Raw genomic sequence first — 57,671 nt, 5'->3', positions numbered from 1 at the left:
GGGTGGAAGGGAGGCGGGGCGAAATCTCCCACGGTCTGTACTGCGGCAACAGTCAGAAGCTGGCGTTGTCCCTCCTCCCCCCTTCAAGTCCTACCATACAAGCTGGCGACAGCCTGCGATGGGCCGCAAAGCGGCCCCTTGAGTCTGGAGGGGCTCCTCCGTTTGAAGGCTTGGGGCTGCTTTGCAGCCCATCGCAGGCTGTCGCCAGCTCCCACCGAGAGTGCTGCCGCTCTCAAGGCTTGCGAAATCCCTGGAAGCGGGCGCAGGGCTACTGCGCGGTATCGATACTCACCACCACGGACATCCCCGGGCGCAAGCGCTTGGCTTGCGGCTGGTCGGGGTCGACGGTGATGCGCACCGGGATGCGCTGAGCGATCTTGACGAAGTTGCCGGTGGCATTGTCCGCCTGCAGCAAGGCGAACTCCGAGCCGGTGGCCGGCGAGATCTGCTGCACATGCCCGCGCAGCTTGAGGTGGTTCAGTGCATCCACGGTGAAGGTCGCCGGCTGGCCGATGCGCACATTGGCCATCTGGGTTTCCTTCATGTTGGCGATTACCCACAAGGTATCGGGCACCAGCGCCATCAACTGCGCGCCGGAATTGACGTACGCCCCCAGGCGCGTGCCGATCTGCCCCAGCTGGCCGTCGCGTGGTGCCGTGACCCGGGTGTTGTCCAGGTCGATGCGTGCCAGCTCCACGGCCGCCTTGGCGTTCTCCACCGAAGCCTCCAGGGACGCGTGGTTGACCACCACCGTTTCGCGGTCCTGGCGAGCGATTTCCAGGGCCGCCTTGGCCTGTGCCAGGCTGGCCACCGCAGCGGCATGGCTGGCCCGGGCCAGGTCCAGCTCACGGCGTGACACCGAGCCGTCGCTGACCAGGGCCTGGTTGCGACGCAGGTCAGCGCGGGCCTTGTCGGCCTGGGCACTGGCGTCGGTGATGGCCGCCTGGCGCTGGGCGATGGTGGCTTCGGCACTCTTGCGTTGTTGCAGGTTGTTGGCCAGGGCCGCCTGCTGCTGTTTCAACTGGGCGATGGCCTGGGCCAGGCGCTGCTTGTAGATGCGGTCGTCCAGTTGCACCAGCAGGTCGCCACGCTTGACGAACTGGAAGTCATGCACCGGCACGTCGACGATATAGCCGGCCAGTTGCGGCCCGATGATCGTCACCTGGCCGCGCACCAGGGCGTTCTCGGTGCTCTCGATGGCGCTGCCGAACGGCGGCAGGCGCCAGGCATAGAGCACCAGCAGCACGCCAGCCAGGGCCACGCAGGCGAAGCTGATCGAGGAGAGGATACGCACCCGCCGGGTGCGCACCTGGCTGCCGGGCTCGCTGGGCGGCGCGGTGCCTTCGGGTGTTTCGGCTAGGGCGGTGGTGGTCGTGGACTGGGTCGGTTGGGTCATCGGCTCGAAGCATCGCGTGAGGTGTCAGGGGCGGCAGCGGGCCGGGTGTACCAGAGCCAGAAGCTGCGAATGAGGATCCAGATCATGGTGGCCACGGCAATGCTGCCGATCAGCATGAAGACATCGTTGTAGGCCAGGATGTTGGCCTCGCGGGTGGCCGCGTTGGCCAACAGGCGCGTACCGACCTCGCTGCGCAGGCCCGGGTCGGCGATCACCCCCGCGTAGCCGGCGCCACCACTTTGGACCCGAGCGTGGACCAGCGGTTCGAGGTAGCTCAGGCGGTCGACGATATGGCTTGAATGGAACTTCTCCCGCGCCGTCTGGAACGTGCCCAGCAGGGCCGCGCCGATCAGGCCGCCCAGGTTGTTGCAGATCCCGAACATCACCGAGAAGCTCACCAGGTTGCGCGGGTTGGTGCGCACATGGCTGATGCCCAGGGCCATGGACGGGCCGAGGAAGAAGGTGCTGCCGAAGGCCAGCATGAACTGGCTGAGGTACATCTGGTGCGGGCGGGTAAGGTTGCTCGAACTGCTGTCCATGAAGGCCCCGGCCGCCATGGCCGCCAGCGAAATGAACAATGGCGTGACCAGGTGCGCGGGGTTGATGGTCAGGGCGCTGGTCAGCAGCCCCGTGGCCGCGCCCAGCAGCATGACCCAGTACAGGCTGCGCATCTGTTCGCTGCCCAGGTTCAGCGCCTGCAGGAAGCCCACCGCGCCGGTGGATTGCTCGGAAGTGACCATGCGGATGAGGATCACGCACAAGGCCAGGCGCACCACCGCGCCACTGCCCAGCCAACGGGTCATCAGCAAGGGGTTGCTGCGGTTGTGTTCGATCGCCAGCCCCGAGCACACCAGGGCGATGGACGCTGCCAGCGCGACCCCGATCCACGGCGCCTCCAGCCACCAGTCGATACGCCCCAGGGACAGCACGGCGCAGAGCAGGGCGGTGCCGCTGGCCATCAGCGAGAAGGTCAGGAAGTCCAGGGGCTCGAAGGTCTTGAAACGATCGCCCGGCGGCAGCTTGAGCAACAGTACGCAGCCCAGCGCGGCCAATGCCAGGCCCAGTTCGAACATGTACAGGCCGCGCCATTCGGCGATCTGCAGGAGGTCTTCGGAGAACACCCGGGCCAGCGGCACGGCCAGCTGCGAGGCGCCCAGGCCCAGCACCATGGCCTTGAGGCGCCACTGCGCCGGGAAGGCCTGGATCATGTAGTAAAGGCCCAGCGAGCTCAACGCCGCCCCGACCATGCCGTGCGCCGCACGCACGGCAATGGCCGAATTGAGGTCGTTGACGAACAGGTGGGCGAAGGTGACCAGGGCATAGAGCACCAGGAACACCTCGGTGAAGGCACGCAAACCGAACTGCTGGCGGAATTTCACCAGCAGCAGGTTCATCGACACGTTGGTCATCACGAAGGCGGCAGGCAGCCAGGCCATTTCCGCACTGGTGGCGCCCAGTGCGCCTTGCAGGAAGGTGAGGTTGGCGGTGACCAGCGCGTTACCCAAGCCCCCGGTGATGGCCACCAGCAGCCCGACCAGGCCGTAGGCCAGGCGTGTGGCAGGCGCATGCAGGGGCGTGGAGGGTGAACCAGGAAGGCTGGGCTTTTCGTGGGGGAGCCACTGACGCGGCGCGTATTTGTCCATTCCTGATACAGCCCTGGGTTCGCGTGGAAAAAACTCTACGCGACTGGAGAGGGGGTTGGAATACCTGTGCTTGAGTCAAACGAGCCCGGGGCTGTCATGCAGCCCATCGCGGGGCAAGCCCCGCTCCTACAGTGGCCCTGCAACCCGCTACCTTGTGGGAGCGGGCTTGTCCCGCGATGGGGCGCGCAGCGCCCCCGATGGAGCCGATGTTTTCCCGGATATCATCGCGGAAGAGGAATAGTGACGATCAACATCTGTTCGTCATTGATCCAGAACAGCTGCCTGGCAGACCCCGAAATCAGCAGCTTCGAGCAGGGCGAATAGCCCCTGGCAAGGTATTCCCGTAGTGCGTCATGATCTCGTTCTATTGGCATGGATTCTCACTTGGTTTCGAGGGGGCGTGATTATTTCTCTCCAGGCAAACGAATTTTCAAGCCATTGCCCGATTGCTCGGCAATGTAATAAACGTGAATTAAGGCCTCGGCGAGCGCTTCGTCTGTGGATTCGAACTCTTTGGCAGCAATAGCTCCAATCGTGAGCCTGTGAAGCTTGGATTTATCCTTTTTGGTACCGTCGAATACGGCCCTGATGTATTTTAATTGATCAATCACGGTCGCATACACCGGAAAGCCAGGGGTACGGTTTTGCCGATCGATTGTCAGCGAGAGTGCTTTGTCTACATACTCGAGTGGTGTGGTTGGTTTCATCAGTCACCTGGGCTTACCGGCAGCCTGAAAGGCTCTTTCTGGGTAGAAGATCTCTGCCTTGCTCTGACGAGCGTCTGGAAGGGTTGAGGTCGTACGGACCAGTCATCCAGCGCAGGCGCAGATATGCTGCGCAGTACAGAAGTTCTCTCTAGTGTCGGATTTCGTCAACATCTATCTGTGTGGCACTAGATGGCCGTGCCCCGATTTTTTCCCGGCTTGATGATCAGCAATTCATCGAGTTGTCTTTTACGGCATTTGATGACGAAAGCCAGAGCCGCATCAGGGTCATCCATGAAGGCATCAAACATCGCTGGAGCGATGGCGTAATACTCTTCGTAGCCAACCATGCCGTTGCTGACAGGGAGCGAAACGTAATACTGACCAGCGTCTTCTTCGATGCCGATGGAGAACATGTGCTGACGACTGATGAAAAGATCTTTGAATTTCATAGGAGCCTTCAAAAAAGGGGGCGGTATTGAACATCTCGGCGGCAATACCCGCCGCGTCTATGACGGCCTCACTGTTGCCGTTAGGTAGCTTGCCACCAGGGATCCAGAACTCATTAGGACCGGCTTTATTTCCTATGGAATCCGCAGATTCAACTGCTTCGGATCAGGGATGTCTACCCGGACCAGTGCATTGGTAACAAAGAAATTCTCAGGCAAGCCAAGGGCTTGCTCCAAGGCGCGCTTGTCACCTGCTGCCCTGACCAGGAGCTCGGTTGCTTCGTGGCCTGGCATGATGAACGACGTACCATCTCTCTGCGCAATGCCGTATTTCTCAAGGTTGGTCTGGGGCGTGAAGCGTGAGGCACCATGTTTCGACTTGGTATGATTTCAAGTGTATATGCTTCATCCTTGTCTAATCGTGATTTTTGTTTTTGGCTTGGAATTTTTTAAAGGAGCTCCACTCCTCTCCATCAATCAATGCCATGTAAAAATTCGCAAACAACTCGCTGAGATTACGGTCGTCCTGTAAGTTGGTTTCCGGTAAGTAGCGGTAGCCAGGTATGTCTCTAGCCTCCATGGGGGTATGGATTTCTCCATTTTCAGCTTTCGATAAGAGGCCACATAGGATGTTGAGCATGATCTTGGCATCAGGTTTTTGATCTTCGAGAGCCTCAAGTTTTTCACGAAGCGCTTTAGCAGTAACTTTCAGTGTGTGCGTGTTCATTTTCTACCCTAGGGTATATATTCGCGTGTCCATAAGGTCAGTGTGACCAATATGGCAAGTGTGGGTGCTATGTAAATCATTGACCATAGTGTCAGCTTGTCGAAGCTAAGCCTTGCTGCATTTGCATGTCAAAGCGTTGCATAGTATGGTTGCAGATCGACAGTGCCATAGCTGCAGCGCCATGAAGCCATGGTTCAAACTCTTTTAAACGTATCCCATAGTAATTGTCGGATGTCGTTGAGCTTGATATTGGTCGCTACTCGTTCGTCAGCAGTTTCAGCGTCGACATAGATGTCTGAAAATCCGGATTTAGATATTGCTAAAGTTTTATAAATGGCGGCTGCCTGTTCCCAGGCAGCTCCGTCTTGTCTTGAGGTGTCATGCAGAATATTGATTATTGATTCAATTCCACTGTCGAAGTTATAGCAGCGCTCTTTATGATAGATATTCTTTAGCGTTTCCAGTTGCTTGATGATTTCGCTGTTGTTCATTGTGGCCTCATTTTATTGGTGTGTGGGCTGTCCAAGTAACTCTACCCCAGGCATTCCCCAGGGCTCTCGTACAAAAAATTGCACGAGGAGCGAATCAATTCGGAGCGCCCTTGGGTCAGGAGGAGTGTCGTTCGCTGCGGGCGAAACCATTACGGTCGCCCGTCAACTTGAATGCATATATTTTTATTCCCTACGCGCTTGCACGGCGACTTTTCATTGGAGTATGAGTCGGGTTTAAAACAATATCGATCGTCATTGACCCAGTATACTTGCCAGGCGGATCCTGAAATCAATAATTTCTGACAAGGCATATATCCGCGTACCCATAGGGTCAGTGTGACCAATATGGCAAGTGCGGGTGCTAGGTAAACCATTGACCACAGCGTCAGCTTGTAAGAGTTGTGCTGAAAACGAAATAGACGCGTGTTAGAGGGCGGGTCGAACTTTTTTGCATGCCAGCATGCGTATGTCGAGGTAATTACAAGTATCGGGGTGACCGTGCACATGGCAATGAGCATAAAGCCCAGATACGGGGTTTCGACGATGGGCGCGTTTCTAAAAAGCCTGCCGAATAATGGGAGTACATCGCTCGCCAGCCAATAGGCTGAAAGCGAGCCTAACGCCACGGTGAACAGACAAAAGAAAAAAGTGACAAGACGAAATAAGTGGGGCGACCGTTCGTGAAATTCGTAAGGTTGGCGTGTCGTCATCGATCAGCGAGCCCCGGACGTAATCACCGCCCGTCTACCTGGATGCAAACATCCTTGCCATCGATGACCTTGCACGGCCAGTTGTCATTGATGTAGTGATCCGGCTTGAAGCACACCCGTTCGTCATTGACCCAGAACAGCTGCCAGGCAGACCCGGAGATCAGTAGCTTCGAGCAAGGCGAATACCCCCTGGCAAGCAGAGCCAGGGTAGTCAGGACCATCACTGCAGGTACCACATACAGCAGCGTCTTCAATGACAACCCGAACATCAAAGTCTGGAAACGGTGCAGCCGTGAAGCGGGAGGCGGGTCGAACTTCTTGCCGGTCCAGGCGCAGATCGCGCTCCCGACCAGCAGAATGGCCAGCGCGGGAGGCGCCATGAGCAACCCGAACGCCAAGTATGGCGTTTCCACGACGGGGGCGCCGCGCAGGAGCCTGCCGTACAGCGGGAACAGGTAATGGATATAGGCGTACACCGAGATGGCGCCGACCAGCAGAAATGCAATGAGCATGATCACTGCCAGCACTCTGATCTTCACTACCGTAGGCTCCGCTGCCATCTGTGGAGAGGGTGCTTTCATCGGCGGAGCTTAGGCGGATCGAAGGGCATTTGACCCAGTTGAAGCGCTGATCCCGGTGAATGCAGCGATGGCGACCCTCGCTCATAAAGCCCTGTCATTCGTATGACCTCCATAGGCAACGGGTGTTGGCTTTGATGGTGTTCCCGTTGTTCGTCATGATCTCATTTTATTGACATGGATTCCCACTTGGTTTCGAGGGGGCATGATTATTTCTCTCCAGGCAAGCGAATTTTCAAGCCATTGGCCGATTGCTCGGCAATGTAATAAACGTGAAATAACGCCTCGGCGAGCGCTTCGTCTGTGGATTCGAACTCTTTGGCAGCAATAGCTCCAATCGTGAGCCTGTGAAGCTTGGATTTATCCTTTTCGGTACCGTCGAATACAGCCCTGATGTATTTTAATTGATCAATCACGGTCGCATGTACCGGAAAGCCAGGGGTACGGTTTTGCCGATCGATTGTAAGCGAGAGTGCTTTGTCTACATACTCGAGTGGTGTGGTTGGTTTCATCAGTCACCTGGGCTTATCAGCCTGAAAAGCTCTTTGCTCCGCAGAGCGTCTGGAAGAGCTAAGGTCTTACGGACCAGCCCTCTTAATATTCACAACCATAGGCTCTGTAAGCTTTGCAGAGGAGGCGGGCTTCAGGGAGCGGATACGCTGCTCCGTGATTGGCGCGCTTTTTGCTCTTTTTGCTGTTAGGCGAACGACCAGAAAGACGGTGCTGCGGCAGTTCAAAAGGAGCTGATAAGTCTCTATTCACTCATGTTGATACACAACATTTTACCCTCTACATTTTTGCAGGGCCACCCGTTTTCTGTATAGCTATCAGGGGCGAAGCAAAAACCAGGGTGGCTAACCCAATAGGTTTGCCAAGCCGAGCCAGATTTTCTGAGTTGAGGGCAGTTCGTATAGTCTAGTTTGTTGAGCGCTACTGTTGTGAGAATAGCCGCGAGCGGTGCAATCACAATTAACGAATAGATTGAGGCTTTTAGCATGCCGGTCTGGAATTTTGCGAGCGCAGACTTACTGGCTGGCGCAAATTTTTTCCAGTGCATATTGCGAATGCACTGGCGACTGTACAAGCGAGCATGACCGGCGGCGCCATGATCAGGCCAAAAGCCATATAGGGAACTTCAATCGCAGAGGCACGGCGCCATAGCTGTCCGTACACTGGCAATACGTGTGCTATCAGCCAATAAACGGAAAATACGCCGACGCCGGCGCAAATCGCGAGCGTCAGTGCTGCGAGTAGCCTGAATTTGATGGACTCAAAAGATAGGGCGCTAGCTGTCATCGTTGCGTGCTCAAAATTTTGGGGGGGTAAAGCTTGGAATTCGCGGAAGGCTAGGTGCTTTGGGCCAACGGAAGTCCGGGGGGCTTGGGGTAAGTTGAGAGGGAATTTTATCAAGCAACCATGATTTTGCTTCGTCGAAGGCGGTATCAATGAGGGCGTCGGTGAAGCTGTTGATAGTGATTTTTATAGTGATTTTTGTAGCTTTCAAGAGCGCGCGTGTCGATAAATTGAATTTTTTCAGTCATCTGCTGAATATGCTCAATAGAGTAACTCAAGGGCTTGTTCCATGATGGGCATGCGGCGGCCCCAATGGCGCCGATTAGAATTATAGCCCATCAACCTGAATGCAAACTTCCTTGCCGTCTATGACCTTGCAAGGCCAGTGGTCATTGATATAGTGATCCGGCTTAAAGCACACCCGTTCATCATTGACCCAAAATAATTGCCAGGCAGACCCCGAGATTAGCAATTTTGGGCAAGGAGAGTAGCCGCGCACAAATAGCGCAACCGTAGTTAGAATTATGGCGGCGGGTACAACATAGATTAACGTTTTGAGTGACAGGCTGAACATCTTATTCTGAAAGGCGTACAGCTTGCTGCCAGTAGGAGGATCAAATTTAGCACCGCTCCAAATGCATACCACCATTGCTACTAGTCCGATGAGAATTGTTGGTGGCGCCATCAACAAGCCGAACGCCAAAAAAGGAGTTTCTACGACAGGGGCGTTGCGGTATAGCCTACCGTAAATCGGCAGTAAGTGATTCCAAAAGGAGTATAAAGTCAACGCTGCGACCAAAATAAGCGCTATAGCGAAGCCAAGGGCCAGCAATCTAAGCTGAGCTGGGGCTAATCCGGTTGACAATGATGCGTTTTTTTTCATTGAAGAATCCTGGGGAAATTAATGTTCGGCAGGGATGGCATTTGCGGTGCGCTAGGCCATGATGGCCGGGGGAGTTCATCAGGCTGTATTTTGCGTATAACCCAATTTTTTGCGTCTTCATACAGGCTTTCCGCAATATTAGATGCGATATCGCTTACGGCGTTCTCGGCATATTTCCGTAGATCTTTAGGCCTTATTTTTTTAATTTGGTTGCGGATTTTTTCAACATGCTCAACCGCGTAGCGAAGCCCCGTTTTGACTGCATTCTTGATCCCGAAATGGTTATCTAGCACATTCAGGCCAATACCGACCGCGAATACGAAAATCGCGCCGAATGCCACTGGGGCTATGGCAGAAGTTACCAATGCTCCTGCCGCAACAGCTGCAGCATATCCTACCGCAGTTGCGATCCCCGCTTTAACCAGCTCCACTCCGACGCCACCGAAAAGGTCTGTCCAAATGCGTTCGTCGCTATATAGCCATTCTGCAACCTCAATGCCGACGGATACCCAGCAGGAAAGTTTAAATCCTTTTACAGTGGATCCGCGGATGCCATATTTGCCAATGCCTAGTTCTACCAGCTTGGGATTTGCCAACTTATAGCGAGTTCCTTTTAAGCGATTTCGAAGGCCGGGGTAGCCGGTAAGTATTAAGTAGTCGATCCCGTTTCTTGTGGAAATACGGACTTTTGTACCCCAGCCGCCGATGTCATGAAGCAACAACGCGATACTTCTTGCATCATTCCCTGCCATCGCTGCGGGAACCGCCCAGTTGGTATTCACTAGAGGATGTAGCGTAGCTCCATATCCTGTACCTAGTGCGGACTTAGCGTTATCAAGAAAATTGGAGGCCGTACGAGAGCACAATTGAGGCGACTGGGTTGAGCTCTCCATTCCTCGCTGAAGAGAATGTCGACGAAAATAGTCCATGGTCATGACCACCATTTCTCGGTGGTTCTCATCCAACGAACAATCCAGTTGATTAAGCGTGCTCTCGTTAATGCACATTGCGAGGATCTCCCTGATTTGCGGCATCGGCCTCAATGGCCAGTGCAGAAGAGTACACCGCTGATATATCCAGGGGCAAATCAGCAATGTCTGCGTTGAGTTCTTAAAGAGGTGGTCGGAGTGGTGTCAATATGGCATCATTTGACAGCGCTGCTGAACAACGCTTTCATTAAAAGATTTCCAGCTTGATGCAGGATGCATTGGTATGATTACGGACGCCCTCGAGTCGATGCTCACCCAGCATCAACGCCTGTTCACTTTCGATTCCCCCTTGCCCCCGGAACAAGAGCTGCAGCTGCTCAGCTTCAACGGCCGGGAAGCGATCTCCGAACTGTTTAGTTTCCAGGTAGAGCTCATCTCCCAGGATGCCCGCATCGAACTCAAGAAACTGATCGGCAAGAAGGTCACCCTGGGGATCGCACTGGCCGACGGCAGTACCAAGTACATCAGCGCACATGTATCGGACTTCGTGCATACCGGCGCCGATGGCGGCATCGCCAACTACACCGCCGAGCTCGTGCCCTGGATCTGGATCCTCAGCCGCCGTCGCGACTCGCGCATCTTCCAGGACAAGACCACCGAGCAGATCGTCAAGGAAGTCTTCGCCTACTACCTCACGCTGGCGGACCATGAGTTCCGCCTAAGCCAGCCGCTCAAGCCGATCAGCTATTGCACGCAATACCAGGAATCGGACCTGAACTTCGTGTTGCGCCTGCTGGAGCAGGAAGGGCTGTTCTTCACCTTCCAGCACAGCCAGGAAGGCCATCGCATGATCATCAGCGATGACAGCAGCATGCTTCCCCAGCTCGAGCGCCAGCCGGTGATCCGTTATCACAGCGCATCGGTGACCGAGACAGCCGACTCGATCACCTCCTGGTCCGCGGCACGCCGCTTCCAGCCGACACGCCTGACGCTCAAGTCGTTCGACTACAAGCAGCCCGGCAACCCGCATCTGGTCCAGCTCAATTCGGTCAACCAGCAGGGCGATATCGGCCACTACGAAGTGTTCGAATACGAAGGCCTTTATGGGTACGCAAATGCCGACGAAGGCATGCGCAAAGCACGCCATCGCCTCGAAGCGATGGAGGTCAACGGCAAGACCTTCAACGGTGAGAGCAACTGCCGAGCGATGGAGCCTGGGCATTATTTCGAGCTGACCCAGCACTACGACCATGACAACGATGCCCCGGACGATCGACAGTTCCTGATCCTGTCGGTCAACCACTGGGGGCAGAACAACTACGCCAATGATGGCGAAGCCGGTTATCGCAACGGGTTCACCTGCATCCGTCGCAAGATTCCATTCCGGCCTGAGCTGCATACCCCGCGCTCGGCCATTACCGGCCCGCAGACCGCCATCGTCGTCGGGCCTCCTGGCGAAGAAATCTATACCGATGAACTGGGCCGGGTGAAGTTGCAGTTCCATTGGGACCGCAACGGCGAATTCAACGACCAGAGCTCCTGCTGGGTACGCGTCGCCCAAACCGGCGCCAGCGGCGGCTTCGGTAGCATCCAGATCCCACGCGTCGGCGACGAAGTGGTGGTGGTATTCCTCGACGGCAACCCGGACCGTCCGCTGATCATGGGCAGCCTGTACAACACGTCCAACACCCCGCCATGGTCGCTGCCGGCGAACAAGACCCAGAGCGGCTTCTTGACCCGCTCGACGAAAGGCGATGGCGGAACCGCCAACTTCTTCCGCTTCGAAGACAAGGCCGGCGCCGAGCAGATCATCATGCACGCCGAGCGCAACATGGACACCGAGATCGAACTGGACGAGACCCATGATGTGGGGAACAACCGGACGATCACGGTGGGTGGGGCGCATACCGAGACGGTCAAGAAAGATACCGTGGTGCAGGTCACCGAGGGCTCCTACACCCTTCAGGTCGACAACCAGTTCATTCAGGTGGCGGCCAAGCAGCACATCATCCTGCAGGTAGGCGACAGCAGCATCAAGCTGACCCCGGAAGGCATCGAGATCAAAGGCAAGGTCATCACCACCAACAGTACCGACCTCACGCAGATCACCGGCGCTCCCGTACGGATCAACGACTGAGGCGGGTAGAGATGAGCAGGACGTCGATCTACGACCGCATTTCCGCCAAGCGCGAAGCCCAACAGGAAGCCGCCCGCCTGGCCGAGCTGGCGCAAGCCGCCAGCGTACCGGAGCCAGTGGTCGAGCCGGAGCCGGTACCTGTCGCGCTGCAGAATGTGGCCAGCGGTTTCACCTTTGGTGGTTTCACGCTGCAATTTCCAGTCGGCTTTCGTTTCCGCGACATCCAGACCACCCTCGAACATGAAGGCGAGCCGGTTACCTTGAAGATCCGCCGCCGCGATGTCCGCTCTCGGCAAACCCTGGAGCAGTTGTTCGAGGCTGCGATCCAGGCGTTGCGTGAATTGAACCCGCAACTGCGCGTGATCCGCCAGCGTGACTGCTACGTGGCCGGCAGCCCGGCCAAAGCCGTGGATTTTCACTTCAATGCCGGCCATGAACCCCGACATGGGCGGATGGTCGGGGCACTGGTGCCGGTCGAGGGTAGCGACTCGCTGCAATGGCTGGATATCTCCTGCGTGATCGACCCGACCCGACCGAGCCTCAGCCAATGGCTGACCGACTTCGACCGTATGCTCGACGGCCTTGCATTGCGCTGACCCGAACGTTTTTCGTTATCAGGAATTTTCATCACATGGACTATGAATTGCAGGAAGGCGGCATCACGCTGCCGGCAGGTTTCGAGGACCGTACGGTCAACATGTTCGTTCTAGGGGCCAGTGTTCCAGCACCGTTGAGCATCACCATCTCGCGGGACACCCTGCTGCCGGACGAAGCCCTGCAAGCGTATGTGGATCGCCAGGTCAAGATGTTGACCTCCAAGCTGCGCGGCTATACCCGCATGGGCAACAAGCCCGTCTCGCTTTCCACGACCGCGCCGATTCCCGGCATCCAGATCGACGCCTACTACATGAACCAAGGGCGCCCGCTGTACCAGCGTCAAGCCGCCTTCATCATCAGCCCCGGGCGTGCATTGATCTTTTCGACCACTGCGCAGGCCGATTTCAGCCCTCAGCAAAACCAGGACTGGGACAACCTGCTGGCCAGCTTCACCCCACGTAACCCCGACGTCACCAGCGCCGAGCCCGGCGAACAGGAGTAACCCCTCATGTTCGAAGCGGCCAGGTTCGGCGACGAGATTTCGCACACCAGCGCGCTGGGGGGCTTCCTGATCGGAGCGGCCCTGGGGATCGCGCTGGTGGCCACGGTGGCCATCGCCACGTTCACATGCGGGTTCGGCGTGGCCTTGCTGGCCGGTCTCGCGGCAGGTGTAGGGGGCAGCTTACTGGTTGCCGCAGGGGAGGCGATAGGCAAAATGTTCTCATCCCCCTCAGGGACGATAACCACTGCCTCCCCCAACGTCTTCATCAACAGCCGCAAGGCCGCCCGCGTCGAAAAAAGCATCGGTGCCTGCGACAAGCACCCAGGGCCGGTGCAGATCGCCGAAGGCTCGACCAACGTCTTCATCAACAGCGTGGCCGCCGCACGCAATGGCGACAAGCTGACTTGCGGCGCGACCATTACCAGCGGCTCGGACAACGTCATCATCGGCGGCGGTACCTACCGTTACCTGCCGGTAGATGATGAAGTACCTGAATGGCTACGCACCACCGTCGATGTGCTGATGGCCATCGCGGGTGCTGCCGGCGGTATCGCGCAGTTGATCAAGGCCGGTAGCCAGGCCGGTATGAAGGCCATCATGCCGTGCGTGGCCAAGTTCACCGCCGGGTTCGTGGCCGGCGAGGTGGCCAGCCGTTATGTGGTCGGCCCCGCGATCGAGCGTGCCGTGGGCGGCCTGGTGGGCAACCCGGTCGACCTCACGACTGGGCGCAAGGTCATTCACGACGAAGTCGATTTCAACCTCCCGGGCCTCATGCCGATCGAATGGTCGCGCTTCTACGCCAGCGACCTGACCGTCGACAGCGTACTCGGCCGTGGTTGGGTGCTGCCTTGGGAGCAGAGCCTGCGCCGCAGCGGTAGCTTCATCTACCTGACCGACAACCAGGGCCGGGAAGTCCCCTTCGTCACCCTGCAACCAGGCGAGCGCATCTACAACCCCCACGAGCAGGTGTACCTGGTGTGCACCGAGGGCGGCCACTACCTCCTGCAGACCCTTGACAACCTGTTCTTCTACTTCGGTGAAGTGCCAGACACCAACACCGAAGTCCCGCTGCAACGCATCGAGAACGCCCTCGGCCACTTCCTGCATTTCACCCGTACACCCGAAGGCAGGCTGACCGACATCAGCGCCACCGGCGGCACGCGGGTGCACCTGCACTATGACAACCCGCTGGGCCGGCTGACCGACATCAAGCGCGTGGTGAACAACGAAGCGGTGGAAACGCTCACCCAGTACCGCTACGACGAACACGGCCAACTGAGCGAAGTGATCAACCGCAACGGCGATTCGGTGCGCGGCTTCACCTACGCCGAAGGGCTGATGACCAGCCACAGCAACGCGCTGGGCCTGGGCTGCCACTACCGCTGGGAAACCATTGGCGACAAGCCGCGCGTGGTGGAGCATTGGACCAGCGACGGTGAGCACTACCATTTCCGCTACGACCTGAGCGCCCGCACCAGTTGGGCCACCGACGTGCTTGGCCGCGAGCTGGAAGTGCAGTACAACGCCGACCATCGCGTGGTCGCCAGCCGGGACTATGGTGGCGAGCGCTATGCCATCGAGCTGGACGAATACGGCAACATGATCGGCCTGGGCCTGCCGGACGGCAACAAACTCGCCTTCAAGTACGACGAGTTCGCCCGCCTGCTCGAGGAAACCGATCCGCTGGGCCGCAAGACCACCTACGAGTATCACCACCTGACCACCCTGGTGACCCAGGTCAGCTACCCGGACGGCAGCACCTGGCGAGCGCGCTACGACGACAAGGGCAACCTGCTCGCCGAATTCGATGCCCTCGGCCAGATGACCGAGTACCTGAACAGCGACGATGGCCTGCCGCATACCATCATCGACGCGACCTACAAGTCCAAGTACCTGTGGTGGAACACCCAGGCCCAGGTCGAGCGTTACCAGGACTGCTCGGGCAAGAGCACCTACTACCGCTACGACGAGCGCCAGCACCTGGTCGCCGTCACCGACGCGCTGAACCAGACCACCACGCTGGAGCGCAAGCCGGACGGTGAGGTACTGAAGATCACCCACCCGGACGGCACCTCGGAAACCTTCACCTACAACGTCTATGGCCAGGTGCTCAGCCACACCGACGGAAAGGGCCAGACCACCCGACTGCTGCGCACGGCCCGGGGTTTGCCGAGCAGCCGCCAGGATGCCAAGGGCCAGCGAATTCGCTACGAGTACGACAAAGCCATTCGCCTGACCGCGTTGGTCAACGAGAACAACGCGACCTACAGCTTTGCCTACGATGAGTCGGACCGGTTGGTCGAAGAAGTACGGGTGGATAATCTGACGCGTCGCTTCACCTACAACGAAGGTGGTCATCTCGTTCGCCTGGATGAGATTGGCTATGGTGAGCGGGGCGAGCGTCCGGAGCGTTGTACGATGTTTGAGCGCGACGCTATTGGCCGATTGATGGTAAAAATCAATGACGATGCGCGTTACGATTACTCTTATGATTGCGACCGATTCCGGAGTATTAAGCGACAAATACGCAACGGTAGGAAGTCGGATGTCGACGATGAGACGTTGGAGTTTAACTATGACCTGCTCGGGCGTCTGACCGAAGAAACCACTATTCATGGTAAGTTGAGATACGAGTACGATCCGCTCAGCAACTTGACCACGCTAACATTACCGGATGGCCGCAAGGTCAACTACCTGTACTACGGCAGCGGACATCTGCATCAGCTGAATCTGGACGGCCAGGTAATCAGCGACATGGAGCGCGATGACTTGCACCGCGAGGTTTATCGGACCCAGGGCAAGCTCACTAGTTGCTTTGGCTACGATGCGAAGGGGCGTAAGGCCTGGCAGTTCGCGTCGACCTTGCCAGCCGACAAGCTCTCGCAGGTTCACAATACCGGTATCAATACCTCATTGCTGCTGGAGCATGCCTACAACCCGATTCACCGTCGTTATCAGTACGACCCTGCAGGCGAGCTGGTACGCACGCTCGACAAGCTGCGCGGCGAGATCAGATACGAATACGAAGCCAACGGCCGGTTACGCAGTCGCGATACCGGCTCGCTGATTGGTAGCGAAGAGTTTCGTTACGATGCGGCGGCCAACCGCTTAGACTTTAATGCGCGCCAGTTCGCCAAGGTCAAGGACAACCGGATCAAGCAGTGGCGGGACCAGGAATACAGCTATGATCCCTGGGGCAACCTGATCGAAAAGCGCTCGGGGCATAGCAAGCTGCAGCGGTTTAGCTACGATTGTGAGAACCGTCTGGTACGCGCCGAGACGCTGCGTAATGGTCAGCTGGAAAGTCGGGGTGAATACCGCTATGACAGCTTGGGGCGTCGAGTAGCGAAGCAGTCAGAAATCAACGGTGAAGTCGAACAGAAGCGCTTCCTGTGGCAAGGGCTGCGGATGCTGCGGGAGGAAATGCCGGGACAGAGTATTCTGTATTTCTATGAGTCGGGAAGTTACGCGCCCTTAGCACGTGTCGATCAGGTCGAAGGGGAAGGGCAGAAAGTCTACTACTTCCATACTGACCAGATCGGTACGCCGCTGGAGCTGACGGATAGCGAAGGTGAGATTGTCTGGCAGGCGACGTATCGCTCGTGGGGGGCGATTGAGCAGCTAGCCGTCAATGAGGTCGAGCAGAATCTACGCTTCCAAGGGCAGTATTTCGATTGTGAAACGATGCTGCATTATAATACGTTCCGCTATTATGATTCGGAGGTGGGGCGGTTTATTAGTCAAGATCCTATAAGTATATTGGGCGGGGTAAACTTATATAATTATGGTGACAATCCATTATTATGGATAGATCCCTTGGGATGGGCTGGGGATCCTGCCAATGCTACTCATATAACTTACGAAGGAATAAAAAACGGTAAGCCATATGTCGGATATGCTAGTAAGCCGGGGCTAGGGCATTCAGCTGCAGATGTGCTGAAATATAGGTATCCAAATATGGATCATTTCGATGTGGAACCCCAGGCTGTTTATCGCGGCGATGGACAAGAGGGTAAAAATATAGCTCGCGGTCTTGAGCAGCGAATATTTGAAGATCGAGGAGGTTTGGATGGAACATCGAACAAGCAGAACCCGGTGGGGATAGGAAACCGAAATAGGGATGTATATTTAGCTGCAGCAGACGCACATCGAGCAAAAATCACGGGTGGTAACCAAAATATAGCGAAAGGAGCAGCCGGATGTTAAAGTCGGTTAAATGGATAGAAGATCAAATTCTCTGTGTTCAAGTTGCAGACGGGGTTTATAGCCTTGCTCAAATGCGGAAAAATTCTCTAATGGAATTTTTTGATGTTTTTCAAACCAATCAAGACTGGACGGGTATTGATTTAAATAAAAAAGACATTCTGTTTTGTCTTTTTGTAGCAGAAAAAAAATTGAAACCAATATTTTTGTCGGTGGTGTCGCCAGAGCAAGTTGCTCCCAATGGTAGGCCGATAAAAAAAATGATGTTGAGCGCTGCGTTTGACCGGGGTGTGCAAGGTGGCGCGAGACTAATAGAGCTGACAGATAACTATGAAAGTTATGGCGCAAAAGTTGTAAAGGATGTCCTGTCCGTACCTGATGATATTGAGGAGATTTATGGGAACGAGTTATGCGGGATGTATGGAAATCCTGAGAAAATAAAAAAGCGCCTAAGAAACTACTTCGAAACAGGTGTTAATTGGGATGAGTCGAAAGAGTTTTTGTTTAGTGGGATTAGTGCTCCTCCACCAAAAAAAACATGATATTTTTTGATGCGTATTTTTCTGTGGAGCTGCGAGGTGTCTATGAGTTGTAACAAAACTATGCAGGGCTATGTTTTTTTAAAAGATATGTATGCTGATTCTTACTTTCCTGATGATTTGGTCAAGAAGATTGAGGGAGTGCTGAGAGAGCTATGCATTGAGTTGGAAAGAAGAAGGCCGAGTTCGCTTGAGGAACTTTATGTGATGACGCATGCCGCTACAAATAAAATCAACGAGCTTCAAGCCGAGTTCAATGAAAGAGGAAGTGATATAGAGACTGGAGCTAGAGAGGCTATTGCCGAAGATTTCTCCGCAATAGCTAGAGCTTATGGGTTTACTGAGGCTGACACTGAAGAGCTAATTGCTACACGTGACTGGTAAAATATAGAGGCTCGGCTCCAGAAAATATCCTCTTTTGATGTTGGGGTTAATCTTTAATTTGTTAAATACAGCTATTGGCTAACATCGATTCCAAGGGCCTAAAAACTGAGGCAGGCTTAGCCGATATGTATGCATTGAGCGCAAGATGGATTTTTATAATTTCCAATGTAGTACTCGGGCCGATGGACCATTGATTCTTGGGGGCTTTCTTAGGCTAAATAAATTCCTAGTTTATTGGGTGCGACCGAGATTTTGAGAATGGCTTGGTAGGTTTTCAATATCTTGAGGTCGCTGGCTCAATGTCTTGGAAGGTGCGCTTGGAGATATCGCCTGACGTATTTCCCACGATTTGTTATTGATAGGGTTCATAAGATCTATTGATATTGCCTTAAGGGGTTGCTCTTTAATAATTGGGCTTCAGGTGATTGCCAGTTTTTCTCGGGGGCTTCATTGTTGCTGTGCTGTGCTGTGCTGTGCTGTGCAGGCTAATCGTTCAGAAGATGCCTTAGTGGTCTGAAATTATACGATTCATAACAGTAGCAATGAAATAACTAAAGCAGCAGCTCGGCGTAACCGAAGAGAAGCTCAGTAAGCCTACGACTTACTTGACCGCTTGGCCCAAGAAGTCACTTCTGCCGGCGTGCTAAGTTATGAATACGACCCGCTCAGCAACCTGACCACATTGACCCTGCCAGATGGCCGCAAGGTCAACCACCTGTACTACGGCAGCGGGCACCTGCACCAACTGAACCTGGACGGCCAGGTGATCACCGACATGGAGCGTGACGACCTGCACCGCGAGGTGTATCGGACCCAGGGCAAGCTCACCAGTTGCTTTGGCTACGATGCGATGGGGCGCAAGGCTTGGCAATTCGCCTCGACCTTGCCGGCCGACAAGCTCTCGCAGGTGCATAACACCGGCATCAATACCTCATTGCTGGTGGAGCATGCGTATAACCCCATCCACCGCCGTTATCAGTACGACCCTGCAGGCGAACTGGTACGTACCCTCGACAAGCTGCGAGGCGAAATCAAGTATGAGTACGAAGCTAACGGACAACTCCGCAGCCGCGATACCGGCTCGCTGATTGGAAGCGAGGAGTTTCGATACGACGCGGCGGCCAACCGGCTGGACTTCAACGCGCGCCAGTTCGACAAGGTCAAGGACAACCGGATCAAACAGTGGCGGGACCAGGAATACAGCTATGATCCCTGGGGCAACCTGATCGAGAAGCGCTCGGGGCAAAGCAAGCTGCAGCACTTTGTCTATGACTGCGAAAACCGATTGGTGCGGGCGGAAACGCTGGTCAATGGCCAGCTGGAGAGCCGAGGCGAGTACCGTTACGACAGCCTGGGGTGGCGAATAGCCAAGCAGGCGGAAATCAACGGTGAAGTCGAACAGAAACGCTTCCTGTGGCAAGGGCTGCGGATGCTGCGTGAGGAGACACCGGGGCAGAGCATTCTGTATCTCTATGAGCCAGGGAGTTACGCGCCCTTGGCACGTGTCGATCAGGGCGAAGGGGAAGGGCGGAAGGTCTACTATTTCCATACTGACCAGATCGGTATGCCGCTGGAGCTGACGGATAGCGACGGTGAGATCGTTTGGCAGGCGACGTATCGTTCGTGGGGGGCGGTCGAGCAATTAACTGCCAATAAGCTTGAGCAAAATCTGCGCTTCCAAGGGCAGTATTTCGATGATGAAACAAAGCTGCATTACAACACCTTCCGATACTATGATTCGCAGGTCGGACGTTTTATCACCTATGATCCAATAGGATTGGCCGGCGGTATTAATATTTATTTGTATGTAGCGAACCCTGTTCAAGAAGTTGATCCGCTAGGATGGTGTTCCACAAAGTTAGGGAGAAATATGGGCGCCAGAAAAGGGGATGGTATGGCGAACCATCACCTAATTCCTGAAGAGATCATGAAGAAGCCGCGTTACGCAAAAATGTTTAACAAGCTTCGCTCAATGGGCTTCGACGACGACCGGGCATCTAATGGTATATTCTTACCTGGTAGTAAAAAACTGACGCAAAAAATTGATTTGCCTGGGCACTGGTCGAGTCATGCTCAATATACTAAGGCGGTGGAAACCAAGGTCTCCGCTCTAAATGACGCGTTTAGGGCTGGAAAAATTTCTGACACGCAGTTGGTATTGGGGATTGGTAAAATTCAGAATTTCGCAAGAGAAAATTTCATGAGCAACAATTTTGTAGTGGATACCGTTACTGGGAGGCTTTTGTGAGCGAAGCCAAATATTATGTTATGCGCTATTGTTCGCAGGATAGCGGCTGTCCAATTGTGCTGTCGGGCTTCTTTAGTTGCGATGAATTTGAATGGGATTCTTTTGAACCCAACCCTGCGGCGATAGAAATAAAAAATAATTATTCTTTAGAGCTGTCGGGCTTGGAAATGGAGCTCAATGATTTAGAATTCGATTATTATCAAGTGGGAGATATTTATGTCTCTAAGAGATTTTTAGATGTCTGCGATAAGCTTAACGTAAAATATAGGGCTGTCCCTTTGGGGATAACCTATAAAGGCTCTTCTCGGAAAGATGACTTTTTCATATTCCTGCCTGGCGAGAGTCTAGCGGCTCTGGATAAGTCTAGGTCGATATATGAGGTTTCAAGAGATGTAAATACTGGACTTGCAATTGAAAGTCCAATTTCCCCGGGGTCTATGAGTATTGATAGTATTTCGAGGTTTGTCCTTTCTCCGACATTAAGGGCGGACATTTTTAGATGTCAGGAAACCTTAGAGTTGTTCTGTAGCGAGAGTTTCAAATCTGCTGCAGTTGGCTTGAAGGGGATTTCATTTGAAGAAATTGATGAGCGCTATGTCTACGACGCATGGGCAGGGTTGGATGATATTTAAATTAAATTTGGTGTTTTCTTAAAAATAGCATGGGATACAGCTATTGGTTGGCTTGGCTGGTGCTTTAAAAATATGCAGTTTTTTGGCTCTACCTGAAATACGGTAGGGCCAAAATCAGAGTATGCATAAAATCCGCTCCGTTAGACATCTAGCGAGTCTGTGTAAGACTCCTTATGTGCAAGATTAACTTGTCGGTCATCAATTCGTTCAACCAGGCCGTCATGCGGGAGTACAATCCCGACAAGTATAATGTTCTCATTCAGATACTCGCCACACCGACGGCAAGCCAGACCGCCCGCCTGCTGCGCACTGTCCGCCAATACGACACAGTAACTTGGTGGAGGGGATATTATTGGATGGTACCGCAGTTACACTAAAATTTTACACCAAAAGTGCGCTGGGTAAGTTGTTGGGGGGAGAAGGTGCTGTGCATAAAGCAGTATTTGATGTGCTTTCGATATGTTGATGTGGAATGTATTTTATGACGATAAAGTTGTCGAGGCCCGAGATTGAAATCAATAATTTTGATTTGATTCATCTCGAGAGGCAAATTTCTACTAAGTTGCCTGAGGCGTTTAAAAATTTATATTTGATACACAATGGCGGAGTGCCAGAGAGAGATTGGTGGGACAGTGAAGACGATTTTGAACCGATTCGAGTGAAAAGGTTCAAGGCAGTGGCTAAAAAGGATGCCTCAGATGCGTTGGAAACAAAATATATCGGTGGTTGCTATCTGGCAATGACTGCTCGCCAGGTTATACCTGCGACAATTTTACCGTTTGCCATCGACGATGGGGGTAACTTTTTTTGTCTTGATTTAATAGATGGCTGTGTTTGTTTCTTTGCAGCTGATATTTATGATGCTGACCTGACAGCTTCAGAGAACCATTTAAAGTCTTACCGCTGGTTAGCTGCGTCCTTTGAGGCTTTTTTGTCCGGACTGAAAGATGAGGATGATATGGATTTTTGAAGATGGATTTTAGCTGAAGGGCTAGAGTGGCGCTTATGTATATCATGACTCAGGTTAAAAGCAGTACGTGTTGTTTTTTATCGTCACTACACCTTGTGATAATGACTTGCTAATAAATTAAGCCCATTTCTAATAAGTACTGAAGGCTCATTACTATTTCTATAGCGGCCAGATTTATACGCCGCTGGAGCTGGCGTATAGCGAAGGGGGCGATCTTTAAAATTTTATGGATTGACTGGCTCTGTCAGACAGCAGACAGAGCCACTATTTTACGGCGCTGAAATCACTCACCCGGACGACACCTCGGAAACCTTCTCCTACAACGCCTTCGGGCAGATGCTCAGCCGAACCGATGGCAAGGGCCAGACCACTCGCCTGCTAACACGGCACAGCCTCTTGGTGGAAGAGTTATTAAACCATCCAATGGTACCGCAGCTAAGCTAAAATTTGACACCAAAAGTGCGCGAGGCAAGTTATAAGCCGGAAAAGCGCTGTGCATGAAGCAATATTTAATGTGCTTAAGTATCGGTGAGCTATGAGTTCTGAAAATCGCATAAATTTCGAATCTGAATTGTTAAAAGAGCTAAAGGCTATCGCTTTGCAGCTTGAAGGTGTTGCGGCGCTAAAAAAATAAATTGAAATTCAAATATAGGAGAATCGTTTGGTGCGTGCTGAGAGGCTGCGTAACGGCCAGGTGGTTATGGCTTTATATGTTTTAAGTTTTCGATTTCACCTTGCTTATTTGATTTTGCTTAAGAGTGCAAGAAGGATTTTTAAACAATAGCTATTTTAAGTGGGGCTGCGCAGCCTCACTTATTTATTTTTTAAACTGGTCTGCAACGACCGTTGGCAAGAACCCTGCATAGCAAATCGCGCGTGGTAGAGCACTGGACCAGCGACGGTGAGCACTTCCATGAGGCGATAAAGAGGGAAGGGGTACCATTTAAAAATTTGAGGGTACATCTAATGAGTTGGTTAAGGATGGTCTGAAGTAGCCATGTATTTCTGGTCGACTTCGGCCCTCGCCGATTTTGAAAGCGGAGAGTCGATCAAAAACGATCAGATCACCCGCTCACTTCTGTGTTTTTAGCCGCCGCGAGCACCTCGCGACGGCTATTCCCCACGTTACAGGCGCACCTCTCCTGCATTCGTCAGTAGGTGCCGGCGGGCCATCCACAGGTTCGACAGGGCGAACAATGTCACCAACTGTGTTGTGTTCTTCGCCAGACCCCGGAAGCGCACCTTCACGTAACCAAACTGACGCTTGATCACCCGAAATGGATGTTCGACCTTCGCCCGCGCCTGCGCCTTGGCCTTTTCAATCCGACGTTTCACCCGGTACAGCAGGCTGCGTTTACCGTGCTTCTGGTAGGTGCTGCGGCGTGCCGCGACCTGCCAAATCACCTGGCGACCCGCATGCTCTTCGCGCTTCTCGACACCGATATAGCCGGCATCGGCACAGACCACGTTTTCCTCGCCGTGCAGCAGGCGATCGACCTGGGTGACATCGGCCACGTTGGCCGCCGTGCCCACCACGCTGTGCACCAGCCCCGACTCGGCATCCACACCGATATGCGCCTTCATGCCGAAGTAGTAGGTGTTGCCTTTCTTGGTCTGGTGCATTTCCGGGTCGCGCTTACCGTCCTGGTTCTTGGTCGAACTCGGCGCATGGATCAGCGTGGCATCGACGATGGTGCCCTGGCGCAGCGATAGGCCCCGGTCGCCCAGGTAACCATTAATCACCGCCAGAATCCCTGCCGCCAGCTCGTGTTTCTCCAGCAGGCGACGGAAGTTGAGGATGGTGGTTTCGTCCGGGATACGCTCGAAGCTCAGCCCGGCAAACTGGCGCAGGATCGTGGTCTCGTACAGCGCCTCCTCCATCGCCGGATCGCTGTAGCCGAACCAGTTCTGCATCAGATGCACGCGCAGCATCGCCATCAACGGATAGGCCGGACGACCGCCTTCACCCTTCGGGTAGTGCGGCTCGATCAGGGCAACCAAGCCCTTCCACGGCACCACCTGATCCATCTCGATCAGGAACAGTTCCTTGCGGGTCTGCTTGCGCTTGCCGGCGTACTCGGCGTCGGCGAAGGTCATCTGCTTCATCGGAAAACTCGGGTAACGGGATTGGCGTATTTCACCAGAATCGGGAAGTCTTCTTCAGGATTTCCTTAAGAAATTAAAAAAGTTTATGAAGGCCTCCCTCAAAAAGGCACCTTAAAAATCCATCGTACCGGCCAAATCCTCGCGGAGGACATTAATGTTGGTGAGGCGCTAACCAAGTCGCTTGGCAAGAGGGCTAATACAATTCTGCAGGAGGATGTGGTTAATGAAACGTAGTGCATTGATTGAGCTGTATGCGCCAGGCATAGTGTTATTTGACCCTGTGCGGTTGTCGGGATTTATAAACGATGAACGGATAAGAGAAACAAATATTTTTGAGGCTTTTTTGGAGGATGAATTACTTGGTCGGAAGGCAATTAATCAAGGTGTGGTTTGTCCTATATATCAAATATCGGAGCGTGAGTACTCGGTATTCTTGATGACTCAAGATGATGGGCTTGCTAATTTGCCTGACCCTATTTTTGTATATCCAGGCTTCCCTCTTGCAATAATCTCAGATGTATTGATTGTTTCGGATCTCAATGCTCTATTGAATTGGGATGCGGATTTTTTCTTAGATTATAAGGCTCAGTATGATTCTCGATTGCTGAGCAATGATTATATTGATATTGAGCCTGGTGTGTACAGTTTGACTATCAGAGGTTATGCTGCACTTCGAGAACAGCCTTCAGAACTTGGATACGGTCTTGAACTCGTCCGCGTCCAAGCTTTACCCGAAATTAGTGATAGGGCTTCTATAGACTATCTTGATTTTGAACTGGAAGGACGCTGAACCGTCGAAGCAGAAGTGAAGATGCTTATTTTATTCGCTTCATTTTTAGAGCGGCCTCATCCGGTCGGCTCAATGGTCACTAATTTTACACTTCCTGCGTGCCCAGGCCTGTTGTTTGTTACCATGCCCGGAGAACTATGGGCTTGCCGTAAAAAGTCTCTTTAACTAATGAGTTTTCGAAGTGGCTGTCAACGTTGCTTCAGTCACTTCATTTTGATGCGCGCTTTAGATCATCTGACAGGCTTTTTAGACGACCGAAATAATTTAGTCACTGACAGTAGCATCGAAATACTAGAGCATTGTTCTGGACGAGAGTGGAGCATGGATATCGAATTTTCTGTGGTTACAGATACAGCTACACTAGCAGTGTTTGATTTGCAGGCAATGCAACATCGACTGAGTGATACATTTGATTGGTGGAGTATCCAAAGCGATGAAGTATTAGAAATGAATCGGGGCAATATCGCCTTTCTGAATCTAGGGGGCGATGGAAGGTATCAAATAAAAATCGTCGACTCTTTAATTGGTCCAAGTGGTGGGGTGCACCTAAAGGTTCCTTCTGGTAGGGTTTTTGTAGGTGCTGGAGAGGATACCTCTGGTGGAGGGCTAGAGCCTGATGGTTCGGATGCAATGCAAGGGCAGTTCATTACTTTAGAAGTAGGTAGTTATTACATGAGTTACAAGGTCGATGACGGCGCCATCTGTTTAGCTTTTTCGAAGGCCGATGTCTCAAATAATTCTTTTGTCGATTCGGTAAGGATTTCTTTTTAAATAGTTTTTGTAAGGTCTTTATTTTGTTAAGAGAATAGCTTTTGAACGGAAAGGTGCTAACGGGCCGATTGCAAACGTCAACCTTGACCTAAACGTTGATTCTACGCTGACCCAATAGACGCACTTATACAGGAGAATGAATATGGTACTGTACCGTGGTCCCGTCATCGAGAACGCCCTCAGCCACCACCTGCATTTAACCTGTACGCTCGAAGGCACGCTGACCGTCACTACTCGAGCGCCAGTTCGTCAAGCGTTCGGAAACTGCTTCAAAGGTGGTTGCGGATGAATAAACTTAAAACTTATGATTGGGATAAAAGAAATAGGACCAGCTTAAGAAGTATTAAGAGTGGCGATATTTTTTGCTTCGCTTTGAGCGATCAAAAATACGGGGTCGGGCGTATCATGACGCAAAATAGCTTGGGGCATGTCGCTGAAATTTTTGACAAAATTTTGACTTTTCCTGACGTGAAATCCTTATCGTTTAGTCGATTAGGTGATCCCGTAATTTTAGATTCGTATTCGCTCTTTGATCGTAAGCTGGAAGGGGACTGGAGGATTGTGGCGCATCAGATAGATTACGAACCTCCAAGCGAGGAATCTATAAAGTTTGTTTATGGCGTGGCGAACAATATTAAGCTTGTTGATATTTTTGACAATGAGACTGATCTAGTTGGAGATAAGGATAAATATCCTGATTATTCTCCGGTGGGGGATGGAGAAATAAAGGGGTACTTTAATATTTAGAGCTACTCTAGCTTGTCCTGATCCAGAGGTTGTTCTTTAACAACGTACAACTTTCATCTGGCCCGGTATTTTTGGCTGGGCCAATGCCAAACAATTTTATCTAATGCCGGTACAGACCAAGGCCAAAGGAGCGAAGTGACAACCGCAACGGCGATTCGGTGCGGCGCTTCAGCTACGCCGAAGGCCTGATGGTGACCCACAGCAACGCTCTGGGCCTACCGCAGGGAAACCATTGGCGATAAGCCGCGCGTGGTGGAGCATTGGACCAGCGATGGCGAACACTACCATTTCCGCTACGACCTGAGCGCCCGCACCAGCTGGGTGACCTGCGTGATCGGGTGCGAGCTCGAAATGCAGTAGAAGGCCGACCATCGCGTGGTTGCGAGTTGTGGCGCTATTGCCGAGCGCTATGCCATCGAGCTGAACGAGCATGGCAACAAGCTCGCCTTCAAGTACGACGAGTTCGCCCGCGTACTCAAGGAAACTGACTCGCCGGCAGGATTGACTATGAGTATGACCACCCTGCCATGATAGATAAATCTGGTAAGCTTAAGTTGCTCTTAAATTGTCGAGGTGAACATGAGGGTGAGCTGGCCTGAAGCTTTAAAACTGCGAGTTATAAATGAACTAAAAGGGTATGAGGTATATTTTTCATCCGCTGATGTCCCTATAGAGGTTGAATTTCCCAAGGAGTGGCTTGGATTTGGTTTTCGAGATAGCGAGAAAACACACATTCCTGCAGCGTGGGTCGATTTTGTTGAACAGTTGCCTTGGGTAAGCGCATGGCTTGACAAATGTGTATTTGGGACTGTTTTGGTAGTCGGGGAAAGACCATGCTTGATGTATGTATATGGCAAGGATGGTGATATATATTTTTACATGGGAGGGGCTCCGCTAGGCGCTGGGGAGATAGCTCTTGAAAAATATTCCGGACTCCCTGAGGGTTTTAAGCGGTTTTATTCGGTGCTGCACGATGGTTTTGGCTTTTATATTGGCTGTACCATGGGGCCGTCGAGACTGGAAGATTTTGTTCCTATCAAGGATCTGTGTGATGAAAATTATACGACGCTTCCTGATATGTTAGGGGTCTTTTCTAGCGGAACAGGTGATTATTTAGCTTTGGGTGAAGGCTCGTTCAAAGGAGAGGCTTTTATATGGTGGCATGAAAAGCCAGAAGCTCCAACGAAGGTAATCGATTTATGGGGTTTGATGGACTCTTGGATGTCAATTTTTTTGGAGGGGAGCGACTCAAACGAATATTATCAAATATAATTTTCAGTTTTATACGAGTGGGTGGGTAGCGATAATGCATGTCGTGGATCTGCGAGTCTAGGCGCTGTGCGAACATTATTGTCGTAGGCAACGTCGCCAGCAGGCCAACGTGGCCATGGCGACATAGCGAGCTTGAAGTAACAGGTCGCCAAGCGAGTACACTCCTTCAGCCGGCCGAATGGTCGCTCGATACGTTGCGTTCCCAGTACTTGGGTTTGTCGAACAGCCGCGGCAATCCAAGTTTCGGTTTGCACTTCATGGTCCGGTCGGGAGTCACGGGCTGCATGCGATGCCAGTCGCAGTACTGCCGCAGCGATTCTGCGTCATAGCCTTTGTCCGCTATCAGCTTGCGGTATCGCTTATGGGGCCTACTTCGTTCGTTGGGAATCGAATACCGTCCAGCAAGGATTGAACATGGGAAACATCGCTGGCTTGACCACTGGAGAGGATGAAATGCAAAGATCATCATCTCACTTAGTGTAGGATGGGTTGCAGGTATCACGGTCCAGCTCGTCATGAGCGATGATATAACGGGGCGAGAATCGCTATTGGCGACCTTTTGATTGGGAATGAAGTATGTTCGTGGTCGAGCTTGAACGATTTTACGTAAAAATCTTTGCAGCAGGGTTTTTTTTTCCAATGTTTGCCGTTTTTGCGGCTGGCATCATGCCAAAGGTATTTGGGGTGCCGGCGATAGTCACGGTGCTGGCGTTTATTCGTTGGTGTGCGGTGTGCGCATATCGAACCGAACGTTTCACCACATACGCAAGGTTCCGGTTGTTTACCAATATATTTCTGGCGCCCATGTTGGCGTTTGTATTGACACTGGCTGTCAGCGCTAAGCTTTTTAAGCTAGAGCCGCTTGCCGCGGTTGCGCTGAGTTGTGTGCCATTTGTTATGGTTGGCCTTGCTTATGCTGTTGTGTGTCACTGGCCAAGCGATCTTCGTGTTTTAAACGTTGTGGGAACACGTGTTGAAGTGTTGCCTGAGGTGCCTTCGCATAGTCCTTGGTTGGTTGGCTTGAGTGCGGCAGTAGGCAGCCTTTCTTATTCAATGTTTCGTGAATACGGTTCACTGTATATCGGCCTGATTTTTTTGGCGATTTCCATATCGATCTATATGGTTTTTTACAGTCGCCATAGTATTGCCTCTCTGCGAGCGCTGAGGCGGCAGGAAACACTTGAAGGATGTCACTATACGTTCATGAATATCGAGGGGATACGTGAAAAGCGCGCAGCGTCTTGGCTCGGAAGGTTCTTCGCGATAAAGCACAAGCGATAAGGCTGCCAGCAACTAACCTTGTGGCGCACTGATAGTATTTTATTCTTTTACTATGCTTGGCGGGAGAGGTTTGTTTCGTCAATAAGGTGCATCATGCCCATGGCACTACCGCGAGTGTGGCCGACGTGACGGAAGTCGCTCAATTGTTGCATGGCAATGAAAACATCGTATGCACCGATGCGGGCTACACCGGCGTTCATGTCGGTTGCTGGGGCGACTTTCACTAAAGCTTGCCCCCCAGCACTCGCAGTAGAGGGCCTTTACACACGCTCAACCCACTCACCGCTGCTCACGCGTCCCCAACACATCCCGAATATTGTCCACCACATTACTGTCCTTGATCACATCGCTCAGCCAGCCTTCCAGCGGCATATTGCCCCATTTGATAGCGCGTTCGATCAGGTAGGGCACCGGGCTCTGGGGTTCGCTCTGCTTGAAGAACTGGGCAATGCCCGCAAGCATGGTGAAGGCTTCGTCGCGGGTCAGTGGTGTGGTGCGCATTTGCGCAGGGGCAGGGGCCTGTGCGGGTGTCGTCATCGGTTCACCTGGTTCGGCGGCAGGGGCGGGCGTGGTGCTCGGTTTAGGCGCGGCCACGGCGGCGGGGTGCAGCTCGACGCCGCGGTCCTTGAGCAGTTTCTCGGCCAGCTGGCTGGCCCGTGACAGCATGTCGGCGAGGCTGGCGAAGCTGGGTGCTTCGTGGCCGAACAGGCGGTCGATGGTCGCTTGCAGGCGGTTGCAGGTCTGCAGGCTTTCGGCAATCTGCAGGGCTTTGTTGCGCAGGTGCTCGGTGTCGGTAAGGGCGACCGAGCGCTGGAAGATCTCAGCGTTGATCTTGCCTTCGTCCAGTGCGGTTTGCATGGCCTTGGCATTTTGCAAGGCGAGGTTTTCTACGTGGCGTGATTCGTCATAGCGCAGCACGCCAAAATTCTGCCCTTGGGTAATGGGCAAGCCACCGGTGATGTCGGTGAGGGTCGTCTTCAGCCAGGACAGCCGCGCGGCGCGCTCGTCCAGGCCGTCTTCGAGGGACGGGTAGGCGGTTTCCCAGAAACCTTCCAGGATGCGCTCGGTTAGTTCCAGGCCGAAGGTGATGCCCAGGAAGTGCTCACGCTGGGCCAGGCCCTCGCTGAGCCAGGCCACCAGCATCAGGTCCTTGCTCTGGTGGGCGAGCCCTTCGGCTGAGAGGGCAATGGCCTTTTCCCAGTCGGCGGTCTTCAGGTCGGTTTGCCAGTCGCCCTGGGTGAGGTAGTCAGGGTCTGCCCGGCGCGCCTCCTTGATCTGGTCGAACAAGGCGGAGAAGCTCAAGTCTTCGCCGCTGCCACCGTCGATCGGCGCGGCCAGCTCGGCCAGCGAAAGGTCGTTGAGGGTTTCAGGCATAAGGCACTCTGGTCAGGGAAGGAGAAGCGCGCCGGCCAGGCCGGCACGCTGCGGATATGGGCCGCTTGCGCGGCCCATGGCAAAGCGAACGCTTAGGCGAACACTTTGTTCGCGGTGCGGTCCCAGCCACCGACGATGTTGCCGCCAGCCTGGCCGTCGGTACGGTTCTGCTGGGTGTAGGTGGTCTTGATGCGAGCGAAGTTGAAGCTGATTTCTTCGATCGGCAGGTCGCTGACCGCTTTGTCTTCACCGGACTGGTTGCCACCGGCGACGAAACGCACCGACGACACCACGACTTCTTCCATGTCGATGGTCAGGTAGGTCACCTTGTCACCACCGGCACGGTTGACGTTGAGCTTCAGCTTGGCAATGTGCTTGCCGGTGCAGCAGTGTTCGAACAGCTTGGCCGAGGCCTTGTCGACATACTTGCGGATCTTGAAGTCGCTCAGGGCGACACGCTCGGAGGATGCACCGCCCGAGGAGCTGGCGGTCGCCGAGGTGGCCTGGGTGGCGCCGTACTCGTAGCCCAGCACTTCGATCCAGTCCTTGTGTTTGTCATCCAGCACTTCGCCTGGGATGCCGTCGATTTGGATATACGCGTCAAATGCCATTGTGAAACTCTCCATTTACATCAGTGAAGGGGCGCTCATGCGTCCCTTGGTTTTGACCCCTGCGAACGTGTCGGCAGGGGTAGCTTGCCGCCCTCCAGGCTTCCTCCTGTGAGGCCCGGGTGGCCGGTTCTTGCCGCGTGGCCTCAGTTCAGGCCGCGCACTTCGATCTCTACCCGACGGTTGGGCTCCAGGCACTTGATCAACTGCGCGCGCGGTTGCTGCATGTCGCAGTTGACCAGGGGCTTGCGGCTGCCTTCGCCGCGGGCATCCACCAGCTCGGCTGGCACGCCCTTGCCGACCAGGTAGGTGCGGATGGTCTGTGCCCGTTGTTTCGAAACCTGCAGGTTGCCCTGGGTATCGCCGAGCTGGTCGGCATGGCCGGAGATGATGATCTTGCCGATGTTGGGGGTGTTCAGCAGCTTGCTGGCGATGGCGCTCAGCTGGTTCTGGCCTTCGTTGCGCAGGCTCTGGAAGTCGGCGCGGCCAAAGGCGAACAAGGTGTCGGACTCCAGGGTGATGGTCTCGATCGAGCGTAGCGACTGGGCCTGCAGGCTGTTGATGTAGTTGCGCGAGCTCGACATCAGGAAGGCGTTGTCGAGGATGCGCGGTACGTCCGGCTCGCGGATCTGGTCGCTGTAGAAGGTGATCTGGCGGCTGGCGTACAGGTAGTCCTGGTTGCCTTGGGTGTCGCCGGCGCTGGCCGCCATGCTCTTGCCGGTATGGCGGGCGATGGCCGGGTACCAGTAGTCCGGCAGGCGTGCCTTGAGGAATGCCGGGTCGGCTTTTTCCCGCTGGGCAGGCGAGAGCATCACATAGGTATCCAGGGCGGCCTTGCCGAACTCGGCGATCGACTGGGCGCGGTTGTCATGGGGCAGGGCTTCGGCCTCGACGCTGTCCACGCCTGTCACCGGCTGCAAGGTGTTGGTGTTGCGCTGGTAGACCTTGAGCGTGGTCAGCAGGTACAGGGTACGGGTGAGGTTGTCGGCCGTGGGCTTGAGCATCACGTTCTGCAGGGTAGCGAAGTAGCGGCTGCGTACCAGCGGCTCCACGGCGTGGCCCTGGTACAGGCCCAGGCGCATGCGCAGCGGTACACCGTGCTGGCGGTGCTGCTGGTAGTAGTGCTCGGTCCAGAAGCGCAGGCGGTCGAGGCTGCGCCAGGCGGTGTACTGGCCGCTGGCGGCCTGGTCCTGGGCCTTGGCCTGGGCCAGCTCGTCGGCGAGGGTGGCCAGGGTGCTGCGGTTGTTGAAGTACGACCAGCCCCACAGGCTGCACAGCACCAGGCCCGCCAGGCTGGCGGCGCCCACCCAGGCGGCCTTGCGCCGGCGCTCGCGTTGGTTGCTGGTGTACAACGCCACCAGGTGCTGGTCGGGGATGATCACCTTGCGGAACAGGCTGTTGATGAACAACGGCGCCGGCTGGCTGGCGGTGCCGGCGCTACCCTGGCCATGCTCCAGGGCAAAGCGCTCGGCGACATGCTGGCCGTGGCTGCCCCATTGGGCTTCGTCGGCCTCCAGCGCGGCGGTGAAATAGAACCCGCGCAGCAACTCGGCATTCTGGTACGGGTTGGCCCGCAGCAGGCTGTCGACGAACTGTTGCAGGCGCGGCTTGAGCGCGGCCAGCTCCAGCGGGAAGCGGTAGGCGGCATTGTTCTGCCGGGTGACCAGGATGTCCTGCTGCACCAGCTGCTGGGTGGCCACTTGCTGCCAGTAATCGGTCAGCTCGTCCATGGCTTTGCCGAAGCGCTGGCCCCAGTTGGCCTGCTCATAGCCTTTGTGGGAGAAGGTCTTGCCCATCACTTCGCCGCGGGCGGCGTCGTCCAGTTGGCGATAGAACGGCATGAAGCCAGGAATCAGGTCGCACTTGGTGAACACCAGGTAGATCGGCAGGCGCACCTCGAGCAGCGCACAGCTTTCCTGGATGCGTTCGCGCAGGCGCTTGGCCACGCGCTCGCGGTCTTCGGCCGAGCCCTGCAGGATATCGGCGATGCTGACGCTGACGATCAGCCCGTTGAGTGGGCGGCGTTGGCGGTGCTGACGCAGCAGTTGCAGGAAGCCGCGCCACTTGCCCGCTTCTTCGGGGCTGTTCATGTAACGGCCGGCGGTGTCGAGCAGCACGGCCTCGGAGCTGAAGAACCAGTCGCAGTTGCGCGTGCCCCCCAGGCCCGCGACCCGGGCGCCCTCGCGTTCGGCGTAGGGGAAGTTCAGGCCCGACTGCAGGATCATGGTGCTCTTGCCGGCGGCCGGCTGGCCGATCACCAGGTACCAGGGCAGGGTATACAGGGCGTCCTTTGCCGAGGTGCCGCGCGGCTTGTTGCCCTGCAGGCGCTCCAGGCTCTGCAGCAGGCGCTCGCGCAGCAGGCTGATTTCCTCGCGGTCGGCCGGCGGGGCATTGAGCACGGCCTGGTCGGCATCGTCGCGCAGCAGCCCTTCGAGGTTGCGGTGCTGGCCGACGCCCCGGTACATCAACAGTACATAGCCTGCCGACAACAGCAGGAATACGCCGATACCTGCCAGCAGGCTGTGCAACGAGGTGAAGCCCAGGCCACGGCCGACGGCCCAGACCAGGAAGATCACCAGGAAGAACGCCACCCCGAGCAGGTAGGGTTGGTAGCGCAGGCAGTAGTACTTGATCTTGTTCATACAGGCGTCGCATCCAGCGCATCGACGAAGCGGTCGATGACGTGTTCAAGAGGTCGGTCGTAATCGTATGGGCGCGTCGCCCCGGCCAATGGGCCCAGCAGCTCCAGGTGCAGGCGAGGTTGCGCACTGGCCGTGAGCAGGTGGTAGGCACTGGTGGCATGGGGCGACGGGAAGCAGTACAGCCGCGGGTGCATGAAGTCGTCGGCCAAAAGGCTCACTGCCGGCACGTCGTGGCGCCCGCTCATGCGCGTCAGCCAGGTCAGCCAGAGGTCGGCGGTGGGGGTCTTCAGGCCGCGCTCGGCGGGCAGGGGCAGCTCGATGCCGCCTTCGAAGTCACCGTGCAACGTGCCGCGGGTCGCCTCGAGCCGGGCCAGCGCCGTGGCACTGTCGAAGCCAGGCCAGGAGCCATGCAAGGCGCGGGCGATGTCGCTGAAACTGAAGTCATGCAGGAACTTGGCATGCACGCGGCGGAACAGGTCCAGGTCCTGGGCCTGTAGCGGGCGTAGGGCCTTGATGCGCTCGAAGATGCCGGCGCGGTCGGCGCCTTGCACCGCCTGGTGCAACAAGGGCTTGATCTGCGCGCTGAACAGTTCGCCCAGGGTGAACGGGTTGAGCAGCGCTTCGCCTTCCTGGCCCTTGAGCAGCTGGAAGATGAAGAACGGGTAGCGCCGCTCGCTGGCATCGCGCGAGCTGAGCAGGCCGCCCAGCAGCCAGTTGCCGGTGCGCGCACGGTAGCTGAAGAAGCACATCGGCAGCGGGTCGAACAACGCCTGCCAGTCTTCGCGGTGGCGCATGGCCGCCAGCGAAGCCTGCAGCCAGGCGTCGAACTCGCAGACTTCCTCCGCCGCGCCATGCAGGCTGACGAAGTCCGCGCTCGACGGGAGCTTGCCGAAGCAACCGATCATTGTGCGCCCCTGCCGCTGTCGTTCAGCGCGCTCAGCGCCTTGACGTCGCCCAGGTCGGTCAGCTTGACGCCGCCGAAATTGCGCACCAACAGGCTGACCCGGCCGTTGGCGGTGTTCCAGCTGAAGCGCTGCTGGATACCGTCGAGGTCTTCGACCCGGGCGCTTTCGTTCATGCGCAGCAGGCCCCAGCGCCCAGGGAAGTCGAACACGGTGACGCGTGCGCCGCTCAGGGTGATCACGTCCAGGCGCGCGCCCGGCGCGTTGCTCTTGCCCGGCCAGGCGAAGCGGTTCCAGCTGCTGCGGCCGTTGCGGTAATGCTGCTCCTGGCCATCGAGGGTGAAGACGATGTCGGTGAAGTTGCCCGACGGTTCGAGCATGATCTCGAAGCCGTTGTCGCGGTCCGACAGGCTGGCGATGACCTGGCCCACGGAGCTGGCCTTGTCGATGCTGCGCAGCATGCCTGGGTTGACCAGCGAAGGCGCCTTGCCGTCGCCCAGGCCCAGGCCTTCGCCACCGGAGAGGTTACCGATCTCGTTGCGCTTGAAGGTCGGCAGCAGGCCGCTGTCGGGGTCGACGAAGCGCTGCAGGTCCTTGACCGAGGCTTCGTTGCGGCTGCCGGTGGCGATGGGGTAGCGGTGCGCCATGACCTGTTCCCAGGGCTTGGCGATCTGCTGGGCCCAGGCCTTGGCGATCTGCTGGCCGGCCGGGTCGCGCAGGGTTTCCCAGGCGTACTGGATCGGCAGGCTGAACAAGCTCTGCAACGAGCGCGACAGGCCATCCTGGCTGGTGTCGACGCTGGTTTCCACGTAGTTGCGCACGGTGGTCACCTCGCTCGGCTGGCCTTCGAGGGTTTCGCTGATCAGCTGCTTGCTGCTCTTGCCCACATCCTGCGAGCGCTGGATGTTGTTCATGCGCACCTTGAGCTTGCGCAGGGCGGCCAGGTAACGGTCCATGATGGTGCTGTCGGCGCCTTCGGCGTTGTGCTCGGCGAACACGCGCGAGATCGGCTCGAAGCGCTTGGCCAGGCTGCCGTCGTCGATGGCCGGGAGGGTAGGGGCGACGTCGGTAGGCAGGGCGTCCTTGTCGTCGAACAGGCCGGTGACCTTGCTCCAGAAACCGTCCACGCGGGCGGTGCCGGCGCGCGGGATTTCCTGCTTGATCGGCAGGTCCCACTGGGTGTTGTCGTTGACCGCCGCCAGCAGGTTCTTCACCGGCGAGTTCTGTACGTCGCTGAGCAGCCCGAGCTGCTGGGTGGCCGAGGCCAGGTCGGCGAAGTGGCGTACACCGACGCTGCTGACCATCTTGTACCAGGCCTGGGTGTAGTCGCGCTTGTAGCGGGTCATGAACTCGCGGACGAAATTGGCCTTCTGCACGATGGCATCACCGCCCTCGCCGTCCAGCACCCAGTCCGACTCGTTGCGCAGGTTGCCCGAGACCAGCTTGATCAGCTCGGGCTTGACGAAGGTGTCCCAGCCCTGGCGGGTATAGATGGCCGGGACGCCGGCCGAGCCGTACAACAGGGCGCGGCCGGGCTGCGGCACCAGGTCGTTGAGGCTCAGGGCCGGGAACTGGCGGCTGGCTTCGAGCTGCAGGCGCAGGTACTCACGGTCGACAAGGGAGCTGGAGATCATGAACGACTTGAGGTTCTGCCGGGTCTGGCTGATCAGTTGCTCGTTGCGTGGCAGCGACGGAGCCTGGCCCTGCTCGAGCAGTTGCACGTACAGCGGGGCGTTCTGCGCGATCACGCCTTCGCCGGCCGCGGCGCCTTCACCGGCGGCACTGGCCCAGGCCTGGGGCAGGCTCGCGGCGATGAACGCAGGGTCCGGGTGCGCCTTGGGCTCGGTCAGCAGCAGGTACAGCTTGAGGGTATTGTAGGCGTCGATGATCGAGGCCACCTGCTGTTCGTCCAGGCGCCCGAGCATTTCCTCGGAGAGCGACAGGCCCCCGGTGGTGGCGGACAGCTCGGCGGCATCGCTGGCCGTGGCCAGGTTGACCTTGGCGGCATAGGCGCCGACGCGGGTCTTGCCCAGTGCCGCCTTGGCCTTGGCGGCCACCGCCGGTGCCAGGCGCTTGCCGTTGTTGCGCTTGGGCGCCGGGGCAGGGGTGAACTGCAGTTCCTGGTTGATGCCGTCGGCGAAGGTGTTGAAGGCGCGCATCTGCACCTGCAGTTGACGGGCGATCGGCTCCAGGGCCTGGCTGCGCAATTGTGCCAGGTAGGCGGTACGCGCCACCTGATGGATCGCCTCGCCCTGGTACAGGCCTGCGCCCAGTTGCAGCGGTACGCCTTGCTGGCGATGGGTTTCCACGGTCGCCATCTGCTCGCGCAGCACTTCCAGGCCTTCGCCGGCCGCCAGCAGCTGTGGGCGGTCTTCGGCCTGGTCGATCTTGGCCAGCTCCGCGCGCAGGCCGTCCAGCCATTGGCGGTTGTTGGCGAACGACAACGCCTGCCAGGCGATGAACAGCACGCCAGCGGTCGCCGCCAGGCCCAGCAGCAGCGGGCTGAACGCGGCCTGGCGGCCCAGGCGCGACTGGTACAGGGTCAGGTCACGGTCGGGGAAGATCACCCGGCGGAAGGTGTCGGTGATGAAGTAGCTGCGGTTGCCCTGGGGCTTGCCGGTGGCCTGGGCGCCGTCTTCAGAGGCGGCTTGCAGGGCGAATGCTTCGGCAATGGCGTCTTCGTACACCTGGCCCAGTTGCTGGTCGGTCTGCAGGGCGCTGGTGAAGTACAGGCCGCGCAGCAGCAGCGGGGCATTGCCGCGGTGGCCACGGGTGAAATGCTCGAGGAAGTGCTCGAGCACACCGCGCAGCTCGGCGAAGTACTGCGGGAAGTTGAGCAGGGTGCTGTCGGCCTGGGCGCCGAGCGCGATCATCTGCGCATCGACATGGCGGCGGATGTGGCCCTGGAGGTTGTTGAGGCGGGTTTGGAGTACCGCGTGCAGGCCGTTGTTGCGGATTTCCGCCAGGCCGAAGGTCATGCCCAGCGGCTGCTGGCGTTCCTGCAGGTCGAGGCCTTCGAAGGCCTGGTTGAAGCCCGGCAGCTGGTCGGTCTTGCTCAACATCAGGTAGACCGGCGGGTTGGCATCCAGGCATTGGGCGTATTCCTCCACCCGTGCCACCAGTTGCGCGGCCAGCGCGTCGCGCTCGTCGCTGTTGGCGGCCAGCAGTTCGGGCAGGCTGACCACCAGCACCAGGCCGTTGATCGCCGCCTTGCCCCGTTGCTTGCGCAGCATGCGCAGGAAGGCCGAGAACTCGCTGGCCGACTGGTCGTCGCGCAGGTAGCGGCCGGCGGTGTCGATCATCACCGCGTCCGGGCTGAAGTACCAGTCGCAGTGCTGGGTGCCGCTTTCGCTGTCGTTGGCGGTGGCGATGCTGGCCGACAGGCCCGAGTGGGTCAGCAGCGAGGTCTTGCCGGCCGCCGACATACCGATCACCAGGTACCAGGGCAGGTCGGACAGCGCCGCCTTGCCGCCGCCACCGGCGGAGCGGTCGGTGCGCAGCATGGCGATGGCGTGCTTGAGGCGTTCGCGCAGCACCTGCTGGTCACGGAACTCGCCGGTGGCGTTCCAGGAGCGGTCGACCTCGATGTGCAGCAGGTTCTCGAGGTTGTGCTCGGCACGGATGCGTTGGTACTGGCGCAGCACGATCACCAGCAGGAAACAGGCGCTGATGATCGCCAGCGCTTCGGGTACATGGTGGCGCAGCCACGGTACCAGCGGCGCGAACAACCAGCAGATCAACAGGCTCGCCAGCCACAGCAGTGGCAGGAGAATCCAGAAACTCTTCAACAGACGCAATAGTGTTTTCATGTCTTCCTGACTCGGCTACCTGGGTGGGCTCAGGCACTGAACAGCTGGCGGATTTGTTCGGAAAGGGCGGCGACGTCCTTGCCCAGCAACCAGTCGAGCGTCAGGTACACGGCGACGCAGACCAACGCGATCAACGCCAGGTACACCCACAGCGGGACTTCGTGGCGCAGCATCTGCGACACCTGGTCCGGCAGGGCCCAGTCCGGCGACAGGGTTTTCGGTGGTTTGCGGTAGCGGGCGATGTCCTGGCCCAGGGTGTTGGCCAGGTAGCGCAGCTGGTCGTGCTGGCCGAGGCCGAACTTGCCTTCGAAGCCCAGGGCCAGGCACAGGTGGTACACCTCGAGCACATCGACGTTCTGCTTGACGTCGGCGCGCAGCGCGTCGACCTTCTCGAAGAAGCCCTCACCGGCCAGGTGCACGCCGAAGTAGCGGAACTGCAAAGGTTGCAGCTCGAAGTGCCGGCGCAGCTCGTTGTCGCCCGAGCGCAGCACGCTTTCATCGAGGAAGGCGCACAGGGCGTACTGGGTGTCCTTGACCTGTTCGACGCTGTAGTCGGCGGCGCGGGCTTCGCGCTCGAGGTTGGCGAAGAAGCGCTCCAGGCTGGCCTCGAAAGCCTGCACCGAGGTGACCTGGCGTCCGCGGCGCACGATCAGCGCCATGCTGATGAAATCCTGGACCAGGCCCTTGAGGGGCGGTTTGTCGTGGGCGGCCGCGACGGCACCCTGCTGCAATACGGCTTCGGTCATTTGAGCACCGCCATCAGTTCGAGCTTGAGGTTGGTAAAGGCGCTGGGCGCGTAGAAGCAGATGGTCTGGGCATTCATCATTCGCTCATACACATGGCCGTGGGGCTCGATGGCGAAGTACTGGTTGTCCAGGCGCACCGGGATTGCATTGGGCAGCCGCGCGGCATGGTTGAGGGTGACACCCGGCATGGCGCTGTTGACCACCACCTCGATGTCTTCCGGCGAGCCGACCTTGAACGCCCTGGGTACGAGTTCCAGAAGGCTTGCGCCCGGCATGTCGGCATGCACCGAGATGTAGAAGTCGGCCTCGACCAGGCGGGGGTCGCGCAGCTGACCTTGCCAGTACGACGGCTTGGTCTGGGTGAGGTTGATGACGATGCACTGGTTGGGCACGACGTTGTCGAGCATCACCCGGATCATCTCATCGAGCTTGACCAGCGAGGCGGCCGGGTCGTGGTGGTCGTACTCGGGGATGTCGCTGAGCTGGGTGTCCAGGGTGAAGGTCAGCAGCCCGCCGGCCAGGTCGGCCAGGAACAGGTACAGGCGCTCCGGGTGCAGGCGTGGGTGCGCCAGCAGATGGGCCAACTGCGGGTGGGCGCGGTTGACCGTGTTGAGCAGCCAGAACAGGGTGACGTCGCTGGAGCCGAACTCGGCGATCTGGTCGGCCCGTTCGCGGCGGCGCCCCGACAGCGCCTTGCTCTTGGCCTGCAGGGCGCCGAGCAGGCGCTTGCCGATGCCGGCCAGGGTGTCGTGGCTGCCCAGGTGCAAGGTCGGGTGGACGAAATGCGGGTCGAGGTTGAAACCGCCCATGCTGTTGCGCGTCAGCTTGGCCAACGGGCAGTGGCTGTAGCCGTCGAGGCTGTCGCCATCGACCAGCAGCACCACGTTCAGGCGCAGGCTGGTGATCTCGTTTTCCAGCTCGCCTTCGTTGAGGTCGGGCAGGGTGTCGAACTGTTTGCGAAAGCGACGTGCAGCCTTGTGCTCCTGGCCATCCTCGACGTAGTTCAGGCCGAACGGCTCGGGCAGCTTGAGCGCGGCGTAGACCTTCAGGTCGTTGGCCTTGAGCAGGTCCTTGAGGTCGCGGGCGGCCGGCAGCGGGTCGTGCTGCGGGGCGTCGTACAGGCTGCCGTCGGGGAACACCAGCTTCAGGCGCTTGAGCTGCAGCGACCCGTTGGCCAGGGCGTCCTCGTCCACCTGCAGGGTCTGCACGCCCCAATGGAACGGGGTGCTGCGCAGGGTCGCCTCGGCCAGCTGGTGCTGGTGGAACTCATCCTGGTACTGGAAGTGCTGGGGCAGCAGGAACATGCCTTCCGACCACATCACCCGGCTCTGCTTGCTCATTTGACGCTATCCACTAGAGAGTTGAAGGTTGAATCCATGGCGTTGCGTGCCGACTGGCCAGCGGCGTCGCTGACCTTGTCGATGACCGCGTCCTGCACTTTGTCGGCCAGGGTGGGCGGTGCGTTCTTTTGCTGCTGGGCCGCCAGCTGCTCGGCGGTGGGCGGCTTGTTCAGCACGTCCACGCCGCGCATGGCGGTGATTTCGGTGTTGTCGACGAGGATGCGCAGGCCGTCGGAGGAGAACCAGATGCCGTCCTTGCGCAGCGAGTTGGCATCGAAGGCGACCTTCCAGCGGGCATCCTGTTCGTCGCGGAAGAACGCCGCCACGCCGACATAGCGGGCGTTCTTGGCCAGCGGCCACTGGTCGATCTGGCCCATGCCCGGCAGCAGGGTGATCTCGCGGGCCTCGACCAGGGTGTTGCCCAGGGCTTTTTCCGGTGCGTCCCAGAGGGTGTCGGCGTCGGCCGAGGCGAAGCGCTCGAGGTCGGTCAACTGGTACACGCGCATCACCACCGACAACGGCTTGCCATCGGCACCGGGGTTGAGCGTGTTGCCGCCGTCGGAGGTCAGAATCACTTTCTCGCTGTCGGCCAGCATGTCGGCCGCCCAGCTGTCTTCCATGCGCTTGCCGATTCGGTCGGTGACCCCGCAGCCGGCCAGGGCCAGCAGCAGGGCTGCGGCGGCCAAGCGCTTGAGGGTGGTGTGGTTGTGTTGCATGACGGCTAAACCTCCGGGTACTGGTCAGGCCAGGCGATAGGCGAAGTCGCCATCGCTGCCCAGCTCGATCACAAGGCGTTCGATCGGCATGTCCTGGGCCATGCGCTCGAGCACATGCTGGGCGAGCTCGGGCATCAAGGTCTGGGACAGGATGTTGTCGATGTTGCGCGCACCGCTGTCGACCTCGGTGCAGCGCGCGGCGATGGCCTTGACCAGCGCCTGGTCGTAGGCGAGCTCTGCCTGGTGGTTGCGGGCGAAGCGCTTGGCGATGCGGTCGAGCTTGAGGGCGACGATGCGCTCGAGCACCTGGTCCTGCACCGGGTAGAACGGCACGATGCTCAGGCGGCCGAGGAACGCCGGCTTGAACACGCGGTTGAGTTCGCCGCGCAGGTCTTCGACGATGGCCTCGGGCGTTGGCAGTTGCTCGGCGTTCAGGCAGGTCTGCATGATCCGCTCGGTGCCGGTGTTGGAGGTGAGGATGATCACCGTGTTGCGGAAGTTGATCTCGCGGCCTTCGCCGTCGTCGAGCACGCCTTTGTCGAACACCTGGAAGAACAGTTCGAGCACGTCGGGGTGGGCTTTTTCCACCTCGTCGAGCAGCACCACGCTGTAGGGCTTGCGGCGTACGGCCTCGGTCAGCACACCGCCTTCGCCGTAGCCGACGTAGCCGGGTGGCGAGCCCTTGAGGCTCGACACGGTGTGGGCCTCCTGGTACTCGGACATGTTGATGGTGATCAGGTTGCGCTCGCCGCCGTACAGGGTGTCGGCCAGGGCCAGCGCGGTTTCGGTCTTGCCGACGCCGCTCGGGCCGAGCAGCAGGAACACGCCGATGGGCTTGTTCGGGTCTTCCATGCGCGCCCGGGAGATCTTGATGCGCTTGCCGATCTCGTGCAGGGCATGGTCCTGGCCCAATACGCGCTCGCCGAGCAATGCCGGCAGGCGTTGCACGGTGTCGATTTCGTCACGCAGCATCTTGCCCAGCGGGATCCCGGTCCAGCCGCTGATCACCTGGGCGATGGCACCGGCATCGACCAGTGCGTGCACCAGCGGCTGGTCGCCTTGCACCCGGCCCAGCTCGGCGCGCAGGGCGTTGAGCTGCTGGGCGTCGGCTTCATTGGCGGCATCCAGGGCCTTGAGCTGTTCGACCAGCGCCAGCTCCTGCTGCCATTGCTCGTTGAGCTGCTGTTCGTGCTGCTGCTCGGCTTGCAGGGCGCCCTGCAGCTCGGCCAAGCGGCGGGCATGGTCGTGCCCCTTGGCGGCCTCGTGGTCGAGCACGGCGATCTCGGCCTGCAGGTTGTCGATGTGCCGGCGGCAGTCCTCCAGCGCGCCGGGCTGCGACGACTGCGCCAGGGCGATGCGGGCACAGGCGGTGTCCAGCACGCTGACGGCCTTGTCGGGCAGCTGGCGGCCGGTGATGTAGCGGTTGGACAGGCGCACGGCCTGTACCAGCGCCTCGTCCATGACCGCGACCTTGTGGTGTTCGCGCATCTTGCCGAGCAGGCCGCGCAGCATGTGGATGGCCTTGTCCTCGTCGGGCTCTTCGACCTTGACCACCTGGAAGCGGCGGGCGAGGGCGGCGTCCTTCTCGAAGTACTTCTTGTATTCGGCCCAGGTGGTGGCGGCGATGGTGCGCAGCTCGCCACGGGCCAGGGCCGGCTTGAGCAGGTTGGCGGCGTCGTTCTGCCCGGCCTGGCCACCGGAGCCGATCAGCGTGTGGGCTTCATCGATGAACAGGATGATCGGGTGCAGGCTGCGTTTGACCTCTTCGATGACCGCCTTGAGGCGGTTCTCGAATTCGCCCTTGACCCCGGCACCGGCCTGCAGCAGGCCCAGGTCGAGGGTGTGCAGGGCCACGTCCTTGAGCACGGCGGGCACGTCGCCCTGGGCGATGCGCAGGGCCAGGCCTTCGACCACGGCGGTCTTGCCGACCCCGGCCTCGCCGGTGAGGATCGGGTTGTTCTGGCGGCGACGGGTGAGGATGTCGACCATCTGTCGCACTTCGAACTCGCGGCCCAGCACCGGGTCGATGCGGCCTTCGCGGGCGCTCTGGGTCAGGTTGACGGTGTACTGGTCCAGGGCTGGGGTCTTGCCGCCGGCCTTGCCAGCAGGGGCGACCGGTGCCGCGGGGCTGGCCAGGGGGCTGGCGAGCTTCGACTCGGCGCTGGCTTCGACCAGGGCGGTGAAGTTCAGGCGCAGGTCGTCGACATTGACCTTCTCGAGCTCCGGCGCCGAGGCGATGACCACGCGGCGCAGCTCGGCGTCGTCGAGCAGGGCCAGCAGCAGGTGGCCACTGCGCACCTGGCCGACACCGTACTCGATCGACGCCAGCACCCAGGCCTGCTCGATCAGGCGGGTAATGTGCGGCGACAGCGCCGGTGTGCGGGTATTGCCTTTCTTGAAGGTACCCAGGGCGGTGACCAGTTGCGCCTGCAGGCGTTCGGCGACCACCTCGTAGTGGCGCAGCACCTGCGGCAGGTCGCTGTCGGTATTGTCGAGCAGTTGCAGCAACAGGTGCTCGACCTCGACATCGTAATGCTGCTCCGACAGGCACAGGGCCGCCGCGCTTTCAGTGGCCGTGCGGCTGGTTTCGTTGAGCTTGGCGAACAGAGACTTCAGGTTCACAAGGCGACCCCATCGTAAGGAATGTGGAAGACGGCGCAACGGGAAGGCTCCGCGTCACGACCAGGGCGTTTGAGCCAGCCCAGCCAGCCCAGGGCGACATTGCCGTTGCGGCCCAGCTGGGCGCAGGGCACGGCCTCGCGCTTGAGGCGCGGGGCGATTTCGAAATCGAGTTCGGCACCGATGTAGAAGCGCACCAACTCGACCAGCTTGCGGTAGTCGTCGGTACCGGGCTGGAAGCGCTGGTAGTCGGCCAGTGCCAGAGGGCCCAGCTCGATGCGGATGCACGACTGGTAATCCCATACCCGGTTGCCGGCCACGGCGCTGTGGCCCAGCTGCGCGTTCTTGCGGCCAAGCTGGGTGCACTGTTGCGGTTGCAGCTTCAGCCAGCGCCCGGCGAACTGCTTGACCTTGATCGGCAGCGAGAAATAGAAGCCCAGCATCACCTCCAGGTTGAGGGCGTTGCGTGGCTTCTGGCTGAGCATCCCGGAGAAGTAGCTGAACAGCTCGCGGCGCAGCGCCTGCGGCTGTTCGAACTTCAGTTGCTGGGCGCGTGGGCCCAGGCCCACCAGGTTGAGCAGGTAGCCGTCGAAGCTCGAGGTGCCGTTGCGCTCGTGCTCGATATGGAACTTGTACTTCTGCCACGCCTCGTAGAACAGCGTGGTCATGCGGTGCGAGAAGATGTCCAGGAACGCGTGGGCGGCATCGTCGCGGTATTGCACGTGGCGTTCGAGCAGCAGCTCGGTATAGGGCCGCGGCAGCACGCCCGATGGCCCGACCAGGCCCATGAAGGTGACCTGCACCTCCGACAGCGGCAGCCCGGCCGGCGACACCTTGCCCTCGCGCTCGAAGTGCAGGTCGCTGACCTCGCTGGCCGGGAACGCCAGGGACAGCTGGGTGCGAAAGCGCAGCGGGTCTTCGTGCGGCCGGGTCGCCAGGTCCATACGCCCGGAGCGGCTGTAGTGCAGGCGAAGCAGGCGCACCAATTGGAAGAATTCGAATCGGTGCGGCTCGGCTCGGGCCTGATCGATCAGACCAGGGGCTGATCGCCAGTACGTGCTGGCCATTGGACGACTCTCTTTTCTCGTTGTTGGGTGCGCAGGGTCAGTTGGGTGAAGCTGTTCATCGAGCAGTACTGGCCGAAGAAGTGGTCCAGCACCATGCCGAACAGGAACACGCCACTGCCGGTGAACTGGCTTTCGTCGAAGGTCAGGGTGATGCCCACGCCGCGCACGAAGTTCGGCCGCGGGTGGCCGATGCGCGCGACCACCGGTTCGCTGCTGATGGCCTTGATGCCGTTGATCTGTTTGCGGATCGCCGAGACGTTGCGGTAGTTGTACAGCGACAGCAGTTCGAGCAGCACTTCGCGGCCCTGGCTCACCAGCGACAGGTGGTTGAGCGACAGGTGCGCGATCAGCCGCCAGATCAGGCCCTTGCCCAGCGGTACGCGCACCGTGGCGGTGGGCTTGCGCAGGCAGCGGATGTCCTTGATCACCGAGTTGGCCGGGATGTTGAAGTCGCCACGCTCGCCACCGAAGGGCAGCATCAGGGGTACATCGCGGTTGCTGCAGGTGAGGTTGATGCTCAGGGTGTCGGCGTTGCCGTCGATCAGTTCCAGGTCGCGGTCGACCACACGGATGCTCATGGCGGTGGCATCGCCCTGGTTGCGCCGGCGGGCGATCCAGAAGCTGGTATGGGGGTCCTGCTCGCCACGTGGCTCGAAGAACGGCTGGCAGGTGCCGACCTGGTCGATGCCGCCCAGCTTGCGCACCCGCCGCACGCGGTCGATCGACACCACCTCGGCTGCGTTGTGCAGGCGGATGTCGGGCGTGACCGGGTATTCGTGCTGGGTATGGGTCAGCTTGATCGGCTCGGCCTGCTGGCGGAACAGGTTGATGATCGGCGTGCAGTTGAGCTTGAAGTTGTTGCGCCCGATGTTCTGGGTCAGCCGCGCCAGGCGATCGCTGAGGTCGTAGTCGGAAAAGTAGAAGTTGACCTCGACCTGTTCGATGGCCTTGCCCTGCAGGATGCGGGCGAAGCCGCTGAGGTCGAAGAACATGAATTTGTCGGGGAAGGTGAAGTACTCGTGCAGCAGGCGGTAGCCCAGGAACGAGCGCTCGGAGTAGTCCACCAGGCCTTCGTCGCGGGCATAGCCGACGGCTTTGAGGGCGTTGGCCGGCAGCGCGACCTCACGGGTACGGCCGCCGTCCTGGAAGCTCAGGGTGGCCTTGGCCAGGTTGTTGAACAGCAGCTCGTACAACTGCAGCATCAGCGTGGCTTCGCCATCGAGGAAGAAGCGCAGGCGCTCCAGCTCCATCTGGCCGAACAGCACATCGCCGGTCGCCTCCAGGCGGATGCGCAGGCGTGCCACCAGGTCGGCGCTGTGGCCGTTGAAGGCCGAGCGTTCCATTTCGGCGAACGAGGCGTGCTGCACGGCGATGGGCCAGAGTTCCACCGGGTAGCAGGTGCGGAACTTGCAGACCACGCCGTCGATGGCATTGGCGTGCATCTCGGTGTGGCGTGCCACGTGATAGGCCTCGGTGACCTTCTCGTGCTTGCCCAGGGTCAGCTCGGCGATCGACATCGACGGGGTAGGGCGCAGGTAGTGCGGGTACAGCACCTCGAGGAAGGACTCGACGATTTCCGGGAACTCGTCATCGAGCTTCTTGTGCACCCGCGCAGACAGGAACGAGAACGCCTCGATCAGGCGCTCGGTGTGCGGGTCCTCGCAGTTGTCGCCCTCGATCAGCAGCCGTGAGGCGATTTTCGGGTACTGCGCGGCGAACTCCTGGCCGAGGAAGCGCAGGTGCGACAGTTCCTTTTCGTAGTAGGGCAGCAGTTCGTCGAGCATCAGTTGAGGTTCTGCACTTTGTATTCCTGGGTGTTGACCTGCAGCACGGCGTCGAACGACACCTGGCGGCTGATGTCCTGCAGACGCAGCACGGCGTCCACGCGGAAGGTCAACATGCGGTGCCCGTTCTGCTGGGCCAACAGCTGTACGCGAACCCGGCGGAAACGCCGGTCGCCGGTGCTGATCGCCCGCTCCAGCTGTTGCTGGATGAGCCGGCGATCCTGCGGGTCGAGCACGCTGCGGCTGATGAAGTCGGGCATGCCATATTCGAGAATGGTGCCGCCGAGCTGGCTGAAGCCTTCGAGCTCCTCGGCGACCAGGGATTGGCGAGTGTTCACCAGCACTTCCAGGTCGCGCACGATGCTCGCCTTGTACTCGGCCAGCGAACAGGTGCGCTGCGTGGCCGGCTCGGCCGACTGGTACGGACGGTCGTCCAGCAGTCGGTCGAGCAGCGAGGGCAGCAGGCGGGCCTGGTTACTCATGTGTCAATCCCTGTACACATTCCGTTCACATGGGCCGTCAGCCGCGGGCGCCTTGCGGCAGCTCCGCGACCAGGCGCAGCGAGGCGGTCAGTTCGTCGAGCTGGTAGTGCGGGCGCAGGTAGGTCACGGCCTTGTACACACCCGGTTTGCCTGGCACCTCGAACACCTCGGCGCGGGCTTCGCGCAGCGGGAACTTGGCCTTGGCTTCCTGGCTGGCGGTGTCGTCGAGCAATACGTAGCTGGCCAGCCACTGGTTGAGGAAGCGCTCCACATCCATGCGCGAGGCGAAGCTGCCGATCTTGTCGCGCATGATCGCCTTCATGTAGTGGGCGATGCGCGACGTGGCGAAGATGTACTGCAGTTGCGCCGAGAGGCGTGCGTTGGCGTTGGCGATATCAGTGTTGTACTGCTTCTGCTTCTGCGCCGACTGGGTGCCGAAGAACGCGGCGTAGTCGGTGCCCTTGCAGTGCACCAGGGGGATGAAGCCCAGGTCCGAGAGCTCTTTTTCACGACGGTCGGTGATGGCGATCTCGGTGGGGCACTTGAGGGCGATTTCGCCGTCGTCGGTCTTGAAGGTGTGGGTGGGCAGGCCTTCGACCAGGCCACCGCCTTCAACGCCACGAATGGCCACGCACCAGCCGTAGCGGGCGAATGCATCGGTAACGCGGGTGCCGAGGGCGTAGGCGGCGTTCATCCACAGGTACTTGTTGTGGTCGCGGCCGTCGACGCTTTCGACGAAGTTGAACTCCTCGACCGGGGTGGTATCCGGGCCGTAGGGCAGGCGGCCGAGCACGTGTGGCAGGGTCAGGCCGACGTAGCGCGAATCTTCAGAGGCGCGGAACGACTTCCATTTGGCGTACTCGACGGTGTCGAAGATTTTCGCCAGGTCGCGCGGGCCAGACATCTCGGTGAACGAATCCCAGCCGAACAGTTCGGGCGAGGCGGCCGAAATGAACGGCGCGTGGGCCGCGGCGGCGACGTGCGAGATTTCCTCGAGCAGGTACATGTCCTCGGGGTTGCGATTGAACTCGTAATCGCCGATCAACATGCCGAACGGGGCGCCGCCGAAGGTGCCGTACTCTTCTTCGTAGACCTTCTTGAACAGTGCGCTCTGGTCGAATTCGCTGGCGGCCTTGAGGTCGCGCACCAGGTCCTTCTTCGAGGCGTTGAGCAGGTGGATCTTCAGCGTGGTGCTGGTCTCGGTCTGGTCGACCTGGTATTTCAGGCCGCGCCAGGAGGCTTCCAGCTGCTGGAACTCACGGGCGTGCATGATCTCGTTCATCTGCTCGGAGAGCATCGCGTCGATCTCGGCGATGCGGGCGTCGAGCACGGCGATCAGGTCCTTGCTCGGGGTCATTTCGCCCTCGAGTACCTGGCTCACCAGTTCACCGATCAGGTCGCGGGTGCGGCTGCGCTCGGTCTCGGAGCGGGCCACGCGGCTTTGCGAGATGATGCTGTCGAGCAGCGAGGACTGCGGCGCGAAGGATTCCACTTCCACCAGGTCGGCAGCCTGTTGCGGCATGGTTTGCTTGTCGGTCATGTTCAGGCTCCTGCTCAGGCGCGATCGTCGCTGGATGGATCTTTCACTTCGGCTTCACGGCCGAATTCCTTGCCCAGGGTCTTGAGCTTCTCGGTGTTCTGCAGCACGTCCATGAGCAGCTCTTCGAGCTTGTCGTTGCCGCCCATCTTGTTGCGCAGGTCGGCCAGCTTGTTGCGCACCTCGAGCAGCTTGCGCAGCGGCTCGACCTGCTTGACCACGTTCTGCGGCTCGAAGTCCTCGAGGCTGTTGAAGTTCAGCTCGACGCCCAGCTGGGTGCCGTTCTTGGCCAGGGTGTTGTCGACGCGGTAGGTCAGGCGCGGCTTGATGCCCTTGAGCACGCCGTTGAAGTTGTCGCGGTCGATGTAGACGAACTTGCGGTCCTTGAGCTTGGGCAGCGGCTCCAGCGGGTTGCCGGAGAAATCGCCCAGCACGCCGACGACAAAGGGCAGTTCCTTTTTCTCGATTGCATCGCCGATGTCCACGTCGTAGGTGATGTGGACCCGAGGCGCGCGAACGCGGTCGAGTTTGTGCTGGGTGCTTTCCTTCTTCGCCATCGTGATCTCCAGTGCGAGCAATTCGCTGCGAATCATTGCGCGGCCCGCTGCCGGGCGCTGCGCGTTACAGTCCTTCGATCGTCAGCAACAGGCGCTGACGGATTTCGTCGTTCATTTCCAGTATGTTGTCGCGCCCCACCAGCTCTTCGAAGCTGGTGTTGCCGGCAATTTGCGTGCTGCTACGGATGACCGAATCGTCGGGAAGTTCCGAACGTACCGGTGAGCTGATGATGCAGAAGGGCAGGTCGCCGAAGCCTTTGAGGCGTTCGAAGCCAAGGGCGAAGCGCAGGCCTTCGAACAGGCGGCCAAGCCCTGGCGATTTGCTCAGGCAGTAGAACAGCACCAGGTAGTGCACCACGAAGCGGTACAGCTCGGCGCTGCTGCGGTCGGGGTCCTTGATGACGGTGCGAAAACGTGCCAGGTCGAAACCCTGGTAGCCGACGACCCAGCGCACGGGGCTGCTGATGCGGATGACCTGGCCGCCCGGGGCGAGGGCCTTGTCGTATTCCAGCGGGAAGAGTTCGGGGGTGGTGCTGATCAGGTTGAGCGGTACGTCCAGCTCGCTGACCAGTTGGAACGGGGCGGCCGAACCGATGCGCTCGTAGAGTTCGATGAGCGACTGGAAGTGGCCTTGGGTTTCGCGGCCACTGCTGCGTTGCGCACCTTGCAGGTACTCACCGAAGAAGGCCTGGGGACGGATCAGCGGAGCGAGGCTCGCGAGATAGTCCGACGCCTGCGCCTTGAGCGCATCGGAAATCGCACGGGTCTGGCTGCGTAGCTTGATCAGTGCTTCAACATCGAACGTCTGTGTCATTCGGGTGCATCGTCCTTGAGCCTTCGTGTTCGTCCCACGACGCCTAGGGAGGCGTGGACCTGAAGGGCATTTCGTTCTCGTTCGCCGCGCAAAAAAACGTGCGGCGAACCCTGGATCAACCGTGCTGGCAAAAAAATATCGTGGTGCCAGCAATGCCCTGTAGGGCAGCTCCTTTGGGAAGAAGTTCCAGTTAGGAATTGGATTTTTTCCCGGTTTTGTGACGCACTGCAATGATGTCTAAGTGATATCAAGCGCCCGGATCAGCGCTGCAAAATGGCCTGCAGGCCAGGAATTTAAAGGGGTTTGTCGTTGCTGGTTGGATCCAATGGGCGGTTCAATGTTTTTTTTCAAAAAGTGAACCAGGTCGCCCTTTGGTCGCCTGGTTTTCGCTCAAAAGAGGGATCAGAGCGAGGTAGCCAATGATGGCAACTTGAGCGTCGGCTGGTGATTTTTTGCACAAATGCTGGTGTGGGCGAGGCGCTTGCCAGGCGATGGCAGGGCTCGCCCAATCGCGGGGCAAGCCCGCTCCCACAAATGGCTGTGTAGCCCTGGGCCGCCCGTTCAGGCGAAGCACGCGCGAATCCATTCGTACAGGCTCGCACCTTCTCGAGACAGCTCACTGTCCGCGCGTCGGCACAGGTAGTAGCCACGGCCGTCGTCCAACGCATGCTCGAACAGCTTGACCAATGCACGGCTGTCCCGCTGCGCCGCCACCAGGGGTTCGCGCAGCAGGGCGCAGCCCAGCCCACGCAAGGCTGCGGTAAGTGCCAGTTGGCCGTCCTCGAACAGCAAGCCCTGCAACGGGGCTGGGTGGCGTATGCCGGCACTGTGCAGCCACTGGGGCCAGGTACTGCGGTCTTCGTCATGCAACAGGGGCATGCGCGCCAGCGCCAGGGGCGGGTCGAGCGGGCCGAAGCGGGCGAGCAGAGAGGGGCTGCACCAGGCGGTCACGGCGCCGCTGATCAGCGGCTCGCTGTGGTAGCCGGCCCAATGCCCGGTGCCGAAGCGGATGGAGATGTCGGCGGCGTCGCTGGGGTAGCTGCGGTGGTTGGCGTAGGTGACGTTGACGTCCACGCCGGGATTGGCGGCCAGGAACTCGCTCAACCGCGGGATGAACAGGTTCAGGCCGAACAGGGGGATCAGGCTGACGGTTACCTGGCGCGTGGCATTCTGCTCCCGTGCATGCTCGGTGGCGCTGCGCAGCACCGCGAAGGCCGAGCGAATGGCGCGGTAGTACTCGCGGCCCTGCTCGGTGAGGATCAGGTTGCGGCCCTGGCGCAGGGTCAGCGGCAGGCCGAGGAAGTCCTCCAGCAGGCGCAACTGATGGCTGATGGCGGAGGCCGAGACGTTCAGTTCCCTGGCGGCTGCGTTGACACCGCCATGCCGGGCAAACGCCTCGAACGTACGCACGGCGCGCAAGGGCGGATCGGTGTCAAATTGTTCGATTAAATTCATGTGTTGAGATTAATTGGTGAATTTTGCCTAGAAAAACCCAAATATGGTGGGCTTTCAAGGGTTATTTGTCGGTATTCATTCATTCAAGTTGATTAAATCAGAACGGTTGCCTTACCGTGCAGACACAACAGAACCGCTGCCTGAGAGGTCATCCCGACATGAGTGCAATCGACGGAGAACTGGGCATTCTTGCCCGCCGGCGCATCGAGGCCGAGATCATTAAACCCATCTACGAAATCCTCGTGCGCGACTATGGCAAGCAGAAGGCCCAGGCGGTGATCGGCGAGGCAGTGTCCGGGGCGGCGGTCGCTGCCGGGCGCCATTTCGCCTCGCGCGAGCCGGAGGGCCCGAGCCTGGCGGGCTTCGTGGCACTCCAAGCCCTGTGGGAGAAGGACGATGCGCTGGAGGTGGAGGTGATCGCCAGCGATGCCACCCGCTACGACTATGACGTGCACCGCTGCCGGTATGCAGAGATGTACCAGGCGATGGGGTTGGGCGAAATCGGCCATCTGCTCTCGTGCAACCGCGACGAAGTGTTCATCGTCGGCTACGACCCGAGCGTGAGCCTGACGCGTACCCAGACCATCATGGGGGGTGCGCCGTGCTGCGACTTCCGTTATCGCCTCAAGGAGCAGCAGCCATGAGCGGCGTGCCAAGGGTCGATGGCGCGCGCTTTTGGGATTCACTCATGGAAATGGCGCGCATCGGCGCCACGCCAGCCGGCGGGGTGACGCGCCTGGCCTTGACCGAGGAGGACCGCCAGGGGCGCGACCTGTTCGTGCGCTGGGCGCAACAGGCAGGGTGCACCGTGCGCGTGGATGCCATGGGCAATATCTTTTCCCGTAGGGCTGGCGCCCGGGACGACCTGGCGCCGGTCATCACCGGTTCCCACGGCGACTCGCAACCTGCGGGCGGGAAGTTCGACGGTATCTATGGCGTGCTCGCCGGCATCGAAGTGTTGCGCACCTTGAACGACCTTGGGATCGAGACCGAGCGGCCGATCGAGGTGGTGAACTGGACCAACGAGGAAGGGTCGCGCTTCGCCCCGGCGATGATCGCTTCGGGGGTGTTCGCCGGGGTCTATGACCTGGCGTATGGCCTGTCGCGCACCGATGCCGAGGGCGTCACCCTGGGCCAGGCCCTGCAGCAAATCGGCTATGCCGGCCCGGAGCCGGTGGGCGGTCGGGCTATTCATGCGGCGTTCGAACTGCACATCGAGCAAGGCCCGATCCTGGAAGCGGCGGGCGTCGACATTGGCGTGGTAAGCGGTGCTCAGGGCCAGCGCTGGTATGAGGTCGAACTGACCGGGCGCAGTGCCCATGCCGGTACCACGCCGATGTCGCACCGGCTGGATGCAGGGCTGGGGTTGGCGCGGGTGATCGAGCAGGTGCATGCGCTTGGGGTCGAGCAAGGCGATGACGGTCGGGCCACGGTAGGCTGGGTGAATTTGTACCCCAACTCGCGCAACGTGGTCCCTGGGCGGGCGGTGTGCAGCGTGGAGTTCCGCCACCCCAGCGAGGCTGTGCTGGAGGCCCTGGAGGCACGTTTGTACGCTGGGGTGGCAGGTATCGCCGAGGGCCTTGGGTTGGAGCAGCAGGTGAAGCGGATCTTCCAGTACGCGCCCATCCAGTTCGACCCGGGGTGCGTGGCGGACGTGGCCGAGGCGGCACGCGCCCATGGCTACAGCCAGCGGCCGATGATTTCCGGCGCGGGGCACGATGCCTGCTACCTGAGCAAGGTCGCGCCTACGGCGATGATCTTCGTGCCCTGTGTTGAGGGGTTGAGCCATAACGAGGCCGAGCATATCCACCCGCATTGGGCCGAGGCCGGGGCCAATGTGCTGCTGGGGGCGATGTTGGCGAAGGCGGGTGTGATCACCTCTTGAGCGCTGCATGGCTCTTGTGGGAGCGGGCTTGCCCCGCGATCAAGGGCGAAGCCCTTGCCATGCAGCTGCGATGGCAGGACCGTCCCAATCGCGGGACAAGTCGGACCGCCGCACCGCCGCTCCTACACGGGCAGCATTGGCCGCTTGTTCTCTGCGCGACAGCGCAGCCCGAAGGGCTGGGTAATCTCCCACAAAGGACGGTGCCCAGCCAATTGCAGGGGCCACCCACACATTCGGGGTATGTTCCAAGCCGCCGAATCTTCCGATAGTAACGCCACCAGCTCATCCCGAGCAGTCACACGATGGAGTTGCTATGGGCAAGGCACTGAAGGTGATTGGCAGTCTGTTGTTGGCCTCCTGCGCCAGCGCCACGCAGGCGGCGGAGGCAGATGCGAGCAATACGCTGCGGCTGTACAACTGGACCGACTACATCGGCGAGACCACCCTGGCGGACTTCGAGAAGGCCACTGGCATCAAGGTGATCTATGACACCTTCGATGGTTACGAAACCGTGCAGACCAAGCTGCTGACCGGGCGTTCCGGCTACGACCTGGTCATGCTCAACGCCTCCCTGGTGCCGCCGCTGATCCAGGCCGGGGTGTTCCAACCGCTGGACAAAGGTCAGTTGCCGAGCTGGCACAACCTGGACGCCAAGGTGGTCGCACAGCTGCAAAGCTACGACCCGGGCCTGAAGTACTCGGCACCCTATACCTGGGGCAGTTCAGGCGTGACCTACAACGTCGACAAGATCAAGGCCCGCATGCCCGACGCCCCCATCGGCTCGCTGGCGATGCTGTTCGACCCCAAGGTCGTCTCGCGCTTCGCCGACTGCGGCGTGACGCTGATGGATGCACCCAGCGAGGTGATCCCGCTGGCCCTGCAATACCTGGGCAAGGACCCGCACAGCGCCGCGCCCGCCGACCTGAAGGCGGCCGAAGACCTGCTCATGGGCATTCGCCCCTATGTGAAGAAGTTCGACTCGGTCAACTACCTCACCAGCCTGCCCAACGGCGACACCTGCCTGGCCTTGACCTGGTCGGGCGACTACGCCACCGCCCAGGCCCGCGCCGAGGAGGCGAAGAAGGACATCACGCTGGACTTCTTCATTCCCAAGGAAGGCTCGTTGATCTGGTTCGACAACCTGTACCTGCCCAAGGATGCGCCCCATGCGGCGAACGCGCACCGCTTCATCGAGTTCCTGCTGCAACCACAGACCATGGCCAAGGTGACCAATTACATCCACTACGCCAACAGCAACGCCGCCGCTACGCCGCTGGTGCAGGCGGGCATCCGCGCCAATCCGGCGATCTACCCCGACGACGCCACCCGCAGCCGCCTTTTTGCACAGAAAACCCAGGCGCCCCGGGACATGCGCGCCATCACCCGGGTGTGGAGCACGGTCAAGACCGGCCTGTGAACCGATTTCCCTATCATATTTCCCGCAAGGAGCTGCCCCATGGCCATGCCAAGCCAAGCAGTCGCTTCGACACTCATCCAGGACCCACTGGTGGAGGCCGACAAGGCCCACTACATGCACGGCTACCACATGTTCGACGAGCACCGTGAGCAGGGCGCGCTGAACATCGTCGCCGGGCAGGGCGCCTACATTCGTGATACCGAGGGCAACCGGTTCCTCGATGCCGTGGGCGGGATGTGGTGCACCAACATCGGCCTGGGCCGCGAGGAGATGGCCCAGGCCATTGCCGACCAGGTGCGCAAGCTGGCGTATTCCAACCCGTTCTCCGACATGGCCAACGACGTGGCCATCCAGCTGTGCCAGAAGCTCGCGCAGCTGGCGCCGGGCGACCTGGACCATGTGTTTCTCACCACCGGCGGCTCTACTGCCGTGGACACCGCCTACCGCCTGATCCAGTATTACCAGAACTGCCGGGGCAAGCCGCACAAGAAGCACATCATCGCCCGTTTCAACGCCTACCACGGCTCGACCACGCTGACCATGTCGATCGGCAACAAGGCGGCCGACCGGGTGCCGGAGTTCGACTACCTGCATCCGTTGATCCACCATGTCTCCAACCCCAACCCGTACCGTGCCCCGGACGACATGGACGAGGCCGAGTTCCTCGACTTCCTGGTGGCCGAGTTCGAGGACAAGATCCTGTCGCTGGGCGCGGACAACGTGGCGGCGTTCTTCGCCGAGCCGATCATGGGCTCGGGCGGCGTGATCATCCCGCCCAAGGGCTATTTCCTGCGCATGTGGCAGCTGTGCCAGACCTACGACATCCTGTTCGTGGCCGACGAAGTGGTGACCTCGTTCGGGCGTCTGGGCACGTTCTTCGCCAGCGAAGAGCTGTTCGGCGTGCAGCCGGACATCATCACCACCGCCAAGGGGCTGACGTCGGCCTACCTGCCACTGGGCGCGTGCATCTTCTCCGAGCGGATCTGGCAGGTGATCGCCGAGCCGGGCAAGGGGCGCTGCTTCACCCATGGCTTCACCTACAGCGGCCACCCGGTGTGCTGCACTGCGGCGCTGAAGAACATCGAGATCATCGAGCGGGAGAACCTGCTGGCGCATGTGAACGATGTGGGCACATATCTGGAGCAGCGCCTGGGCAGCCTGCGCGAGCTGCCGCTGGTGGGCGACGTGCGCTGCATGAAGCTGATGGCGTGCGTCGAGTTCGTCGCCGACAAGGCCAGCAAGGCACTGTTCGACGATGCGGTGAACATCGGCGAACGCATCCATCGCAAGGCTCAGGCCAAGGGGCTGCTGGTGCGGCCGATCATGCACCTGAACGTGATGTCGCCACCGCTGGTGATCACCCACGCCCAGGTGGACGAGATCGTCCAGACCCTGCGCCACTGTATCCTCGAGACCGCCGAGGAGCTGCGCGCCGAAGGGCTGTACCAGGGGCGATGAGCCACCTGGAGCGGGCTGTGCGCCCCCATGCCCGGCAGGTTAGACTGCCGGGCATGACCCAGCCCTCCCTCGATACACCCGTCACCCTGAGCTTCGGCGCGCTACAGCAGTGGCATGCCGCCCTGCAGCAGGCGTTCGCCAGCAGCGAAACCCCGGATGCCCTGGCGCACCTGGCAACGGCCATCGGCCGGCTGGTGTCGGTGGAGTCGATGATGATCAGCCTCGAATGCCGGGGCCGGGCGCCACGGCTGCTGTACCAGCAAGGCATTCCTGAGTGCCACCGTGATGCGGTGCTCAACCGTTACTTCGCGGCCGGCTACCTGCTCGACCCATTCTGCCTGGCGGTGGAGAACGGTCTGGCCGAGGGTTTCTACCACCTGGAAGACATTGCCCCGGACAACTTCTTCGACAGCGACTACTACAAGGCTTATTACCTGGGCACTGGCTGTAGCGAAGACAGCTACTTCATCGCCGACATCGCCGAAGACCGCAAGCTATCCCTGAGTCTGTTCCAGGGCTGCAGTGGCACGCGCCTGAGCGCTGGGCAGGTGGACCTGCTGCGGGCGGTGGAACCGATGGTGCGGGAGCTGCTGGGGCGCTATGCCCGGCATCACCTGCTGGAGGCGCCAGGGGCGTCGGAGGCGGGCGGCTTGCAGGCGGCCTTCGACAGTTTTGGTTGCCAGGTGCTCACTGACCGTGAGCGGCAGGTGGCGCACATGATTTTGCGTGGGCATTCGGTGAAGTCCACGGCCATCGAGCTGGGGATCTCGCCGGAGACCGTGCGCATGCATCGCAAGAACCTGTACCTGAAGCTTGGGATCAACTCGCAGTCCGAGTTGTTTGCCCGGTTTATCGATTGGTTGAGGCAGGGGTAGGACACGGGCGAAGGCTTGTGTTGCCGTTGCGGGCCAATCGCTGGCAAGCCGGCTCCCACAAAAAGCGGTGCCGCTTCTACAGGTTGTGGGAGGGCCCTTGTGAGGGCGTCTGCACCCGCTGGGTTTCTTCCTCCAGGTAGGTCAACAGTGCGCTCACCTCGGTGTCGCCCAGGCGCAGGTTGGGCATGGCCAGGCCTTTGTACTGGTCGTACAGCAACATGGCCAGCGGGTCTTTTTCGGCAAGCATGCGGTCGGGCTCCTTCAGCCAGCGCACCAGCCAGCGAGCATCGCGTTGCCGGGTGACGCCCAGCAGGTCGGGGCCGATCCCGCCCGAGGCGCTGGGCCCGGCGTCGCCAAGGCTGTGGCAGGAGGAACAGCGGGTCCTGAAAATCTGCTCGCCCGTGCTGGGCGTACGAATCTGTGTGGCCTGGGCTACAGCCGTTTCCGGCAGTTTCCAGTTGTGCAGGCTCTTGCCCAGGCGGTCGGCCAGGATGTAGGGGCTTTCGAAGGGCGAGGCCTTCATCCAGCGGCCGGTGGCCTGATTGCCGATGATCAGGCTCAGGTTGTGGTCCTTGGAGCGGCCATTGTCCAGGCCTTCGATG

General features: G+C 58.9%; 47 protein-coding genes and 4 pseudogenes (1 of these 51 only partly in view). 21 read left to right on the top strand and 30 right to left on the bottom strand.

What is annotated here, in order from left to right; all coding sequences use genetic code 11:
* Nucleotides 1–268: 268 nt before the first annotated feature.
* From ACXHGZ_RS10565 to ACXHGZ_RS10515, 11 genes are all read right to left on the bottom strand, one after another.
* The gene (locus ACXHGZ_RS10565; protein ID WP_224455794.1) at nucleotides 269–1,396 is read right to left on the bottom strand and encodes an HlyD family secretion protein; all 1,128 of its coding nucleotides are present in this window, start codon (nucleotides 1,394–1,396) and stop codon (nucleotides 269–271) included.
* Nucleotides 1,393–3,039: an MFS transporter gene (locus tag ACXHGZ_RS10560; RefSeq protein ID WP_368828931.1), complete on the bottom strand. Its 1,647-nt coding sequence runs from the start codon at nucleotides 3,037–3,039 to the stop codon at nucleotides 1,393–1,395. Before ACXHGZ_RS10560 ends, ACXHGZ_RS10565 begins: the two co-directional genes overlap by 4 nt.
* Nucleotides 3,040–3,443: 404 nt before the next feature.
* On the bottom strand, nucleotides 3,444–3,746 hold the full coding sequence (locus tag ACXHGZ_RS10555; protein ID WP_480463745.1) for an immunity protein Tsi6 family protein: 303 nt from the start codon (nucleotides 3,744–3,746) through the stop codon (nucleotides 3,444–3,446).
* On the bottom strand, nucleotides 3,746–3,856 hold the full coding sequence (locus ACXHGZ_RS10550) for a hypothetical protein (protein ID WP_480464031.1): 111 nt from the start codon (nucleotides 3,854–3,856) through the stop codon (nucleotides 3,746–3,748). Before ACXHGZ_RS10550 ends, ACXHGZ_RS10555 begins: the two co-directional genes overlap by 1 nt.
* Nucleotides 3,857–3,931: 75 nt before the next feature.
* On the bottom strand, nucleotides 3,932–4,195 hold the full coding sequence (locus tag ACXHGZ_RS10545) for a hypothetical protein (RefSeq protein WP_480463744.1): 264 nt from the start codon (nucleotides 4,193–4,195) through the stop codon (nucleotides 3,932–3,934).
* 412 nt (nucleotides 4,196–4,607) lie between these two features.
* The gene (locus ACXHGZ_RS10540) at nucleotides 4,608–4,919 is read right to left on the bottom strand and encodes a hypothetical protein (protein WP_480463743.1); all 312 of its coding nucleotides are present in this window, start codon (nucleotides 4,917–4,919) and stop codon (nucleotides 4,608–4,610) included.
* A gap of 194 nt (nucleotides 4,920–5,113) precedes the next feature.
* On the bottom strand, nucleotides 5,114–5,410 hold the full coding sequence (locus tag ACXHGZ_RS10535; RefSeq protein ID WP_480463742.1) for a hypothetical protein: 297 nt from the start codon (nucleotides 5,408–5,410) through the stop codon (nucleotides 5,114–5,116).
* Nucleotides 5,411–6,143: 733 nt separating this feature from the next.
* The gene (locus tag ACXHGZ_RS10530) at nucleotides 6,144–6,653 is read right to left on the bottom strand and encodes a hypothetical protein (protein ID WP_480464030.1); all 510 of its coding nucleotides are present in this window, start codon (nucleotides 6,651–6,653) and stop codon (nucleotides 6,144–6,146) included.
* Nucleotides 6,654–6,907: 254 nt separating this feature from the next.
* Nucleotides 6,908–7,210 (bottom strand): immunity protein Tsi6 family protein, encoded by a 303-nt coding sequence (locus tag ACXHGZ_RS10525; protein WP_480463741.1) that lies wholly within the window; start codon nucleotides 7,208–7,210, stop codon nucleotides 6,908–6,910.
* Nucleotides 7,211–8,319: 1,109 nt separating this feature from the next.
* A complete protein-coding gene (locus tag ACXHGZ_RS10520; protein WP_480463740.1) occupies nucleotides 8,320–8,874 on the bottom strand; it encodes a hypothetical protein in 555 nt (184 codons plus the stop codon).
* Complete coding sequence (locus ACXHGZ_RS10515; protein ID WP_480463739.1) at nucleotides 8,871–9,803, bottom strand: hypothetical protein; 933 nt, start codon at nucleotides 9,801–9,803, stop codon at nucleotides 8,871–8,873. Before ACXHGZ_RS10515 ends, ACXHGZ_RS10520 begins: the two co-directional genes overlap by 4 nt.
* A gap of 283 nt (nucleotides 9,804–10,086) precedes the next feature.
* Between ACXHGZ_RS10515 and ACXHGZ_RS10510 the strand changes: the two genes are divergently transcribed.
* The 9 genes and pseudogenes from ACXHGZ_RS10510 (at nucleotide 10,087) to ACXHGZ_RS10470 (ending at nucleotide 22,015) form a co-directional block, all read left to right on the top strand.
* Nucleotides 10,087–11,940: a type VI secretion system Vgr family protein gene (locus ACXHGZ_RS10510; protein WP_480463738.1), complete on the top strand. Its 1,854-nt coding sequence runs from the start codon at nucleotides 10,087–10,089 to the stop codon at nucleotides 11,938–11,940.
* An 11-nt stretch (nucleotides 11,941–11,951) separates the two neighbouring features.
* On the top strand, nucleotides 11,952–12,536 hold the full coding sequence (locus tag ACXHGZ_RS10505; RefSeq protein ID WP_480463736.1) for a hypothetical protein: 585 nt from the start codon (nucleotides 11,952–11,954) through the stop codon (nucleotides 12,534–12,536).
* Nucleotides 12,537–12,571: 35 nt separating this feature from the next.
* Nucleotides 12,572–13,039: a DcrB-related protein gene (locus ACXHGZ_RS10500; protein WP_224455784.1), complete on the top strand. Its 468-nt coding sequence runs from the start codon at nucleotides 12,572–12,574 to the stop codon at nucleotides 13,037–13,039.
* A 6-nt stretch (nucleotides 13,040–13,045) separates the two neighbouring features.
* Nucleotides 13,046–17,245 carry an RHS repeat-associated core domain-containing protein gene (locus ACXHGZ_RS10495; protein ID WP_480463735.1) on the top strand — a complete coding sequence of 1,400 codons (4,200 nt, stop codon included), beginning with the start codon at nucleotides 13,046–13,048 and terminating at the stop codon, nucleotides 17,243–17,245.
* On the top strand, nucleotides 17,239–17,784 hold the full coding sequence (locus tag ACXHGZ_RS10490) for a DUF8309 domain-containing protein (RefSeq protein WP_480463734.1): 546 nt from the start codon (nucleotides 17,239–17,241) through the stop codon (nucleotides 17,782–17,784). Before ACXHGZ_RS10495 ends, ACXHGZ_RS10490 begins: the two co-directional genes overlap by 7 nt.
* Before the next feature lie 9 nt (nucleotides 17,785–17,793).
* Nucleotides 17,794–18,165 carry a DUF5713 family protein gene (locus ACXHGZ_RS10485; protein WP_480463733.1) on the top strand — a complete coding sequence of 124 codons (372 nt, stop codon included), beginning with the start codon at nucleotides 17,794–17,796 and terminating at the stop codon, nucleotides 18,163–18,165.
* Nucleotides 18,166–18,722: 557 nt separating this feature from the next.
* A pseudogene (locus tag ACXHGZ_RS10480) lies at nucleotides 18,723–20,413 on the top strand (RHS repeat-associated core domain-containing protein); the annotation flags it as partial.
* Complete coding sequence (locus tag ACXHGZ_RS10475) at nucleotides 20,410–21,045, top strand: imm11 family protein (protein ID WP_480463731.1); 636 nt, start codon at nucleotides 20,410–20,412, stop codon at nucleotides 21,043–21,045. The pseudogene ACXHGZ_RS10480 and the gene ACXHGZ_RS10475, both read left to right, overlap by 4 nt.
* A 481-nt stretch (nucleotides 21,046–21,526) precedes the next feature.
* On the top strand, nucleotides 21,527–22,015 hold the full coding sequence (locus tag ACXHGZ_RS10470; protein ID WP_480463730.1) for an SMI1/KNR4 family protein: 489 nt from the start codon (nucleotides 21,527–21,529) through the stop codon (nucleotides 22,013–22,015).
* A 1,125-nt stretch (nucleotides 22,016–23,140) separates the two neighbouring features.
* On the opposite strand, the gene ACXHGZ_RS10465 is transcribed toward ACXHGZ_RS10470, so the two are convergent.
* Complete coding sequence (locus tag ACXHGZ_RS10465; protein WP_480463729.1) at nucleotides 23,141–24,121, bottom strand: IS5 family transposase; 981 nt, start codon at nucleotides 24,119–24,121, stop codon at nucleotides 23,141–23,143.
* Nucleotides 24,122–24,344: 223 nt separating this feature from the next.
* Here ACXHGZ_RS10465 and ACXHGZ_RS10460 point away from each other — a divergent pair, with 223 nt between their 5' ends.
* From ACXHGZ_RS10460 to ACXHGZ_RS10440, 5 genes and pseudogenes are all read left to right on the top strand, one after another.
* Nucleotides 24,345–24,911 carry a hypothetical protein gene (locus ACXHGZ_RS10460; protein WP_480463728.1) on the top strand — a complete coding sequence of 189 codons (567 nt, stop codon included), beginning with the start codon at nucleotides 24,345–24,347 and terminating at the stop codon, nucleotides 24,909–24,911.
* A 321-nt stretch (nucleotides 24,912–25,232) separates the two neighbouring features.
* A complete protein-coding gene (locus ACXHGZ_RS10455) occupies nucleotides 25,233–25,682 on the top strand; it encodes a DUF6386 family protein (RefSeq protein WP_480463727.1) in 450 nt (149 codons plus the stop codon).
* Nucleotides 25,683–25,967: 285 nt separating this feature from the next.
* Nucleotides 25,968–26,429, top strand: a complete 462-nt coding sequence (locus tag ACXHGZ_RS10450) for an Imm26 family immunity protein (RefSeq protein ID WP_480463726.1) — start codon at nucleotides 25,968–25,970, stop codon at nucleotides 26,427–26,429.
* A gap of 140 nt (nucleotides 26,430–26,569) precedes the next feature.
* Nucleotides 26,570–26,918 (top strand): annotated as a pseudogene (locus ACXHGZ_RS10445) (hypothetical protein); the annotation flags it as partial.
* A 96-nt stretch (nucleotides 26,919–27,014) separates the two neighbouring features.
* Complete coding sequence (locus tag ACXHGZ_RS10440; RefSeq protein ID WP_480463724.1) at nucleotides 27,015–27,701, top strand: hypothetical protein; 687 nt, start codon at nucleotides 27,015–27,017, stop codon at nucleotides 27,699–27,701.
* Between the two features lie 75 nt (nucleotides 27,702–27,776).
* Here ACXHGZ_RS10440 and ACXHGZ_RS10435 read toward each other — a convergent pair.
* Nucleotides 27,777–28,160, bottom strand: a pseudogene (locus ACXHGZ_RS10435) (transposase); the annotation flags it as partial.
* A 117-nt stretch (nucleotides 28,161–28,277) separates the two neighbouring features.
* Between ACXHGZ_RS10435 and ACXHGZ_RS10430 the strand changes: the two are divergent.
* Together ACXHGZ_RS10430 and ACXHGZ_RS10425 are read left to right on the top strand one after the other, a co-directional pair.
* On the top strand, nucleotides 28,278–28,982 hold the full coding sequence (locus ACXHGZ_RS10430; protein WP_480463723.1) for a hypothetical protein: 705 nt from the start codon (nucleotides 28,278–28,280) through the stop codon (nucleotides 28,980–28,982).
* A gap of 86 nt (nucleotides 28,983–29,068) precedes the next feature.
* Nucleotides 29,069–29,179, top strand: a pseudogene (locus tag ACXHGZ_RS10425) (IS5/IS1182 family transposase); the annotation flags it as partial.
* A gap of 82 nt (nucleotides 29,180–29,261) precedes the next feature.
* Here ACXHGZ_RS10425 and tssA read toward each other — a convergent pair.
* From tssA to ACXHGZ_RS10345, 16 genes are all read right to left on the bottom strand, one after another.
* Nucleotides 29,262–30,356 (bottom strand): type VI secretion system protein TssA, encoded by a 1,095-nt coding sequence (tssA, locus tag ACXHGZ_RS10420; protein ID WP_480463721.1) that lies wholly within the window; start codon nucleotides 30,354–30,356, stop codon nucleotides 29,262–29,264.
* A 92-nt stretch (nucleotides 30,357–30,448) separates the two neighbouring features.
* A complete protein-coding gene (locus tag ACXHGZ_RS10415) occupies nucleotides 30,449–30,967 on the bottom strand; it encodes an Hcp family type VI secretion system effector (RefSeq protein WP_224455772.1) in 519 nt (172 codons plus the stop codon).
* Nucleotides 30,968–31,110: 143 nt separating this feature from the next.
* Complete coding sequence (gene tssM / locus ACXHGZ_RS10410; RefSeq protein WP_480463719.1) at nucleotides 31,111–33,606, bottom strand: type VI secretion system membrane subunit TssM; 2,496 nt, start codon at nucleotides 33,604–33,606, stop codon at nucleotides 31,111–31,113.
* The gene (gene tagF / locus ACXHGZ_RS10405) at nucleotides 33,603–34,511 is read right to left on the bottom strand and encodes a type VI secretion system-associated protein TagF (RefSeq protein WP_480463718.1); all 909 of its coding nucleotides are present in this window, start codon (nucleotides 34,509–34,511) and stop codon (nucleotides 33,603–33,605) included. The genes tssM and tagF overlap by 4 nt, the downstream gene beginning before the upstream one ends.
* Nucleotides 34,508–38,317: a type VI secretion protein IcmF/TssM N-terminal domain-containing protein gene (locus ACXHGZ_RS10400; RefSeq protein WP_480463717.1), complete on the bottom strand. Its 3,810-nt coding sequence runs from the start codon at nucleotides 38,315–38,317 to the stop codon at nucleotides 34,508–34,510. Before ACXHGZ_RS10400 ends, tagF begins: the two co-directional genes overlap by 4 nt.
* A gap of 29 nt (nucleotides 38,318–38,346) precedes the next feature.
* Nucleotides 38,347–39,063, bottom strand: coding sequence for a type IVB secretion system protein IcmH/DotU (gene icmH / locus ACXHGZ_RS10395; protein ID WP_324814874.1), 717 nt, complete (start codon nucleotides 39,061–39,063; stop codon nucleotides 38,347–38,349).
* Complete coding sequence (gene tssK, locus ACXHGZ_RS10390) at nucleotides 39,060–40,403, bottom strand: type VI secretion system baseplate subunit TssK (RefSeq protein ID WP_084857834.1); 1,344 nt, start codon at nucleotides 40,401–40,403, stop codon at nucleotides 39,060–39,062. Before tssK ends, icmH begins: the two co-directional genes overlap by 4 nt.
* Nucleotides 40,400–41,119: a type VI secretion system lipoprotein TssJ gene (gene tssJ, locus ACXHGZ_RS10385; RefSeq protein ID WP_480463715.1), complete on the bottom strand. Its 720-nt coding sequence runs from the start codon at nucleotides 41,117–41,119 to the stop codon at nucleotides 40,400–40,402. Before tssJ ends, tssK begins: the two co-directional genes overlap by 4 nt.
* 24 nt (nucleotides 41,120–41,143) lie before the next feature.
* On the bottom strand, nucleotides 41,144–43,741 hold the full coding sequence (gene tssH / locus ACXHGZ_RS10380) for a type VI secretion system ATPase TssH (RefSeq protein WP_480463714.1): 2,598 nt from the start codon (nucleotides 43,739–43,741) through the stop codon (nucleotides 41,144–41,146).
* Nucleotides 43,738–44,805, bottom strand: coding sequence for a type VI secretion system baseplate subunit TssG (gene tssG, locus ACXHGZ_RS10375; RefSeq protein ID WP_084857837.1), 1,068 nt, complete (start codon nucleotides 44,803–44,805; stop codon nucleotides 43,738–43,740). Before tssG ends, tssH begins: the two co-directional genes overlap by 4 nt.
* Nucleotides 44,769–46,589: a type VI secretion system baseplate subunit TssF gene (gene tssF, locus ACXHGZ_RS10370; protein WP_084857838.1), complete on the bottom strand. Its 1,821-nt coding sequence runs from the start codon at nucleotides 46,587–46,589 to the stop codon at nucleotides 44,769–44,771. The genes tssG and tssF overlap by 37 nt, the downstream gene beginning before the upstream one ends.
* A complete protein-coding gene (gene tssE, locus ACXHGZ_RS10365; RefSeq protein WP_084857839.1) occupies nucleotides 46,589–47,071 on the bottom strand; it encodes a type VI secretion system baseplate subunit TssE in 483 nt (160 codons plus the stop codon). The genes tssF and tssE overlap by 1 nt, the downstream gene beginning before the upstream one ends.
* Nucleotides 47,072–47,108: 37 nt before the next feature.
* Nucleotides 47,109–48,611 carry a type VI secretion system contractile sheath large subunit gene (gene tssC, locus ACXHGZ_RS10360; RefSeq protein WP_084857840.1) on the bottom strand — a complete coding sequence of 501 codons (1,503 nt, stop codon included), beginning with the start codon at nucleotides 48,609–48,611 and terminating at the stop codon, nucleotides 47,109–47,111.
* 14 nt (nucleotides 48,612–48,625) lie between these two features.
* Complete coding sequence (gene tssB / locus ACXHGZ_RS10355; protein WP_003248358.1) at nucleotides 48,626–49,165, bottom strand: type VI secretion system contractile sheath small subunit; 540 nt, start codon at nucleotides 49,163–49,165, stop codon at nucleotides 48,626–48,628.
* A gap of 64 nt (nucleotides 49,166–49,229) precedes the next feature.
* A complete protein-coding gene (locus ACXHGZ_RS10350) occupies nucleotides 49,230–49,979 on the bottom strand; it encodes a hypothetical protein (protein ID WP_480463712.1) in 750 nt (249 codons plus the stop codon).
* Between the two features lie 561 nt (nucleotides 49,980–50,540).
* Nucleotides 50,541–51,434: a LysR substrate-binding domain-containing protein gene (locus ACXHGZ_RS10345; RefSeq protein ID WP_480463710.1), complete on the bottom strand. Its 894-nt coding sequence runs from the start codon at nucleotides 51,432–51,434 to the stop codon at nucleotides 50,541–50,543.
* 158 nt (nucleotides 51,435–51,592) lie between these two features.
* Between ACXHGZ_RS10345 and ACXHGZ_RS10340 the strand changes: the two genes are divergently transcribed.
* From ACXHGZ_RS10340 to ACXHGZ_RS10320, 5 genes are all read left to right on the top strand, one after another.
* Nucleotides 51,593–52,078, top strand: a complete 486-nt coding sequence (locus ACXHGZ_RS10340) for an L-2-amino-thiazoline-4-carboxylic acid hydrolase (protein ID WP_224455753.1) — start codon at nucleotides 51,593–51,595, stop codon at nucleotides 52,076–52,078.
* Nucleotides 52,075–53,319, top strand: coding sequence for a Zn-dependent hydrolase (locus ACXHGZ_RS10335; protein WP_480463709.1), 1,245 nt, complete (start codon nucleotides 52,075–52,077; stop codon nucleotides 53,317–53,319). The genes ACXHGZ_RS10340 and ACXHGZ_RS10335 overlap by 4 nt, the downstream gene beginning before the upstream one ends.
* A 313-nt stretch (nucleotides 53,320–53,632) precedes the next feature.
* On the top strand, nucleotides 53,633–54,736 hold the full coding sequence (locus ACXHGZ_RS10330; RefSeq protein WP_480463708.1) for a polyamine ABC transporter substrate-binding protein: 1,104 nt from the start codon (nucleotides 53,633–53,635) through the stop codon (nucleotides 54,734–54,736).
* A 39-nt stretch (nucleotides 54,737–54,775) separates the two neighbouring features.
* Nucleotides 54,776–56,194 (top strand): aminotransferase, encoded by a 1,419-nt coding sequence (locus tag ACXHGZ_RS10325; protein ID WP_480463706.1) that lies wholly within the window; start codon nucleotides 54,776–54,778, stop codon nucleotides 56,192–56,194.
* Between the two features lie 53 nt (nucleotides 56,195–56,247).
* Nucleotides 56,248–57,069 carry a helix-turn-helix transcriptional regulator gene (locus tag ACXHGZ_RS10320; protein ID WP_465001099.1) on the top strand — a complete coding sequence of 274 codons (822 nt, stop codon included), beginning with the start codon at nucleotides 56,248–56,250 and terminating at the stop codon, nucleotides 57,067–57,069.
* 76 nt (nucleotides 57,070–57,145) lie between these two features.
* Here ACXHGZ_RS10320 and ACXHGZ_RS10315 read toward each other — a convergent pair whose 3' ends face one another.
* Nucleotides 57,146–57,671, bottom strand: partial view of an SCO family protein gene (locus ACXHGZ_RS10315; protein WP_368828948.1) — the 3' portion only. 455 nt of this gene lie beyond the right edge of the window; 526 of the gene's 981 nt are visible here — the last part of the coding sequence; the start codon falls outside the window, past its right edge; its stop codon occupies nucleotides 57,146–57,148.

This window comes from Pseudomonas shiyinii (genome assembly GCF_056725765.1).
The sequence above is the reverse complement of the archived record's forward strand: the minus strand, read 5'-3'. Positions and strand labels throughout refer to the sequence as shown.

Bases quoted from the DNA above. Each gene is read 5' to 3' on its own strand.
- ACXHGZ_RS10565 (WP_224455794.1), bottom strand. From the start codon at position 1,396: ATGACCCAACCGACCCAGTCCACGACCACCACCGCCCTAGCCGAAACA.
- ACXHGZ_RS10560 (WP_368828931.1), bottom strand. From the start codon at position 3,039: ATGGACAAATACGCGCCGCGTCAGTGGCTCCCCCACGAAAAGCCCAGC.
- ACXHGZ_RS10555 (WP_480463745.1), bottom strand. From the start codon at position 3,746: ATGAAACCAACCACACCACTCGAGTATGTAGACAAAGCACTCTCGCTG.
- ACXHGZ_RS10545 (WP_480463744.1), bottom strand. From the start codon at position 4,195: ATGAAATTCAAAGATCTTTTCATCAGTCGTCAGCACATGTTCTCCATC.
- ACXHGZ_RS10540 (WP_480463743.1), bottom strand. From the start codon at position 4,919: ATGAACACGCACACACTGAAAGTTACTGCTAAAGCGCTTCGTGAAAAA.
- ACXHGZ_RS10535 (WP_480463742.1), bottom strand. From the start codon at position 5,410: ATGAACAACAGCGAAATCATCAAGCAACTGGAAACGCTAAAGAATATC.
- ACXHGZ_RS10525 (WP_480463741.1), bottom strand. From the start codon at position 7,210: ATGAAACCAACCACACCACTCGAGTATGTAGACAAAGCACTCTCGCTT.
- ACXHGZ_RS10520 (WP_480463740.1), bottom strand. From the start codon at position 8,874: ATGAAAAAAAACGCATCATTGTCAACCGGATTAGCCCCAGCTCAGCTT.
- ACXHGZ_RS10515 (WP_480463739.1), bottom strand. From the start codon at position 9,803: ATGGACTATTTTCGTCGACATTCTCTTCAGCGAGGAATGGAGAGCTCA.
- ACXHGZ_RS10510 (WP_480463738.1), top strand. From the start codon at position 10,087: ATGATTACGGACGCCCTCGAGTCGATGCTCACCCAGCATCAACGCCTG.
- ACXHGZ_RS10505 (WP_480463736.1), top strand. From the start codon at position 11,952: ATGAGCAGGACGTCGATCTACGACCGCATTTCCGCCAAGCGCGAAGCC.
- ACXHGZ_RS10500 (WP_224455784.1), top strand. From the start codon at position 12,572: ATGGACTATGAATTGCAGGAAGGCGGCATCACGCTGCCGGCAGGTTTC.
- ACXHGZ_RS10495 (WP_480463735.1), top strand. From the start codon at position 13,046: ATGTTCGAAGCGGCCAGGTTCGGCGACGAGATTTCGCACACCAGCGCG.
- ACXHGZ_RS10490 (WP_480463734.1), top strand. From the start codon at position 17,239: ATGTTAAAGTCGGTTAAATGGATAGAAGATCAAATTCTCTGTGTTCAA.
- ACXHGZ_RS10485 (WP_480463733.1), top strand. From the start codon at position 17,794: ATGCGTATTTTTCTGTGGAGCTGCGAGGTGTCTATGAGTTGTAACAAA.
- ACXHGZ_RS10470 (WP_480463730.1), top strand. From the start codon at position 21,527: ATGACGATAAAGTTGTCGAGGCCCGAGATTGAAATCAATAATTTTGAT.
- ACXHGZ_RS10465 (WP_480463729.1), bottom strand. From the start codon at position 24,121: ATGAAGCAGATGACCTTCGCCGACGCCGAGTACGCCGGCAAGCGCAAG.
- ACXHGZ_RS10460 (WP_480463728.1), top strand. From the start codon at position 24,345: ATGAAACGTAGTGCATTGATTGAGCTGTATGCGCCAGGCATAGTGTTA.
- ACXHGZ_RS10455 (WP_480463727.1), top strand. From the start codon at position 25,233: ATGGATATCGAATTTTCTGTGGTTACAGATACAGCTACACTAGCAGTG.
- ACXHGZ_RS10450 (WP_480463726.1), top strand. From the start codon at position 25,968: ATGAATAAACTTAAAACTTATGATTGGGATAAAAGAAATAGGACCAGC.
- ACXHGZ_RS10430 (WP_480463723.1), top strand. From the start codon at position 28,278: ATGTTCGTGGTCGAGCTTGAACGATTTTACGTAAAAATCTTTGCAGCA.
- tssA (WP_480463721.1), bottom strand. From the start codon at position 30,356: ATGCCTGAAACCCTCAACGACCTTTCGCTGGCCGAGCTGGCCGCGCCG.
- ACXHGZ_RS10415 (WP_224455772.1), bottom strand. From the start codon at position 30,967: ATGGCATTTGACGCGTATATCCAAATCGACGGCATCCCAGGCGAAGTG.
- tssM (WP_480463719.1), bottom strand. From the start codon at position 33,606: ATGAACAAGATCAAGTACTACTGCCTGCGCTACCAACCCTACCTGCTC.
- tagF (WP_480463718.1), bottom strand. From the start codon at position 34,511: ATGATCGGTTGCTTCGGCAAGCTCCCGTCGAGCGCGGACTTCGTCAGC.
- ACXHGZ_RS10400 (WP_480463717.1), bottom strand. From the start codon at position 38,317: ATGAAAACACTATTGCGTCTGTTGAAGAGTTTCTGGATTCTCCTGCCA.
- icmH (WP_324814874.1), bottom strand. From the start codon at position 39,063: ATGACCGAAGCCGTATTGCAGCAGGGTGCCGTCGCGGCCGCCCACGAC.
- tssK (WP_084857834.1), bottom strand. From the start codon at position 40,403: ATGAGCAAGCAGAGCCGGGTGATGTGGTCGGAAGGCATGTTCCTGCTG.
- tssJ (WP_480463715.1), bottom strand. From the start codon at position 41,119: ATGCAACACAACCACACCACCCTCAAGCGCTTGGCCGCCGCAGCCCTG.
- tssG (WP_084857837.1), bottom strand. From the start codon at position 44,805: ATGGCCAGCACGTACTGGCGATCAGCCCCTGGTCTGATCGATCAGGCC.
- tssF (WP_084857838.1), bottom strand. From the start codon at position 46,589: ATGCTCGACGAACTGCTGCCCTACTACGAAAAGGAACTGTCGCACCTG.
- tssE (WP_084857839.1), bottom strand. From the start codon at position 47,071: ATGAGTAACCAGGCCCGCCTGCTGCCCTCGCTGCTCGACCGACTGCTG.
- tssC (WP_084857840.1), bottom strand. From the start codon at position 48,611: ATGACCGACAAGCAAACCATGCCGCAACAGGCTGCCGACCTGGTGGAA.
- tssB (WP_003248358.1), bottom strand. From the start codon at position 49,165: ATGGCGAAGAAGGAAAGCACCCAGCACAAACTCGACCGCGTTCGCGCG.
- ACXHGZ_RS10350 (WP_480463712.1), bottom strand. From the start codon at position 49,979: ATGACACAGACGTTCGATGTTGAAGCACTGATCAAGCTACGCAGCCAG.
- ACXHGZ_RS10345 (WP_480463710.1), bottom strand. From the start codon at position 51,434: ATGAATTTAATCGAACAATTTGACACCGATCCGCCCTTGCGCGCCGTG.
- ACXHGZ_RS10340 (WP_224455753.1), top strand. From the start codon at position 51,593: ATGAGTGCAATCGACGGAGAACTGGGCATTCTTGCCCGCCGGCGCATC.
- ACXHGZ_RS10335 (WP_480463709.1), top strand. From the start codon at position 52,075: ATGAGCGGCGTGCCAAGGGTCGATGGCGCGCGCTTTTGGGATTCACTC.
- ACXHGZ_RS10330 (WP_480463708.1), top strand. From the start codon at position 53,633: ATGGGCAAGGCACTGAAGGTGATTGGCAGTCTGTTGTTGGCCTCCTGC.
- ACXHGZ_RS10325 (WP_480463706.1), top strand. From the start codon at position 54,776: ATGGCCATGCCAAGCCAAGCAGTCGCTTCGACACTCATCCAGGACCCA.
- ACXHGZ_RS10320 (WP_465001099.1), top strand. From the start codon at position 56,248: ATGACCCAGCCCTCCCTCGATACACCCGTCACCCTGAGCTTCGGCGCG.